Genomic DNA, 56,601 nt, shown 5'->3' with positions numbered 1-56,601 from the left:
GGCGGATTTGCAGCCACTGCGACTTCTGCTCCTGACCTGGGTGGTCGACGGGCAGCAGAGACAGCTCATAGCCGTGCTTTTCGGCCAGCGTTTCCAGAGTGCGGATCGGCTCTTTGCCGTAGGCAGAGTTGTGGTACACCAGCGCGATTTTCTTGCCGCTCAAGTCTCCGCCGTTTTCATCCAGCAGATAGTTGATCGCGCCCGAAGCTCCGTTCCAGTAGTTGGCCGGATAGTTGAAAACGTGGCTGAACACCTCGCCATTCGCAGCCGAGGTCCGGCCATATCCCATCGTGTGCAGAGGAATGCCATCTGCCGTCACTTTCGGGATCAGCTGATAGGTAATTCCGGTGGACAGCGGTTGATAGACCAGAGCACCTTCGCCCTTGGTCGATTCATAGCATTCCACACCTTTTTCAGTGTTATAGCCGGTTTCGCATTCGATAACCTTGGCTGGAACACCCCCGATGCCGCCATCGCGTTCATTCAGCAGGGTGAAATAGTCGGCGTAACCGTCAGCAAACGGAATACCGCCAGCCGCGTAGGGACCCGTCCGGTAGCTGAGCGACGGGAACACAAGGTCGGCCATGACCGGACCTGCGGCCATCACGGCGCCCAGCGCCAGGGTTGCCAGTTTCTTGTTCATCGGGTGTCTCCTCCCTTGATTGATCCGATGGTGGTTTCGGGCGTTTGCACCCGTCTTTTTTGATTGGGCCTGTCCCTAGTGCGGGAACGGCCAGAGTCTGAGTTTCTCCTTGGCGACACGCCACAGCTGCGCCAGCCCGTGCGGTTCGAGGATCAGGAACATGATGATCAGCCCGCCTACGATCACGAGGTTCAGGTGCGCCACGATGTCCGTTGGCCAACCCAGCAGGTCTACGCCGATCAACTTCAGCACGACCGGCAACAGCACAAGGAAAGCCGCCCCTGCAAAGGAACCAAAAATAGACCCTAATCCACCGATAATGACCATGAACAGCACCAGGAATGATTTCTGGATGCCAAAGACCTCACCGACTTCTACCGCGCCCAGATAGACCGCGAAGAACAGCGCCCCTGCGATGCCTACGAAGAATGAGCTGACGGCAAAGGCGGTCAATTTGGCCTTGAGGGGGTTCACGCCGATGATCTCGGCAGCGATATCCATGTCGCGGATCGCCATCCAAGTCCGGCCCGTGGTGCCCCGCGTCAGGTTGCGCGCGAGGATGGCGCAGACGGTCAGAAAGATCAGGCAGAACAGATATGTCGCCCATGCCGGAGCATTCGGGCCGGTGATGATGATACCAAACACATCCCGTTCCGGCGCGTTGATCTGCCCGGAGGCCGAGTAGTTGTAGAACCACGGCACTCGGTTGAACAGCCACACCAGAAAGAACTGCGCCGCCAGCGTCGCCACCGCCAGATAGAACCCCTTGATCCGAAGGCTCGGCAGGCCGAACAACACGCCCACAAAGGCCGTGATGCCCCCTGCTAGGATCACGTGGATGAACATGCTGACATCCGGGAAAGCGGTCATCAGCTTGTAGCAGGCATAGGCACCCACAGCCATGAACCCACCGGTGCCCAGCGAGACCTGCCCGCAATAACCCACAAGGATGTTCAGCCCGATCGCTGCGATGGCGTAGATCAGAAAGGGCAGCAGTAGCGCGTTGGCCCAATAATCGTTGATGATGAAAGGAATGATCCCGAACGCCACCGCCAGCACGACATAGTAGCGGTACCGGTCAAACTTGATCGGGAAAGTCTGGCTGTCAGCAATGTACGAGGTTTTGAAATCCCCGGCCTCACGATAGAACATGTCTTACTTTCCCCATTCTTCCTGCGCCCGGTTCCGGGCCGCGGCGTCCAATTGGTTTGAGCCCTTGGCATATCCGCTCGCCTCAGACGCGCGGACCAGTTTCAAATAGGCCAGAACGCCCGTGATCAGACCCGCAAAAGCCAGGATTGCCGCGATAGTGAGCTGGCCTTCGGAAAGATCGTCCGAGGTGAGGGCAATATACCCAAAAGCCCAGAACCCGGCCCATGCGATCACGTTGATGATGGCGATCAGCTTGGTCATCGCTAAACCCTCTCGATGATCTTCTCGCCGAACAGGCCCTGAGGTCGGAACACGAGGAAGATCAGCGCCAGCACGTAGGCAAACCAGTTCTCAGTCGCGCCGCCCAGCGCAGGTCCCAAGGCGAATTCGAACAGCTTCTCGCCCACGCCGATGATCAGCCCGCCAACGATGGCTCCGGGGATCGAGGTGAAGCCGCCCAGCATCAATACCGGCAAAGCCTTGAGCGCGATCAGCGAAAGCGAGAACTGAACGCCCGATTTGGTGCCCCACATGATCCCTGCGACCAGAGCGACGAACCCGGCGACCGACCAGACCATGACCCAGATGAAGTTCAGCGAAATCCCAACCGACAGTGCCGCCTGATGGTCATCTGCAACAGCGCGCATTGCCCTGCCCTGTTTGGTGTACTGGCTGAATGCGACCAGAGCTGCCACCAGAAGCGCCGCAATGATCGTAGCCACGATGTCCAGATTATCGATGAAGAAGCCGTAGTCGAAGATGTTATAGGTCGTCTCATCAATCCAAAGGTTGATGCCCTGGGGCAGACCCACGTCAAGCGTCTTGATCTCAGACCCCCACATCAGGTCGGCAACGCCTTCAAGGAAGTAAGCCAGACCAATGGTGGCCATGAAAAGAATGATCGGCTCCTGCCCGACCAGATGGCGCATGACGAAGCGCTGCACCGCCCAGGCCAGCAACACCATCACCGCCATGGTCAAAAGGATCGCCAAAAGCGCAGGCACGTTCCAGCCAAAGTAGTGGATATGCGTCCCAAAAATCGCATTGATCAGATGGGCAAACGGCACTTGCCCCTTCATGATCCCCACCAGCGTCATCGCCGCAAAAAGCGCCATAACCCCTTGGGCATAATTGAAAATCCCCGAGGCCTTGTAGATCAGCACAAAGCCCAGCGCGACCAGCGCATAAAGCACCCCGGCCATCAGACCGTTGAGGATGACCTCCATCGCAAATACGAGTTGTTCAGGCATAGGTGCCTCCCCAATTTACTACCCCGATGTCAGTCATGGCTGACCCCCAGATAGGCGTCGATGACCTCTTGGTTGTTGCGCACCTCGTCGGGCGTGCCGTCGCCAATTTTCTTGCCGTAATCCATCACGACGACCCGATCGCTCAGGTCCATCACCACGCCCATGTCGTGTTCGATCAGAGCAATGGTGGTGCCAAACTCGTCATTTACGTCGAGGATGAAGCGGCTCATGTCCTCCTTCTCTTCGACGTTCATGCCCGCCATGGGTTCATCCAGCAGCAGCAGCTTCGGCTCCGCCGCCAGAGCACGCGCAAGCTCCACTCGCTTCTTCAACCCGTACGGCAGGCGTGACACAGGCGTCTTGCGGATGTGCTGGATCTCGAGGAAGTCGATGATCCTCTCAACCGCCTCACGATTCTCGGTCTCTTCCGCTTCGGCCTTCCCCTTCCACCAAGCCTGTTGAAGGATATTGGTCTTCATAAAGCTCAGGCGTCCGGTCATGACGTTGTCCAGAACGCTCATGCCTTCGAACAAGGCGATGTTCTGGAAAGTCCGCGCAATCCCCTGCTGCGCTACCTCAAACGGACGCATCGGAGGGCGCTTGGAGCCGTGGAACCAAACCTCACCCTCCTGCGGGACATAAAACCCCGAGATCACATTCAACATCGAGGACTTACCCGCACCGTTCGGCCCGATAATGGCGCGGATTTCACCCTCTCGAATATCGAACGAGATATCCTTGATCGCCACCACGCCGCCAAAACGCAGGGTGATGTTCTTCATCTCCATCACCACACCGCCGATCTTGCGGCCGTCTTCGGTGACATATCCTTCGGAATTATCCAGCATCAAGTCCCCCGCTATTGCTACTCTTGAGTTTCCCGGGCGAAACAACCGAGCCGTTCTTTAGTTCTTTGACGCAACTCTTCAGAAAACCTCCCACAGCTCGACGGCGTTTGTCTTCCGCTGACAATTGAGAATACAGCCACTGCAAATGCACAATCTGCCGATCAACGTGCCCCGTCACTGGGAGAGATCCCATCTTGGAAACACTCTCCTTCAATTCAATTACCAACCGTTTAGCTCGAGCATTCCGCTTTTCGACACCTTCTTGTAGCCGAAGCTTTTGTTTTGGGGTCAACGGGGTCTCAGATTCCGATCGTTCTCGTCCGCGCGCATTCGCTAGGCTTTCCCTGTTGCTTTTTTCGTGATCAATGCGCTTGCTCATTCCGCAGCCACCTTGTGTTGCGCCACCGGTACAACCGGCGCATCCACAATCTCCAGCGTCGCCGAGATCGACCCCTTGCGGCCGTCCTCATAGGTCACTTCGGTTGTCGTCGAAACACTCGAAGATCCGTCATAAAGCGCGGCGATAATGTCGTGGAATTTATCCTCGACAAAGCCGCGACGCACTTTGCGGGTCCGGGTCATCTCGCCATCATCGGCATCCAGTTCCTTATGCAGAACCACAAAGCGATGCACCTGACAGCCCGACAGCATCTCATCCGCAGCGACCGATTTGTTAACCTCTTCCACGTGGGCCTTAATCGTCTCTAACACACGCGGATGACCCGCCAGTTCCTGGTAGGACGCGTAAGCCACGTTGTTGCGCTCGGCCCAGTTTCCGACCGCCGTCAGGTCGATATTGATGAAGGCCACACAGCGATCCTTGCCGTTGCCGAACAGCACGACCTCAAGAATGTCAGGATAGAATTTCAGCTTGTTCTCGACATATTTCGGCGCGAACATCGACCCGTCAGCCATTTTGCCCACATCCTTGGCGCGATCGATGATACGCAAATGGCCCGAGCTTTCCTCGATGAACCCGGCGTCCCCTGTCGCAACCCAACCTTCAGCATCCTTGGTAGAGGCCGTCGAGTCCGGGTTGTTGTAATATTCAACAAACACACCGGGCGAGCGGTAGTGGATCTCGCCACTCTCGTCGATTTTCAATTCGACCGCAGGGGCTGGAACGCCGACCGTATCTGCGCGCACCTCGCCATCCGGCTGCTGGGTGATAAAGACGGTTGCTTCTGTCTGACCATAGAGCTGTTTGAGGTTGATGCCCAAAGAGCGATAGAAATCAAAGATTTCCGGCCCGATGGCCTCACCCGCCGTATAGCCAACGCGGAACCGGCCATAGCCGAGCGTATCCTTCAACGGGCCGTAAACCAGCATATTGCCCAGCGCGTATTTCAGCTTGTCGCCAAAGCCCACCGGCTTGCCGTCCAGCAACAGACCACCGACCTTCTTGGCATGTGCCATGAAATGATGGAACATATTGCGCTTCAGCTTGCCCGCATCCTCCATCCGGATCATCACATTGGTCAGCTGCGTTTCAAAAACGCGCGGCGGGGCAAAGAAATAGGTCGGCCCGATCTCGCGCAGGTCCGTCATCATTGTGTCGGCGCTTTCTGGGCAGTTCACGCAGAAGCCGCACCAATAAGCTTGACCGATCGAGAAGATGAAATCGCCCACCCAGGCCATCGGCAGGTAGGAGAGAATGTCTTCGTTCCGGGTCAGATGATCGAACTCGGCCGAGTTCTTGGCGCTTTCAATGACATTCCGATTCGACAGCACCACGCCCTTGGGCTTGCCCGTTGTCCCCGAGGTATAAAGCATCACGCAGGTATCGTCATAGGTGATCGCCGCGATACGCTTGTCCAGCTCGGTATCGAACCGCGCGTGCCCAGCGCTGCCTTCGGCCATGATGTCCTCAAGCGCGTTCATCTGAGAGTGGTCATACTTCCGCATCCCGCGCTTGTCGGTATAGAGGATGTGTTTGACCTGATGCAGGTTTTCTTGAATCTCGATGACCTTATCGACTTGCTCCTGATCGCCGCAGACGACAAATTTCGCGCCGCAATGTTCCAGCACATAGGCCATCTCTTCGGCGACCGAGTCCTGATACAGAGGCACCGGAACCGCGCCCACCATCTGAGCAGCCACCATCGACCAGTAATGCGCCGGACGGTTGCGACCGATGACAGCGATGTGGTCGCCTTTCTCAACGCCCAACTCCAGGAATCCAAGCGCGATGGCGCGGATTTCCTTGGCGGCCTCCGCCCAGGTCCAGCATTGCCAGATCCCGAATTCCTTTTCTCGATAAGCCGGGGTATCCCCGAACTCTGTCGCATTGCGATGTAGCAGCGCCGGAAGGGACTGCATCCCTTCAGCGCCCGACTGCGTCTGAGCCAATCTCTTTCTCCTCCCCACCCGACCCCACCCCGGGTCGGAAATGGCGGGTCCGGGATGGTGCCCGAACGCCAATGCCCCGATTAGGGACAGGCGGAGGATCAGCGTCAAGTTTTGCCTGATGTTTTCTCAATTCTTACGAATTGTAACAGCGAAGCGATCAGCCCGTCGGAGGCGTACAACCCATGCTGCCAAAGCTATTTTTGGTCCCGACAATCAAGTCTCGATTGAACATCACCCGGTGCATGGTTTTCAAAACTGACACGTGTCTCATTTGTAACGGAACCAAGAATCGCGTCATATTTCCGCCGATTTTGCATGAGACTTAAGACTGATACAGGAAACCTCGTTTAGGCACGACATGATGGATCTATCAGAGTTGGCGCAGATAGCCGTCTCCAAAATCTCTGGTATTACTGGCAATGCAAATCTGCGTTTTTTTTGGGTTTATGTCCTGTGCGGAATGAGCATCGCGATCATTGCACATCGCGTTAGTGGAGATGACAGAAGGTTCGTTTCCGTCTTCTTTAAGAAAGAGGTTTGGGGGTCCCGATCAGCGCTTATTGACTACGTTCTTCTCGTGGCCAATCCCGTCATCTTTGCGCTCAGCCTCGATTGGATTTCTAAAGCTCTTTGGCAGCTGACTCCTATGACTACCGATTGGATCAGAGGTTTGGGTGCGGATCTGCAGGATGCGGGTGGCTCCATTTGGGTTGCTGTCGCGCTGACCGTAACGCTGTATCTGGTCAACGACTTCATGCGTTGGTGGCTGCATTACCTTCAGCACAAAATTCCAGTGCTATGGGAGTTCCACAAGATTCACCACTCGGCAGAGCACTTGAATTTTGCGACAGCTGAACGGCATCACCCGATTGATGGGCTATTCTTTGCAGTCGGGGTCATAGGCTCGGCAGCAATCGTAAATGGTGTTTTTTTGGGCTTGTTCGGAAGTCATCTGACAGCCTACCAAATCGGTGGCGCCAACATCATTTTCTTTGGATCGAACCTTATCGGAGGGGTTCTACGTCATAGCCCGATCTGGGTTAGCTATGGACCTAAAGTCGAGAAATGGTTGATTTCACCGGCTATGCATCAGATCCACCATTCGAGCGACCCTAAACACTGGGACAAAAACATGGGTGGCGGACTAGCAATCTGGGATCGGATGGGTGGTACGCTCTACGTTCCTCAGGGCCGAGAAGAGCTTCAGTTTGGCATCGGCCCTGAGACGGAAGACTATCGGACGCTTTACGGCGTTTTCATTGAGCCATTGATCAAAGCGACCCGCATCTTTCAACGCAGTTGAAGGGTTTATGAAGTAAGTTAGCTACTCGTAGCCGCCTTCAAGCTTTTGTCTGCGTCTAAACTACAACCAATCCCGCAGTATCGGAATCAACGGTACATCCGCCGCAGGCATCGGATAGTTGCGTAGATCGCTAGCCCGCACCCATTTCAGCGCCTGACCTTCTTTCGACTGCGGTATCCCCTCCCATTTGCGGCAGGCAAACAGCGGCATGAGCAGGTGGAAATCGTCATAGCTGTGGCTCGCGAAGGTCAGCGGCGCGAGGCAGGAGGCCCAGGTGTCGATACCAAGTTCCTCGTGCAATTCGCGGATCAGGGCGGCCTCGGGGGTTTCGCCGGGTTCGATCTTGCCACCGGGGAATTCCCACAGACCAGCCATGGATTTGCCCTCGGGTCGTTGAGCCAGCAAGACGCGGCCCTCGATATCTATTAGGGCGACGGCAGATACCAGAACAGTTTTCACGAGCGATAGTCCGCGTTGATCTCGATATAGCCGTGGGTCAGGTCGCAGGTCCAAACGGTGGATTGCCCCTCGCCCAGCCCAAGATCGACTCCGATCACAAGATCTTGGCCTTTCATGTAGGCGGCCGCGTCTTCTTCACGATAGTCGGGGCTGACCCAGCCTTTTTCAGCGACCAGAATATCGCCAAAGGAAATGCTCAGCAGGTCGCGGTCGGCGGCGGCACCGGATTTGCCAATGGCCATGACGACGCGGCCCCAGTTTGGGTCCTCACCCGCAATGGCGGTTTTCACCAGAGGGGAGTTCGCAATCGCCAGCCCATGCACCTTGGCATCTGCGTCCGAGGCGGCTCCGGTCACGCGGATTTCGACGAATTTCGTCGCCCCTTCGCCATCGCGCACAACCTGTTGCGCGAGGTCCAGCATCACGGTTTCCAGCGCTTCGGCGAAGGCCGCATTGCCCGTGGCATCAACACCTGAGGCTCCGGTTGCGCACAGCAAAAGGCTGTCCGATGTCGAGGTATCGCTATCGACGGTGATGCAATTAAAAGTCCGGTCTGTCTGCGCGCCCAGCATGGATTGCAGCGCCGATTGGTCAACCACAGCGTCGGTAAAGATGTAGACAAGCATCGTCGCCATGTCTGGCGCGATCATGCCCGATCCCTTGGCAATCCCCGCAATAGAGACTGTTTTGCCGCCAATCTCGACCTGAGCCGACGCCCCTTTCGGGAAGGTATCGGTGGTCATGATGGCCCGCGCTGCGTCCTCGATCGCGTGACGGCTGAGGCCGGATTTCAGCGCCTCAAGCTGCGAGACAATGCGATCATGCGGCAGAGGCTCTCCGATCACGCCGGTGGATGAGGTGAAGACCCTCCCAACCGCAACGCCGGTTGCCTTGGCAACCGCTTGCGTCACCTCGGCGACCGAGTTTTGGCCGTAGTGGCCGGTGAAGGCGTTTGCATTTCCCGAATTCACCAAAATCGCCGCTGGTCCATCGCTGGCGCCGCCGATCTTGCCCTGACAGTCCAGCACCGGAGCGGCGCGTGTGGCCGAGCGCGTAAACACCCCGGCCACGGACGTGCCGGGATCGAGAGCCGCCAACATGACGTCGGTCCGGCCTTTGTAGCGCACCCCCGCCTCGACGGTTGCAAAACGCACTCCGTCAATCGCGGGCAGGTCGGGGAAACCGGCAGGGGCCAGTGGCGAGGTTTTGGTGATCGTGGCCACGGGAGTTACTCCTGAATCAGGTCCAGCTGGCGGATGACTTCAGAACCAACCCCTTCAAGGGCGGTGCGTTCGATCTGAGCCTGTTGGGTCAACTCATCAATACGGGCCTGAATAGCCTCTTGCTGAATGGTCTGGGCCAGTTCATCGCGTACGGCCTCAAGCGCAGGGGCTTCAGATTTGCGCTTGTCGTTCAGGATCACCAGATGCCAGCCGAACTGCGTTTGCACCGGGTCTGAGATTTGACCTTTTTCAAGACCCAGCACGGCGTTTTCAAACTCGGGCACCATCTGGCCCTTGCCGAACCAGCCCAGCGCACCGCCATTGGGGCCGGACGGCCCGGTCGAATGCTCGCGCGCCATCTCGGCAAAATCCGCGCCGTCATCCAATTGCGCCTTGAGGGCTTTGGCCTCGTCCTCGGACTCAACCAGAATATGGCTGGCATCGAACTCGTCTTCGCCTTCAAACTCAGCGAATTGCGCGTCATAGGCCGCTTGCACAGCCTCATCCGTCACAACATCATCGGTCAGAGCGTTCACAGTCTGCACCGCCAGCAAAGAGCGTGTCTCATTGTCCAGCGTCAGCGCGTTTTGTTGGGTCAGCTCTTCCTGCTGTTGGCCCAGCAATTGCTGTTGGATCAGCTGTTCAAGCACGAAGTCATACAGCACATCGTCCTCGATCTGCTGATATTGCTGCGGCAACGCCGCGACGGTGGCGACAACGTGACCCAGTGTGATCTCGTCCCCGTTGACCGTGGCCAGAACGGTACCTGCATCGGGCTTGGTTTCGGCGGCCAGCGGCAGCGCCATCACGGCAGTCAAAGCCAGCGATGGCAGAAAAGTGAGGCCTTTGGGCATGGAATCATCCTATTTCTTTGCCGCGACAGGGCGCAGCGTTGACACTTCAGAACCTGCCGCTTACATCGCTTTGAAGCCTTGGACAGGGCCGCCTTTCACCCCCCGTATCTATGGGTTGCGCGCAAGGTGGGCAAGCCTGTCGCAACCAAGACAAGAACAGATCCGCTGGAGTGAACATGCTGGGACTCGGAACGCTCGCCAAAAAGGTGTTCGGAACACCGAACGACCGCAAGATCAAGGCGACCCGCCCCCTGATCGAAAAGATCAACGCGCTGGAGCCCGAGTTCGAAAAACTCTCTGACGAGGGTCTGATCGAAAAAACCGCCGAGCTGCGCAAACGTGCGCTGGATGGCGAGAGCCTGGATGACCTGCTGCCCGAAGCTTTTGCCAACGTGCGCGAAGGTGCCAAACGCGCACTGGGTCTGCGGGCCTTTGATGTGCAGCTGATGGGCGGCACCTTCCTGCATCAGGGCAATATTTCCGAGATGAAGACGGGTGAGGGCAAGACGCTGGTTGCCACTTTCCCCGCCTACCTGAACGCGCTGACCGGCAAGGGCGTGCATGTCGTCACAGTGAACGAGTATCTCGCCAAGCGTGACTCGGAATGGATGGGTAAGGTTTTTGCGTCCGTCGGAATGACCACCGGCGTGATCTGGTCAGGCCAGCCAGATGCCGAGAAAAAGGCGGCCTATGCCTGTGACGTGACCTACGCCACCAATAATGAGCTTGGCTTCGACTATTTGCGCGACAACATGAAGGCCGATATGGCCGACATCTATCAGAAATACCACAATTTCGCGATTGTGGATGAGGTCGACTCGATCCTGATTGATGAGGCGCGGACGCCGCTAATCATCTCGGGTCCGGCGCAGGACCGTTCTGATCTGTACACCGCGATTGACGCGCTGATCCCGAGCTTGAGTGACGATCACTATTCGCTGGACGAAAAATCCCGCAACGTGACTTTCACCGATGAAGGCAACGAGTTTCTGGAACAGCAACTGATTGCTGCGGGCCTGATCCCCGAGGATCATTCTCTATATGATCCCGAAAGCACCACCGTGGTGCATCACGTCAATCAGGGTCTGCGTGCGCATAAACTGTTCCAGCGCGACAAGGACTATATCGTGCGTGACGGCAATGTGGTTCTGATCGACGAATTCACTGGCCGTATGATGCCGGGTCGTCGCCTGTCGGAAGGTCTGCACCAAGCGATCGAGGCGAAAGAGAACGTCCAGATTCAGCCCGAGAACGTGACGCTGGCCAGCGTAACCTTCCAGAATTATTTCCGCCTCTATGACAAGCTGGGCGGCATGACCGGGACCGCGCTGACCGAAGCCGAAGAATTTCAGGAGATCTACGGTCTGGGCGTGGTCGAAGTCCCCACCAACCGTCCGATTGCACGTCTGGACGAAGACGATCAGGTCTATCGCACCGCGATGGAAAAGTACGGCGCGATTATCTCTGAGGCGAAGAAGGCACAGGAAAAGGGTCAGCCGGTTCTGATCGGCACCACCTCGATCGAGAAATCCGAAGTTCTCAGCCAGATGCTGACCAAGGAAAAGATCGAGCACAACGTTCTGAACGCACGCCAGCATGAACAAGAGGCCCAGATCGTGGCCGATGCGGGCCGCTACGGTGCGGTTACCATCGCCACCAACATGGCCGGTCGTGGTACTGACATTCAGCTGGGCGGCAATGTCGAGATGAAGGTTCTGCAGGCCCTGGCCGAAAACCCCGAGGCCGACCCGGCTGAACTGCGCGCCGCGGAAGAGGCCAAGCACGCCGAGGAAAAACAAAAGGTTCTGGATGCGGGTGGTTTGTATGTCATGGCCTCGGAACGCCATGAAAGCCGCCGCATCGACAACCAGCTGCGTGGTCGCTCGGGCCGTCAGGGCGATCCCGGTCGCACGGTATTCTACCTCAGCCTCGAAGACGATCTGATGCGCATCTTCGGCTCGGAACGTCTGGACAAGGTGCTGACCACGCTGGGCATGAAAGAGGGCGAAGCCATCGTGCACCCCTGGGTCAACAAATCGCTGGAACGCGCGCAATCCAAGGTCGAAGGCCGCAACTTTGACATGCGCAAGAACGTTCTGAAATTCGACGACGTGATGAACGATCAGCGTAAGGTGATCTTCAGCCAGCGGCGCGAGATTATGTCAGCCGACGACCTGTCCGAGATCGTCTCGGACATGCGCGAACAGGTGATCGACGATCTGATCGACGAATACATGCCACCGAAATCCTATGCAGATCAGTGGGATACCGATGGGCTGCATGAGGCGATCAAAGAAAAGCTGACCATCGATGCCCCGGTTCAGGACTGGGCCGCCGAAGAAGGCGTGGATGACGAACAGGTGCGCGAGCGTCTGGTTAAGGCCGCCGATGAGATGATGGCGCAAAAGGCCGTCGCCTTCGGCCCCGAGAACATGCGCAACATCGAAAAGCAGGTCCTTCTGCAGACCATCGATGGCAAATGGCGCGAGCATCTTCTGACGCTGGAACATCTGCGCTCGGTCGTCGGATTCCGGGGCTACGCCCAGCGCGATCCGCTGAACGAGTATAAGAACGAAAGCTTCCAGCTGTTCGAAGGCATGCTGGACAGTTTGCGCGAAACCGTGACCCAGCAATTGTCGCGCGTGCGCCCGCTGACCGAAGAAGAACAGCGCGAGATGCTGGCACAGATGGCGGCCCAGCAAGCGCAAGCTCAGCAGGCCGTTGATCAGGCTGCTGGCGCTGCCGAGGCCAAGGCCGAGGCCGTCGCGTCGGGCGATGCACTGCCCGGCTTTGACGAGAATGATCCGTCGACCTGGGGCAATCCTTCGCGCAACGATCCCTGCCCCTGTGGCTCAGGCAAGAAATTCAAACACTGCCACGGCAGATTGACCTAACGTCAACAAATACCAGTCACAATCGCTCCGCTTCGCGGCCACAAATTGGCCGCGATTTTTAACGAGAGTGCGACTCGCTCCTTCAACTGGGGAGGGTGTTTTGTTCGTAGTCAGAAATTACGTGACCATGTGCGGCACAGTCGCCTGTGCCTTAGGTATTGGTTACCTGATGCAATATAGTGCGCCTGCGCAGCCGAACGGCGCGCAGGAACCTGTCGCCGTGGCTTCTGTCGCGGATCAGGCCTCGGTCATTGCCGGGCTTGAACGCATCGTGCAGACCTCTTCCTCTGACGAGACCCCCTCTCAACCGATTGAGCGCCCTGCGCCGAAGGCCGCACAAAAGCACACCAATTGCAGCATCAGCGCGCGTGCCACCGCCCAAATGGGTGCCAATGCACGGCTGCGGATCAAGGCCCCCTGCCGCAGCAACGAACGTGTTGAAATTCACCACAGCGGTCTGACACTGACACAGCAAACCGACCAAAACGGTGCCTTGGATCTGACCATTCCGGCCCTGTCCGAATACGCCATTTTCCTGATCTCATTCGAGGATCAGACCGGCACGGTCGCCACCACTCACATCATGGACATTGACCAGTTCGACAGGGTCGCATTGCAATGGCAGGGTCAGACCGATCTGCAAATCCACGCCTTGGAGTTCGGTGCTAGCTATGGTGAGCACGGGCATATCTCGGCCAATAGCGCATCGCAGGGCGCGGGTTCCGTGGTCCATCTGGGAAGTGCGGGCTTCCATGATGGACAGAATATCCAGATTTACTCGTTCCCGGCAGCGCGTTCGGAACAATCGGGCTCGGTCGCTTTGACGGTGGAAACCGAAGTGACTGAGGCCAATTGTGGCCGCGATTTGAACGTCCAATCCTTGGAACTGCGCAGTGATCGTCGGCTGCGGTCGCGCGATCTGATCCTGACGATGCCGATGTGTACCGAAGTCGGTGAGTTTCTGGTGTTGAATAATCTGTTCCAAGACCTGACAATCGCGGCAAATTAAACCGCAGGCAGGCTCGAACTTCTCATGACACTTATTCGTGCGGCGCTGGCTGTACTGTTTTCTGTTTCGCTGGCTGTTTCAGCCGCAGCGCAGGATATTGTTCTGACATCGCATGATGGCAAGATCGAAGTCTCCGGCACCCTTCTGGGCTTTGACGGCGAATTCTACCGGGTCGACACCCAATTCGGTGAGCTGACAGTCGATGGCTCTGGCGTCACATGCGACGGCCCGGCCTGCCCCAGCCTGACCGATTTCGTGGCCGAGGTCCGGTTCTCGGGATCATCCGTCATGGCCGAGACGGTCCTGCCTGCCCTGATCATCGGCTTCGCCCGACAAGAAGGTCTGACAGCAACCCCATCGCGCGTGGATGAACGCAGCTTTGCCTATGAGCTGCGCCAGCCAGACCGCACGGCCCCTCTCGCCCGCCTGTTCTTTCGCGTTGGAACGACGGATCAGGGGTTTGCCGACCTCATGGACAACGACGCCGACATCGTAATGGCGCAACGCGAAATCCGGGATGAGGAACGCGACATGGCCGAGGCCGCAGGTCTGGGCGATCTGACCCATCCCCGCCGCGCGCGGATTGTAGCACTGGATGCGATCGTGCCGGTAGTTGCGCGAGAGAACACCGTTCAGCAGATTTCACCCGCGGATCTGGTCCGTGTTCTGTCGGGCGCGATCACCAACTGGACAGATCTGGAAGGGCCGGACGCTCCGATTGCCCTTCACATGCCGGACACCGGGTCAGGCTTGTCCCAGGATGTCGAGGATCAGCTACTCTTCCCCGCTCAGGCTGAGCTATCTGACACCGTTCTCCGCCACCAGCGCAATCGCGATCTTGTACAAGCAGTGGCCAATGACCCGTTTTCGATCGGCATCACGACGCAGGCGGCCTCAGGCCCGACCCGCGCACTGCCTTTGGCTGGAGGCTGCGGACATGCCCTTGAGGCGACCCGCCAGTCAATCAAAACCGAGGACTACCCGCTGACCTCTCCGATGTTTCTCTACCTGCCGCAACGCCGCCTGCCACGGATCGCACGAAAGTTTCTGGCCTATACCCGCTCAGCCGACGCGCAGATGGCCATACGGAAGGCCGGGTATGTGGATCAGGCGACCGAGAACCTGCCCATGTGGCTGCAGGGGGATCGGCTCGCCAATGCCATCGTTTCTGGTGGAGCCGAGGTCGGACTGGAAGAGCTTCAACACATGGTCGAAACTCTGCGGCCATTGTCTAGACTGTCAATCTCCTTCCGGTTCGAGCCGGGAAGCTCTCGCCCGGATGCGCAATCGCGGTCCAACATTCTGCAATTGGCGCAGGCGCTTGAATCCGGCAGTTTGACCCCTCGCAAGCTTGTATTCGCTGGGTTCAGTGACGGGGATGGAGGCGCCAACGCCAATGCCCGGATCGCTCTTCGCAGGGCACAAACGGTGCGCAATGCTGTTCTGGCCGCCGTTGAAACCGAAATCCCCGACAGTATTGAGATCACAACCGAAGGTTTCGGAGAAGCGATGCCGATGGCCTGCGATGACACTGAGTGGGGCCGAAAAACAAACCGCCGGGTTGAGGTTTGGGTAAACTAGAGAGTGACGATGTCGGACAGAAACTCCGACGAAACCGCCTCAGCAATCAATTTGGGTACATCGCAGCCGTATGGTGACTACTTCTGATCTCTAGATACGCGGCGGTTTTTCCGGCGAGACTCGAAAAAACGCAAAGACCCTGTGACGCATTTGGATAGAGGCAACATGGGCGAAAGCGAGAAACTGTCCTCATCGAAATAAATAGGCCAAAGTGGAACTCTCAACCCAGACAACAACTTCAGTCGTTAGGGCAATCAACTGAAAACACAACTCTTCCCGTCACAAATACCCCTCGGACCGAAAGCTCAGCTCGGTTGATTTTCCAATAATCAGATGGTCGTGCAGGGTCAGCCCCAAGGCCGTGCAGGCATCCTGAATGCGGTTGGTCATGTCGATATCCGATTGCGACGGCGTTGGGTCGCCGGAGGGATGGTTATGCACCAAAATCAGGGCCGAGGCATTCAGCTCCAGCGCACGTTTCGCCACCTCGCGCGGGTAGACCGGGACATGATCAACGGTGCCCTTCGCCTGCTCTTCATCCGCAATCATCACGTTCTTGCGGTCCAGATAGAACACGCGAAACTGCTCGATCTCTCGATGCGCCATTGTCGTATGGCAATAGTCCAGCAAAGCGTCCCAGCCGGAAATCACGTGGCGCTGCATCACCCGCGCGCGGGCCATGCGATGGGCGCAGGCCTCCAGGATTTTCAGATCGGTGATGACGGTTTCGCCAACGCCTTTGATTTGGCGCAACCGCTCCTCTGGCGCGGTCAATACGCGGTTGAAGTCCCCGAACGTATCCATCAGCAGCCGGGCCAGAGGTTTCACATCCTGACGCGGGATGGATCGGAACAGCACCAGCTCCAGCAACTCATAATCCGGCATAGCGCCTGAACCACCAGACATGAACCGTTCGCGCAGCCGCTTGCGATGGTCTTTGATGTAGGAGGGTAACCGACCCGTCGGCAGCGGCTGCGCTGGCGCTTCGTCCGTGTCGAAAAGCATTGGGGCTTCGGCAAAGGCGTCCTGTGTCATGGGCCTCACCTTGGCGCAGAATCGGTTTCTGAAAGGTTAACGCGCCTCACCGGCCATGCGCGCTGTGGCGCGGCGTACCAGCATGTGCAGCAGGATCGAGAACACGCCCAAAGTCAGCATGGCTGCAAACATCAGATCGGTCTTGGCCCGGCCATTGGCCAGCAGCATCAGGTAGCCCAACCCTTGCGAGGACCCGACCCATTCGCCAATAACCGCGCCAATCGGCGCATAGACCGCCGCCAATCGCATCCCCGAGGCTAGCGAAGGCAGCGCTGCCGGGATACGTATGTGCCACAGAACCGAACGCGGGCTTGCCTGCATCGTGCGCGCAAGATCGAGATATCCGGGCGGGGTCCTCATCAGACCGTCAAAGAAGGATGAGGTGATCGGAAAGTAGATGATCAGAACCGCCATCGCGACCTTGGACCAAAGGCCGTAGCCCAGCCACAGGGTCAGAAGCGGCGCCAGCGCAAAGACCGGCAAAGCCTGCGTGAAAACCAGCATCGGCTGCACCAGCACCCGTGCGGCCCGTGAATTGGCCAGTTGCAGCGCGGTGACGACGCCTAGAACGGTTCCCACCGCCAGGCCGATCACGACCTCAACCGCTGTGATCCAAGTATGTTCCGCAATCACCCAGCGGTTCTGCCACCAGGTTTCAGCCACAAGCGCCGGGCCGGGCAGGATGAATTTGGGCAGGCCGGTCAGGCTGACAATCGCTTGCCAGACGGCCAGAGCGAACAAGGTTGCGGCGAGGGCAGAGAGGAGTTTCATGCCGCCTCTCTCAATAGTTTCAGTAGCGCGCCTTGGGCTTCCAATGTCTCCAGATCATCCACATGGCGCGGTGCGGGCGCGGCAGGCGGAGCACAGGGCGTCAGCCCCTGCTGCGTCATCACGACGATGGATTGGCCCAAACGTGCGGCCTCGGCCGGGTCGTGGGTGACCAGAAGGACTGTTCGACCCTGCAGCGCCTCGGCGGCCAGATCCTGCATATCCGCGCGGGTGCGCGCATCGAGGGCCGAGAATGGTTCATCCAACAGCACGATGGGGCGATCTTCCATCAGGGTCCGCGCCAAGGCGACGCGCTGTCTTTGGCCGCCGGACAGCTCCGACGGTTTCTTGGCCATGTGGTCTTGCAGGCGCATCCGTTCAATCAGACGGTCCCGGCGATCCAGATCAGGTTTCTCACCCCGCAGTCGTGCGCCGAGTGAGACGTTTTGCGCCACCGTCGCCCAAGGCAGCAACAGGTCATCCTGCGCCATATAGGCCACGCGGGTTGGGACCGTTTGGCCATCGCTGGCTACGATCTGACCGGTAAAATCCGCGCCTGTCTCCAACCCGGCGATCAGGCGCAGAACGGTGGTTTTACCAACGCCCGATCCACCCAATAGGCAGGTCCACTGTCCCGCTCCAAGGGTCAGGGTCAGCGGTGCGAATAAGGGCGTATCGCCAATGCTCGCGTGTCCGCTGATGGTGAGATCGGGCGCAGGGGTCATGGGGTCAGACCCATTTGCCAGAAATTGACCTCTAGCTCGGTGGCGGTTCGGAAGGTTTGGCACAGACGACCCCAACGCGGAGAGGCCTCGAAATCTGCCCCAATCCGTCGTGTTAGAGCCGAATCCAGCAGTTCGCCGACCGCCTTGCACGCGCCTTGGTAGTCCTCACCAGCATAGGTGCTGATCCAGTCGCGATAGGCCTCGGATGTGGCCTCGGAGGTCAGCCGAGCGCCGATCTCTCCATAGCCCATCACACAGGGCGCAAGTGCGGCCAACAGGTCCAGCAGATCGCCGCTATACCCGGCTTCGAGGACAAAGCGGGTATAGGCCAGATTTTCTTGCCGTTCAGGCGTGGCGAACAATTCAGATTGCGAAATGCCTGCCGCTTCGCAAACGCCGATATGCAGTTTCATCTCTTCGCTGATCAGACCATTGACGGTGCGGGATGCTGCCAGCATCTCTTCATGCGTTTCCGATTTCACTACCGCCAACGCCCAAGCGCGGCTGAAATGGATCAGGAACACATAGTCCTGACGCAGGTAATGCAGGAATGCCTCTCGGGGCAGAGAGCCGTCCTTCATCCCTTCAACAAAGGCGTGGCGGGTGTAGTCCCGCCACGGCCCCTGCGCCGCATCACGCATCAGCGTGAAGGCTTTGCCATAGTCGCTCATTGCGCGGTCACGTCGATGGTGATGTCGCTGACCGGCAAAACGCTGTCAATCATGCCGCTTTCGTTCAGGAAGGTTTCGAACCGGGCGTAGCGGCCCGCATCAAAACCCGCCGGGCGCAGAGCAAAGCGCGGCAGAGTGTCGACCCACGCGCGAGCATTCAGCTCATCCTGCAACTCGGGCGAAGTCGCGGCGAAGATCTCCCAGCTTTCTTCGGGGTTGTTGACAATGTACTGGGTCGCTTTTTCGGTCGCCGCCAGGAAACGCGCGATCTTGTCCTTATCCATCGTCTCGGGGTTGGCGACGTAGATCAGTTCGTCATAAGACGGCACGCCCTCTTCCTCGATATAGAAGCAGGTGCCGGGACGGCCTTCGATATCCATCTGGTTCAGCTCGAAGTTGCGATAGGCACCGATCACCGCATCCACCTGACCGGTCATCAGCGACGGAGAGAGCGAGAAGTTCACGTTGATCAGTTCAACATCGTCCAGCGCCACGCCATATTTGCCCAGAACGGTGGTCAGAACAGCCTCTTCCACGCCAGCGACCGAGAAGCCGATTTTCTTGCCCTTCAGGTCCGCAGGCGACTTGATCGGGCCGTCTTCCAGAACCAGCAGACAGTTCAGAGGGGTCGCAACCAGCGTACCGACACGCTTCAGCGGCAGGCCTTCATGGATCTGCAGGTGCAGCTGCGGCTGATAAGATACGGCCAGTTCGGCCTGACCAGCAGCCACCAAACGCGGCGGAGCGGACGGGTCGGCGGGGGGAACGATCTCAACCTCGAGGCCCTGCTCGGCGAAATAGCCGTTTTCCTGCGCCACGATGATGGGCCCATGATCGGGGTTGATGAACCAATCCAGCAGAACGGTCATCTTGTCTTCGGCCCAGGCCGGCGCAGCGGCCAGAAGGGCGATGGCTGTCATCAGCTTTTTCATGTCTCGCGTTTCCTTTTCACTCACGAGGTTGAGGCCGCGACGAGGACAATCTCGCCCGGCCAATCCGGTTCAATCTGTTCAGCCGCACGCCAGGCGCGCAGGCCGCTTGCACAGCACAAAGCCAGTCTTTTTGCTTTGTTAGGCTCTGATTTCAGGTGCTCCACGCTTAGGCGACGTGCGAGAGGGTGGATGGGTTGAGGAGCTTCGTCTTCACTCCGCAGCTCAACAATCACATCATTTGAGGACAGTTGCGAGGCGGCAACGAAGGCGAAGGATTGCTCAGGCTCAGGCGCGGCATTAAAACGGAAGCTAGAGCTTCGGAAGGTCTGGGCATCCACCTGCACCATCAGGCCAAGGGGCGACGGGTCGAGGCCGAGGAGCAAAGCCAAAGCCATCTGCGCCTGCATCGCGCCGATCATCCCCACGACCGGCCCCAGCACACCTGCCGTGGCACAGCTCGCCCCGCTGGTTGGTGCGTCGGGGAACACGGCCCGCAGTGAAGGCGCACCGCCGCAGAACGCACCAACATAGCCAGACAGGCCCAACACCGAGGCACTGACCAAAGGTTTTCCCAAGGTCAGGCAGATATCCGAAAGCGTGTAGCTGGCGGCATAGCTGTCCGCACAGTCGAGAATCACATCGGCCTGTGAAACAAAACCGGCCGCATTCTCTTTTGTTAGAGCCTGTTTTTGCGCGGCGACGTCGATATCAGAATTCAAAGCACGGCAGCGATCGGCTGCAACTTCGGCCTTTGGGCGTCCGTAGTCTGCCTCAGTAAACAGCGTCTGCCGATGCAAGTTCGACAGGGCCACGTCATCCGCATCGAGGATCGTGAAATGGCCAACGCCTGCCCCGGCCAGCAAAGGCAGAACCGGAGCCGCCAATCCACCCGCCCCGACAACCAGAACCCGCGCCTTGGACAGGCGCGCCTGCCCTTCGGCCCCAACTTCCGGCAGGATCATCTGGCGAGCGTAGCGGCTCATCTGGTGGCCTCGATCCACTGACGCACCCGCGCCTCGGGGTCGGCGTTCAGGGTGATGTCCGTGACGACCGAGACGATATCGGCACCCGCCTCAAGCACGCCGGGCGCGCGTTCGACGCTCATACCGCCAATCCCGACCAGTGGAATATCGCCCACACGGGCTTTCCATTCGGTAACTCGCGGCAGGCCCTGCTGCTCCCACTTCATCTTCTTCAGGATCGTCGGATAGACCGGCCCCAGCGCGACGTAGTCGGGGTCCATGGCCAGAACGCGCTCTAGCTCATCATCGTCATGGGTGGAAACGCCTAGCTTTAGATCCGCTTTTCGGATTGCTTTGAGGTCGGCGTCATCCAGATCTTCCTGCCCCAGATGAATCCAGTCGCAACCCGCATCAATGGCGGCCTGCCAATAGTCGTTCACCACCAGAACGGCACCATGCTGATTGCACAGATCGCGAGAGGTCGCGATCTCGGCCCGGACAACATCGTCCGGCTGATCCTTTATGCGCAGCTGCACCAGCTTTACACCCATAGGCAGCATCCGCTGCAGCCAGTCGGAGTGGTCAAAGATCGGGTAGAAACGGTCCAAACTCATGACAGGAACGCCTTTCCGACGACGGGGGTTGAGGGTTCGGCCATGTCCCGAGCCTCAATAGGGTCGGCCTGATGGGCCAGCTGCCCGGCCTCAACCGCGCGCATCATGGCCTTTGCCATCAACGCCGGATCACCGGCGCGAGCGACGGCTGTGTTCAACAATACGGCGTCATATCCCAGCTCCATCGCGTGGGCCGCATGGCTGGGCAGGCCGATCCCGGCATCAATCACCAGCGGGACATCCGGGAACTCGGCCCGCATTGCGCGCAGGGCATATTCATTGTTCAGCCCCCGGCCCGAGCCGATGGGCGCACCCCAGGGCATCAGGACCTCGCATCCGGCCTCAAGCAGCCGTTCACCCACGATCAGGTCGTCGGTGGCGTAAGGGAAGACCTCGAACCCATCCTCGGTCAGGATGCGCGCGGCCTCGACCAACTGGAAGACGTCCGGCTGCAGACTGTCGGTATGGCCGATCAGCTCCAGCTTGATCCACTTGGTCTCAAACACTTCGCGGGCCATATGCGCGGTGGTCACCGCCTCTTTGACCGTATGACACCCGGCAGTGTTGGGCAGCACCAGCACGCCCAGATCACGGATCATCTGCCAAAAGGTCTGCCCGGCCCCCGATTCCCGCCGCAAAGAGACAGTCGCCACACCCGCGCCGCTGTCGCGGAACGCCTGTTCTAGAATAGCGGGGCTGGGATATTGCGCGGTGCCCAGCATCAGAGGGTTGGGCAGAGCGACGCCATAAAAGCTTTTCATCCTCACCCTCCTTGCATCGGCGACAGGATTTCGACCCGGTCACCTTCGGACAGGGCATGGGCAATGCGCAGGCTGGAGGGCACGAATTCCTCGTTCACCGCCGTTGCAACACGGCCCGAGAAACCGCATTCCTCTAGCAGCTCTGCCAAGGTCGAGGCCTTTACCTCTTTGGGGTCGCCATTAAGCACGATCTTCATCGACCATCTCCGAATGTTTGTTCTCAAGCGCCAGATCGGCCACGCCCTGTGCCAGGGCTGGGGCCAACAGGTAGCCATGGCGGTAGAGGCCATTGGCATAGATCGTCCGGCCCAAGCGCCGGATGCGCGGCAGGTTGTCAGGAAAGGCTGGGCGCAGATCGACGCCAATTTCCAGCACCTCAGCCTCACCAAAGGCCGGGTTCAAAGCGTAGGCCGCACTGAGCAGTTCCAGCATTGAGCGCGCGGTGATCCGGCTGCTGTCTTCGCTTTCGATCATGGTCGCGCCCAGCATGTAGATGCCCTCACCACGCGGCACGATGTAGAGCGGCATCCGCGGGTGCAGCAGGCGCACTGGACGGTTCAGCGTCACTTCGGGGCAACGCACCACCAGCATCTCGCCCTTTACGCCACGCAGATCATGCAGGTATTCCCGCGCGTGCAGCCCTCGACAATCGATTGCGTTTTCTAGCTGTGCAGGTGCGAGTTTGCGGTGGAATTCGACGCCCTTGTCTTTGAGACCTCGGTGCAGGTCTAGCAATGCCTGACGGGGGTTAAGATGTGCTTCTTGGTCGAAGTACAATCCTTTTCCGAATCCATGCAGATCAGGCTCTAAATTCGCGATTTTCGCCCGGTCTACTTCGGAATAAGAATTCGTCCGACGGGCAAATCTGCGTAAATCTGGGATGTCCCGCGCATTTGCCAAGACCAGAGTACCGCATCGTTGCACAGTTGTTCGGGAGGCCCACCACTCGATGGCAGATTGACCGAGCCTAAGGACAGGTTCCTCCGCGTTTTCATACTCGCACCACGGGGCCAGCATACCGCCCGCCCACCAGGAACATCCATGCGGGCCTGGGGGGCCGCCGGGATCGAAAACCTGTACCTTTGCCCCGCGCGAGACCAGCTCGGACGCAACGGCCAAACCAGCTACACCGGCGCCTATGACGGACCAGAGGGTCACGCAGGCCAAACCCGGTGGAAGTGATGAACAGGTCCGTGGCCCGCACCGATCTTCAGCTCATCAGCCCGCGCGATTGCGCCCTGCAGATACTCGTGCGCCTGCGCCACGGCATCGACAAGCGTCAGGCCTTGGGCCAAACCGGCAGCGATAGATGAGGACAGCGTGCAACCCGTTCCATGGGTGTTTCGGGTGGCCTTCCTTGGGGCCTGAAATTCGGCAATCACCCCGTTTTCGTCGATCAGCAGATCATGGCAGACATCCCCCTTGCCATGACCGCCCTTCATCAAAACCGCTTGTGCACCCAAAGCGCACAGCGCTTTGCCCTGTTCAACCATCGCCTCAGGCGTGTCGGCATCACCTCGATCCAGCAAACATGCCGCCTCGGGTAGGTTTGGCGTCAGAACGGTTGCACGGGGCAGCAGAACGTCGCGTAGCGTTTGAACTGCCTCATCGGCCAGAAGGGCATCACCGGATTTCGCAATCATCACGGGGTCCAGAACGACCCGTCCTTGAAACTCGGAAATCCCCTGCGCCACGGTCTCAATAATCTCCGGCGTCGCCAGCATTCCGATCTTGATAGCGCGCACATCCAGATCGCTGAGCACCGCTTGGATCTGGGCCGAGATGACCTCCGAGGGAATACCATGCACGGCCGTAACTGCCTGCGTGTTCTGAGCAGTAACGGCGGTGATCACGCTGGCCCCGAAAACACCCAAAGCCGACATCGCCTTGAGATCGGCCTGGATGCCCGCGCCGCCGCCGCTGTCGGATCCTGCTATGGTCAAGGCAATAGGTGCCACGTCGTTGCTCCATCTATTGTGAGCAACTCGGGCATGGAAAACGTCTGTTTGCTTTAGACCGTTCCCTACGCCGGAATTGCCCGGATCAGGTTCGATGGGTTAGCGCTTGCGCCTCTCAGCCCTTCGATAAGGGCACCCCAACGGTTGATGCGGACAATCTCAGGAGCGGTCTGGAAAATCAAGCCTCAATCCGCGTATCGTATGGCCAATATCTTCAATAAAATTAGGCCAGAGGAACGGTGGAGTTTGCGGGAACCTGCCCCACGCTCCGAAGCTATTTGCGACAGATGAATGAAGGATCACATCCTTTGGAAGGCCGAGCCACCCGGCGACAGAGACGTGTGGGGCGGCGGGATCAGAGCCTCGATCGAAAAAGGCCGCCCCAGTTAGAGCGGCCTGAACTTAGCTTTTCATCCCATCCCAGAAGGACTTCACGGATGAGAAAAAGCTTTTTGATTCTGGATGGTTATCCTCACCCAAATCATCAAACTCACGCAAAAGTTCTTTCTGGCGAGAGGTAAGGTTGACCGGAGTTTCCACAGCCAGTTCGATGAACATGTCACCGATGCCACCACCCCGCAAAGCAGGCATGCCCTTTCCACGCAGTCGCATTTGGCGACCCGACTGGCTGCCCGCCGGGATCTGCACCCGTCCGCGCCCGCCATCAATGGTCGGCACTTCTATGGACCCACCCAGCGCGGCTTTGGCCATGCTGACTGGCACGCGACAATAGAGGTTCACGCTGTCACGTTCGAACAGTTTGTGGTCCGAGACCTCAACAAAGATATAGAGGTCACCCGGAGGGCCGCCGCGCATACCGGCTTCACCCTCACCCGCCAGGCGGATGCGCGTACCGGTCTCAACACCGGCGGGGATATTGACCGACAGGGCGCGTTCTTTTTCGACGCGGCCCGCTCCGTTGCAGGATTTACAGGGGTTTTTGATGATCTGCCCAAGGCCCGAACAAGTCGGACAGGTGCGTTCAACTGTGAAAAAGCCCTGCTGAGCCCGGACCTTACCCATGCCAGAGCAAGTTGGACATGTCGTAGGTTCTACACCACCCTCAGCGCCCGATCCGTCACAGGCCGAACAAGCCACGGCTGCGGGGACGTTGATGGTTTTCTGCAGGCCCGAGAAAGCCTCTTCCAACGTTACGCGCAAGTTGTAGCGCAGGTCGGACCCGCGTGCGGCGCGACGTCCACCGCCGCCGCCACGTTGGCCGCCCATGAAATCGCCGAAGAGATCATCGAACACATCCGAGAACGCGCTGGAGAAGTCACCCTGCCCAAAGCCACCGCCCGGACGGCCACCGCCACCCATGCCGTTTTCAAAAGCGGCATGACCAAAACGGTCGTAGGCTGCTTTTTTGTCAGCATCGCGCAGCACGTCATAGGCTTCGTTCGCTTCTTTGAACTGCGCCTCGGCATCCGGGTTGTCTTTGTTGCGGTCGGGATGCAATTCTTTGGCTTTCTTGCGAAAACCTTTCTTGATCTCATCCGCAGATGCGCCCTTGGTGACACCAAGCACATCATAGTAGTCGCGTTTTGACATCAGTTTTCCCTTCTGCCTCAACGTAATCGGGCCGGCCCGGCAAGCGGACCGGCCCAGATTGGCCCGGTTACCGGTTACTTACGCTTGTCGTCGTCCAGATCTTCGAACTCGGCGTCGACAATGTCATCATCCGCAGGACCTGCGTCTGCTGCTGCAGGCTCTTCCTCGCCCTCTTCGGCTTGCGCCTTGTAGATGGCTTCGCCCAGCTTCATAGCAGCTTCGGTGACGTTCTGGATGCCAGACTTGATCTTGTCGGCGTTCTCGGTTTCCAACTCGTCTTTCAGCGCGGCAATTGCCAGCTCGATCGCTTCGATCGTGGTCGGATCGACCTTGTCGGAGTGCTCTTCCATCGACTTCTCGGTCGAATGGATGAGGCTTTCCGCCTGGTTCTTGGCGTCGACCAGCTCGCGGCGTTCCTTGTCGGCTTCCGCGTTCTCTTCGGCGTCCTTGACCATCTTTTCGATGTCCTCATCGGAAAGACCGCCCGAAGCCTGGATGGTGATCTTCTGCTCTTTGCCGGTGCCTTTGTCCTTGGCCGAAACCGAGACAATGCCGTTGGCGTCGATGTCAAAAGTCACCTCGATCTGAGGCATACCGCGCGGTGCCGGTGGGATATCTTCGAGGTTGAACTGACCCAGGATCTTGTTGTCCGCAGCCATTTCACGCTCACCCTGGAAGACGCGGATGGTCACGGCGTTCTGGTTGTCCTCGGCGGTCGAGAAGACCTGAGACTTCTTGGTCGGGATCGTTGTGTTGCGGTCGATCAGACGGGTGAACACGCCACCCAGCGTCTCGATGCCCAGCGACAGCGGGGTCACGTCCAGCAGAACCACGTCTTTGACGTCACCCTGCAGAACACCGGCCTGAATGGCGGCGCCCATGGCAACAACTTCGTCCGGGTTCACACCTTTGTGGGGCTCTTTACCGAAGAATTTGGTGACCTCTTCGATCACTTTCGGCATCCGGGTCATACCACCGACCAGAACAACTTCGTCCACGTCTGCAGCCGAAAGACCGGCGTCTTTCAGAGCGGCGGCGCAAGGCTTCATGGACTTTTTGATCAGGTCCGAAACCAGCGATTCCAGCTTGGCACGGGTCAGTTTCATGACCATGTGCAGCGGCTGACCGTTCGAACCCATTGAGATGAACGGCTGGTTGATTTCGGTCTGCGAGGTCGAGGACAGTTCGATCTTGGCTTTTTCAGCGGCTTCTTTCAGACGTTGCAGGGCCATCTTGTCCTGGCTCAGGTCGACACCGTGTTCCTTTTTGAACTCATCCGCCAGGTAGTTGACGATGCGCATGTCAAAGTCTTCACCACCCAGGAAGGTGTCACCATTGGTCGACTTGACCTCGAACAGGCCGTCATCGATCTCCAGGATGGTCACGTCAAAGGTGCCGCCACCAAGGTCATAAACCGCGATGGTTTGGGTTTCTTCCTTGTCCAGACCATAAGCCAGAGCAGCGGCTGTCGGTTCGTTGATGATCCGCAGCACTTCCAGACCGGCAATTTTACCGGCGTCTTTGGTGGCCTGACGCTGTGCGTCGTTGAAATAGGCCGGAACGGTGATAACCGCTTGCGTGACTTCCTCACCCAGATAGCTCTCGGCGGTTTCCTTCATCTTGCCCAGAGTGAAGGCCGAGATCTGGCTTGGGGAGTATTTTTCACCGCGGGCTTCAACCCACGCGTCGCCATTGCCGCCATTCACGATGGCATAGGGCACCATTTTCTTATCTTTTTCGACTTCGGCATCATCCACACGACGACCGATCAGACGCTTGACGCCAAAAATTGTGTTGTCGGGGTTGGTGACCGCCTGACGCTTTGCAGGCTGACCGACCAGTCGCTCATCTTCGGTGAAGGCGACGATCGAGGGCGTGGTCCGCGCCCCTTCGGCGTTTTCGATGACCTTCGGCTGCGAGCCATCCATGATCGCAACACACGAGTTGGTGGTGCCGAGGTCAATCCCGATTACTTTTCCCATATTTTCAATCCCTTTCTCTTTAAGGCGATGTCCCGAGGGCCGGACCCGTTATGGCATCCCGTCCCCGATCTGATGTGCGCGACAGCACTACACCATCGCGCGTCCCGGCGTATATAAGGGCCGGACCAGAGGCCTGCAAGCATTCTGAATTGCAGGTTTTCGGGAATCTGCGGCCTTTTTTGGCAAGGATTTGGTAAGGAATGGGGAATCCGGCATGGCTCGGCTGCTTTTACGGGGATTTGAGATCAGGAAAGGCTATCTGGACAATGCTGCACAGAACCGGCTGATCGATGCGTTACGCCCGATTCTGAAATCCGCGCCCCTATTCCGCCCCATGACACCATCGGGCAAAGAGATGTCGGTGCGCATGACCTCGGCCGGGGATTTGGGCTGGGTGACGGACAAGGCGGGCTACCGCTATCAGGACCAGCATCCCAAAGGCATGGACTGGCCCGAGATCCCCGAACCTGTCCTTGCGATCTGGCAGGATCTGGTAGGGCGTGATCGCGCACCGGATTGCTGCCTGATCAACTACTATGGCGAAGACGCGAAGATGGGCCTGCATCAGGACAAAGATGAGGCCGATTTCTCATGGCCTGTGCTGTCGGTCTCGCTCGGCGATGACGCGCTGTTCCGCATCGGCAACACAACACGCGGAGGCAGGACGGAATCCATCTGGTTGAACTCGGGCGATGTGGTGATCATGGGCGGCCCAGCGCGATTGACCTATCATGGCGTAGACCGCATCCGGTTCAAGTCATCCAAACTGCTGCCCAAAGGCGGGCGGATCAACCTAACCCTGCGCGTTGCGCGTTAGCGGCGCGCGCTCCAGCTTTGTGAAACGTGTTTCTTGGTGAAAAAGACGCCCAACAGACCGATCATTAGCAGCGCGACGCCAACCCAGACCGCATATTCCCAGCTTGTGTTGCGTGGGTAATAATTGCGGAAAACATAGCCGCGACACTGGTCGATCAAATGAAAAAGCGGGTTCCAAGCGAACAACATCAACATGTATCCGCCCAGCGCATTGGCCAGAAACATCTTGCCAGAGAAGATCATTTGCAACCGTCGGTACACCGTGGTCAGAATGCCTGCCGTCATTGGAAACCAAGGTCGCAGCGCCATCAGAACCAGCCCAACAGCGCATCCTGTGAACCACGACAAAAGCACCATCGCGAAAGCAGGCCCCGGTTGTTCGATCACCAACGGTTTTACTGCGGCATGGTAGAGGAATAGGATGATGAACATCGTCACCATCATTGTGTAGAGCGTCCCCAACGCCGTGGCCACGATCGTGATCACCATGTTCATAGGTGAGTGCAGCATCATCGGGTTGTTACCCGCTCCTACACCCGCGACCTGTTTCACGGCCCGGATATGCAACATGAAAAGGAAAACACCAGACAAGAGGTACAGAACAATGTCGCCACGCACTTTGGCCACTCGCGTGCCCATGAAGGATATGATCAGGTAGAACACCAGAACCATGACGAGAACCTGAACGATACTGCGTACAATCGCGACCACCGCGTTTGCGTGTTGGGTCCGGATGTCACGCACAACCGCATGAAAGATCAGTTCGGCCGTAGTGAAGGCACCACCCAGCAGGGTCTTGTTATTCCTGAAATAGAACACGTGTCGGGTCTTTCCTGCTCTGTTGACCTCAGTCTTTCACGAATACCTTGCCGTTCGGTAACCAGCACATCATAAGTCCGTCACCACATTCGATCAATAAACCACCAAATCGGAGCTTTTTTGTGACCTACGACGCCCTTATCCCCGTCATCCGACGTCTGGCACTGGAAGCCGGTGACAAGATCATGGAGATGTACAATTCGGATACGTTCGATGTGAAGGTCAAATCAGATGAAAGCCCCGTGACCGAGGCTGATGAGGCCGCCGATGCGTTGATCTCAGAAGGACTGCGCGCCGCATTCCCCGACATCCTGCTGGTGACCGAAGAACAGGCCGCCTCGCATTCCGAGAAGGGCGAGACATTCCTGATCGTTGATCCGCTGGATGGCACCAAGGAGTTCATCAATCGGCGCGGGGATTTCACGGTCAATATCGCTCTGGTCGAAAACGGCACCCCCACGCGCGGCGTCGTCTATGCCCCTGCGCGCGGTCGCATGTTCTACACCCAAGCCGATGGGCAATCGGTCGAGGAAACCGGCGCATTGGACAAGGCCCACGCCGGGGAGATCACGCCGATTTCAGTCTCTAACCCAGACAATTCCGCCCTTTTGATCGTCGCCTCCAAATCGCATCGGGATCAGGCGACCGAGGATTACATCAACAAATATCAGGTGCAGGACAGCAAGAGCGCGGGCTCGTCCCTCAAGTTCTGTCTGGTCGCAACGGGTGAGGCGGATCTCTACCCACGGGTCGGGCGCACGATGGAGTGGGACACCGCCGCCGGGCACGCTGTACTGGCAGGGGCTGGTGGTCAGGTGGTCCGGTTCGACAACCACACACCGCTGACCTATGGCAAGGACGGCTATGCAAACCCGTTCTTCATCGCCTACGCTCCAGGTGTTGAGTTGAAGGAAGCCTGATGTCCGTTCTGATCGCCATTCCCGCCCGCTACGCCTCATCCCGCTATCCGGGCAAGCCTTTGGTGCCGCTAACTGGCGCAACGGGCAAAGCCATGACCCTGATCGAGCGCTCATGGCGAGCGGCCAAGTCTGTGTCAGGCGTGGACAAGGTCGTTGTCGCCACAGATGACGACCGCATCCGGGACGCCGCCGAGGGGTTCGGGGCCGAGGTCGTGATGACCTCAGAAACCTGTCAGAATGGTACCGAACGTTGTGCAGAGGCACATAAGGTTTTGGGCGGTGGCTATGAAATCATCGTAAACCTGCAAGGCGACGCGCCGCTGACGCCGCATTGGTTTGTCGAGGACCTGATCTCGGGCCTTCGCGCGGCACCAGAGGCCGGTGTCGCGACGCCCGTTCTGCGTTGCGACGGTGATGCGCTGAACAGCCTGCTCAATGATCGCAAACACGGACGCGTTGGCGGCACGACGGCCGTTTTTGCCAGCGATAGCAGCGCAATGTATTTCTCGAAAGAGGTGGTGCCCTTCACGTCCGACAGTTATGCGGGCACAGATCCAACCCCTGTGTTTCACCATGTCGGCGTCTATGCCTACCGTCCGGATGCGTTGGCCGCCTATCCCAGCTGGCCCACCGGTCCGCTGGAACAGCTGGAAGGTTTGGAACAGCTGCGCTTCATGGAAAACGGCCGCAAAGTTCTATGCGTCGAGGTCGAAGCCAAAGGCCGCCAGTTCTGGGAGCTGAACAACCCTCAGGACGTGCCCAAGATCGAAGCGATGATGGCAGATATGGGGCTGGAGTGATCCCTTTTCCCCCTGACCGAGCCTGCCAAGTTGGCTTAGAAGCAGCCAACTATGACCACTGGACCTGATACAAAAACGATCCTTGTCACGGGTAGCGCTGGCTACATCGGCTCTCATGCTTGCAAAGCGTTGGCGCAGGCGGGTTTTGTGCCGGTTACCTACGACAGTCTTTTCACCGGCTGGCAGGATGCGGTCAAGGTTGGCCTGTCTGAACAGGGCGGCCAGAATGACCGCGCGAGCCTGGACAAGGTTTTTGCCAAGTATCAACCTCAGGCCGTGATGCATTTCGCCGCCCTCAGCCAAGTGGGTGAGGCCATGAAAGAGCCCGCGCGCTATTGGTCGAACAATGTGACTGGCTCGCTGACTCTGATCGAGGCCGCAGTGGCCGCAGGCTGTCTGGATTTCGTTTTTTCCTCAACCTGCGCAACCTATGTCGATCAAGATAATGTGGTGCTGGATGCGATTGATGGCAAACAGGATGGCTTGACCCTGCACGGCACAGACTACGACACGCTAGACGGAACCAGCGTCCGCGACTACGTTCATGTCTGCGAACTAGTCGATGCGCATTTTCTCGGCTTGAACTGGATGCAAACGGGCAACGGCAGCCGTAAGTTCTATTTGGGCACCGGGTCGGAGTTCTCGGTTCTTGGGGTCATCGAGCAGTCCAAAACCGTTACCAACCGCGCTTGTCGGGCCCCGCCGTGCAGGGGATTGCACCAAGCTGGTGTCAGGCTCGGTGAGCACCGACGGAGAGCAGGGTTGGAGGCCAAAATGCTCAACGTTAGAGACGATGATCATCGACGCGTGGCGCTGGCATCAAACCGTCACCTACGAGAAATGAGCCGCCTTTGACCCCCGTCAGCGCCCAGCTTCCCGGCATCAGCCCGGCCCAGAAATACCGGCTGCGTTGGAAACGACGCAGGCTGCTGTGGCAATCCTGGCGCAGCCGGCACCAGTTGGCCTGTTTGCAGAACAGAACCTTGGATATCCAGCGCGGAGATATTCTGGCCTTCATCACCCTTCGCAACGAGTTGGAACGTCTACCGTGGTTCTTCCGGCACTACCGTGCGCTTGGCGTCGACCATTTTCTAGTCGTGGATAATGGCAGCGACGACGGATCGACTGAGTATCTCGCGCAGCAATCCGACGTATCGCTGTGGCACACTCAGGCCAGCTACCGCGCCGCGCGCTTTGGGCTGGATTGGCTGACCTCGCTGCAAATCCGGTATGGCCACGGCCATTGGTGCCTGACTGTCGACGCGGACGAGTTGCTGATCTACGCACATCACGATACACGACCTTTGCAGGACCTGACCCGCTGGCTGGAAGAGCAAGGCCGCGCCGGGTTCGGCGCCTTGATGCTGGATCTCTACCCGAAGGGGCCGCTGGGATCGCAAGCCAATGTCCCAGAAAGCGATCCGACCGAAACCCTGAACTGGTTCGACGCCGGCCCCTATCGCGCGCAGCGGCAAACCCCGATGGGCAATCTGTGGGTCCAGGGCGGCGCGCGCGAGCGGGTGTTTTTCGCCAATACACGCCAGCGCTCACCGACTTTGAACAAGATCCCTCTGGTCAAGTGGTCTCGGCGCTATGCCTATGTAAACTCGACCCATTCCGCGCTGCCACGTCGCCTGAACGCGCTTTATGATGGGCCGAACGGAGCCGCGCCGTCGGGCGCGCTTTTGCACACGAAGTTCCTGCCCGAGATCACAACAAAGTCGCAAATCGAGAAACAGCGCCGCCAGCATTTTCATGATCCCGACCAATTCCAGACATACTATGATGGGATCATCGCGCAGCCGGATATGTGGACGGACCAGTCCGAGGTCTATACCGGTTGGTTAAAACTACAGCAACTGGGGCTGATGAATGCTGGGGATTGGCCGGATCAGCAAGGCTAGGGTCACTAACCTGTTGTAAATGCATTGCCCCTCAAGATGAAAAAATGGCATAGTCGGCGGAACCCGGGTGTAGGACACTCAGCAATCAATCCGGGGAAGCTCGCGTCAATAACAAGGGTTGGGCAGTCGCGTGGGCCTTTTGGAATCTTATCGCATGAGGTTGCGGCGCAAGCGCCGTCTCGTGCGCTGCGTCAAAAGACGGCGTGAGCTGAAGCCCATCAGCACGAATACCGCCGCCATCCGCCCGGACGATGTGTTACTGATGAGCGTTGTTCGCAATGAGAAGATCCGCCTGCCCTTCTTTCTGGACTACTACCGCACGCTGGGCGTGAACCATTTTCTGGTTGTCGACAATGACAGCGACGACGGCAGTCTCGAGTTTCTGCGCGCGCAGCCCGATGTCTCGGTCTGGCAGACGAAAACCAGCTACAAAAAGGCGGGTTTTGGGTTGGATTGGTCCAACTATCTGCTGCGCAAATACGCGCATGGGCATTGGGTTCTGACCGTCGATCCTGATGAGTTCTTCATCTATCCGTTCTGCGACACTCGCCCGATCAGCGCGCTGACGGATTGGCTGGACAGCTGTGCGGTGCGAAGTTTCGGCACCATGCTGATCGACATGTATCCCGAGGGTCCAGTAGACGACGAACCCTATGACGAGGGTCAGGATCCGTTTGAAATCGCGCGTTGGTTCGATGCCGGGAATTACATGATTTCCAAGAACCCCGAATATAAGAACCTTTGGATTCAGGGTGGCCCAAGGGCCCGTGTTTTCTTTCAGGACAACCCCTCGAAGGCCCCGGCGCTGAACAAGATACCCTTGGTGAAGTGGGATCGGCGCTATGTCTACATCAGCTCGACCCATTCACTGCTGCCGAGGGGTTTGAACCAGGTTTATGACGAATGGGGCGGGGAAAAGACCAGTGGCGCGTTGTTGCATGCCAAACTGATCAACACCCTAGGCGAAAAGGCACGCGAAGAGATGCAGCGCAATCAGCACTATCGTGGGTCCGGTGAGTACAAGGCCTACGCCAAACAGCTAGAGGAGCAGCCCGTTTTCCGCTGTGATTGGTCCGAGCAATACATCAACTGGCGACAGCTTGAGATTCTGGGCCTCATGTCGAAAGGCAACTGGGCATGAGTTCGCTGGGCATCGTCATGCTTGTCCACACAGCGCTGGACCGGGCCGAGCAGGTCGCCCGCCACTGGACGGCCGCGGGCTGCCCGGTTGTAATCCATGTGGACGGCAAGGTCGCCGAAAAGACGTATTCAAACTTTGTCGCCTCCTGCGCGGACAACCCCCTGATCGGATTCTCGGATCGTCATACTTGCGATTGGGGCCGTTGGGGTATCGTGGCCGCCTCACAATCCGCATCCGAGCAGATGCTGGAGAACTTCCCAGACGTGCGGCACGTGTTCCTGTCGTCCGGCGCGTGTCTGCCTCTGCGCCCGGTGCAAGAGCTGATCGACTACCTGTCCGACCGTCCCCGCGTCGATTTCATCGAAAGCGCTACAACCGCTGATGTCAGCTGGACGATCGGTGGGCTGGACCATGAACGCTTTACACTGCGGTTCCCGTTTTCCTGGCGCAATCAGCGCAAACTGTTTGACGCCTATGTAAAACTGCAACGTGCGACGGGCATGCGCCGCCGCATCCCGGACGGATTGACGCCGCATATGGGCAGCCAATGGTGGTGCCTGACCCGGCAGACCCTCTCGGCCATTTTGCAGGACCCCAGGCGTAAGGTCTATGATCGCTATTTCCGCCATGTCTGGATACCGGATGAAAGCTATTTTCAGACCCTCGCGCGACTTTATTCCACCCATATCGAAAGCCGGTCCCTGACCCTGTCGAAATTCGACTACCAGGGGCGGCCCCACATCTTTTACGATGATCACCTGCAACTGCTGCGCCGGTCAGACTGCTTTGTTGCCCGTAAAATCTGGCCCCGGGCCGAGAGGCTGTATCACTCTTTCCTGACCGATCAGACCAACGCGATGCGACCGGCCGAACCTAACCCGGGCAAGATCGACCGCGTCTTCTCGAAGGCGGTCGAGCGCCGCACCCATGGGCGGGATGGTCTTTACATGCAAAGCCGCTTTCCTCGTCACGGCAGCGAGAACAGCCTGACCGCGGCGGGTTATTCGGTGTTTCAGGGGTTCTCGGACCTGTTTGAGGAATTCGAAACCTGGCTGGAAACTGCGACAAACACACGGGTTCACGGGCACCTCTTTGCCCCGAACCGCGCCGAATTTGCCCAGGGTGAGACGATCACCAATGGCGCGCTCAGCGACAGTGCCACCTTGCGCGACTATAACCCCAAGGCGTTCCTGTCGAACCTGATCTGGAACACGCGTGGCCAACGCCAATGTTTCCAGTTCGGCCCGCGGGACACGCAGGACATCAACTGGTTTCTGGCGCGGGACAAGAACGCGCAGATCTCGGTCATTACCGGGGCGTGGGCGATCCCACTGTTCCGTTCGAACATGAACTTCGCCGATATCCGGTGCGAAGCTGCCCGCTTGCAACAGATCGAGAGCAAACAGCTTGAGGTGCTGAGCTCGGTTTGGACAAAAGCGCGTGTGCGGAGCTGGACGTTGGCGGAGTTCATTGAGGCCCCGATGGAGCCTCTGCAAACCATTCTGGACGAGATCGCGCCACAGACCGCCCGCCACCTGACCGAGGCACCGCTGATGGTCGATCTGGCGGGCTTTGGGCAGTTTCTCCAGAACCTCAAGAACCAAGGCATGCATCCGCAACTGATGGGCGATTTCCCCGTCGATGATGTGTTTGGCACCCGCACCAAACCTTTCCGCAAACCTTATCTGGTGCAGTGATCCTCAATGGCCGGTCCCTTTGAATCGTTCGTGATCCTGGGTGCGATGCGCACTGGATCAAACCTGTTAGAGGCCAATCTGAGCCGGATCGACGGCCTCACCTGCCATGGCGAGGCCTTCAACCCGCATTTCATCGGGCGGGTGAAATCAGACCAGATTCTGGGTCTAACACTAGACGAAAGGGACGACGACCCGGACAGACTTCTGGCAGCCATTCGCACGGCCCCGGACGGGTTGCACGGGTTTCGGTATTTTCAGGACCACGACCCGCGCGTCCTGCCTGAGGTCCTGAACGACCCGCTCTGCGCCAAAATCATCCTCAGCCGCAATCCGCTGGACAGCTATCTGTCGCTGAAGATCGTTCGGAAAACCAAGCAATGGCAGCTGAAGAACATCAAGCGCCGGTTGGAGGAAACGGTCGCATTCGACGCGGCTGAGTTCTCGGACTATGTCGATACCCTCGCCTCTTACCAGACGACTTTGCTGAACCACCTGCAAAGATCGGGTCAGACCGCCTTTTACATCAACTATGATGACCTCGGCGATCTTGAGGTTTTGAACGGTCTCGCCAGGTGGCTGGGAGTCGATGGGCGGTTGGATGCGCTGGACGATACGCTCAAACCGCAAAACCCTTCAGCCGCTGTTACCAAAGTGACCAACCCGGACGAGATGGCGCGCGCAGTGTCAGGGATGGACCGTTTCGCCTTGTACCGCACGCCGGATCTTGAACCACGACGCGCGCCAAAGGTGCAAAGACAAATAGCGGCTCCAACAACACCACTGCTATTTTTACCTGTTCCTAGTGGGTTAGAGCCTGTTGTTACCCAGTGGCTGGCGCGGATGGATGGATGCGACGAGGATGCTTTGCACGACACCCCGGACGCAGTCGAAAGCTGGATGCGAACCCATCCCGGACACCGCAAATTCACTATTCTGCAACATCCGATCGCCCGCGCGCATACTGCGTTTTGCGACTATGTTCTGGCTAAAGACCATGACGACTATGCCGATATCCGCCACATGCTACGCAATCGGTTCAAACTGCCGATCCCCGGACAGCTGCGAGAAAGGAACTACTCGAAAGATCAACACCATGCGGCATTTGCGGCTTTCCTGACCTTCCTGCACCACAATCTGAACGGCCAGACTCCGATCCGGGTCGATGCGATGTGGTGCAGCCAGTCAAAGGTGATTGAGGCCATGACGCCTATCGCCCTGCCCGACCTGATCCTGCGAGAAGATGACCTGCAGACCGCTCTGCCCGATCTCGCCACAAGCTTGGGGAACGCAAACCCACCCACGCCTGAAGTCCGCACTGCGGATACGCCCTACGGATTGGAAGAGATCTACGACGCACAACTCGAGGCGCTGGCAGCAAAAGCCTACCAGCGCGACTATGCGAAATTCGGGTTTGGGCCCTGGCGCTAGGGGCGCAGGGTGATCAGCGTACCTTTATTGACCATCGCGTAGATCTCTTCGATCTCGTCATTCTTGACGGCAATGCACCCGGCGGTCCAATCCGGGGTCTTCTTGGCGCGCTTTAGCTCGGACCGCAGACTGGGCTGACCGTGGATAAAGATATCACCACCCGGATCAACGCCCGCCGCCTTGGCCTGAGCTACATCCTGTGAGTTGGGATAGGAAATACCCAAAGACAGATGATAGCGGCTTCTCGGGTTGCGCCGGTCGATCAGATAGCTCCCCTCGGGCGTGCGACCATCACCACGCTTGGTTTTGGTGCCATTGGGCGCAAAGCCCAGATCAACATCATATTCCCGCAAAACATGCTCATGATGCAAAAGGTACATCTTGCGCGCGCTCTTGTTGACGACCAGAGAGGTCACCTCGGGTCCATCATATGTCAGAAATCTGGGGCCAGCTGAGGCACAAGCCGAAAGGCTCAGCGTTGCCATTGCACCCAATCCAAATGCTCGACGATCCATGATTCACTGCCTGCTGCTTTTTTTTGGGTATTATGCCAAAAACTGAAAAAACTGAAATCACTTTTTGATGTTTGATTGCTCAATTAGTCGGCGCTCTATGGCTTCCAGCCGCTCCAGCACCTCATCTCGGTAGGCATCGGTCTTCACTTCGTCCTCGGCGTGGTGCGCATCCTGCATCGAATTCACGATCAGACCGACCAGCAAGTTCACAACTGCGAAGGTGGTGACCATGATGAAGGGCACAAAGAACAGCCAGGCGTAGGGGTAGACCTCCATCACAGGACGCACGATGCCCATGGACCAGCTTTCCAGCGTCATGATCTGAAACAGCGTATAGGCTGACAGACCCAGATCCCCAAACCAAGCCGGGAAGGAATAAGAGAACAGCTTGGTCGAGATCACCGCGCCAATATAAAACAGGATCGCCATCAGCAGGAACACACTGGCCATGCCCGGAAGGGCCGAGATAAAGCCTTCGACCACGCGGCGCAGACGCGGCGCAACCGAGATCACGCGCAAGACCCGCAGGATTCGCAGAGCCCGCAGCACCGACAAACCGCCCGCGCTTGGGACCAGAGCGATGCCAACGATCGTGAAATCGAACAGATTCCAACCACTCTTGAAGAAGTTGCGACCTGAGACGATCAGCTTCATCGCGATCTCGACCACGAAAACCGCAAGGCATAGCTTATCGAGAATGACGATCAGTGGCCCCGCCGCATCCATCAGCGTCTGTGAGGTCTCCATCCCCAGCAGAATTGCGTTGAAAATGATCACAGCCGTGATGAACTGCCCGAAGAGGGGAGCTTCGATGATGCTCTGCAAGCGCTGTTTGAACGCCATGGGTTGCTGTCTCCTTAACGTGCGGGGTTCAGCACAAACCGCGCGGCCAGTTCCGTATGGGACGACCACCGAAATTGGTCAACGACCTGCACCCATTCAAGGGTGTAGCCTGCATCGACCAGCGTTTTTGCATCCCGCGCAAAGGTTATCGGATTGCACGAGACATAGGCGATCACCGGCGGCTGCGCCTGCGCCAGTTCCGCCACCTGCGCTTCGGCCCCCGCGCGCGGAGGATCAAGAACAACGGCATCAAAGCCCTTAAACTCATATGGCATCAGCGGGCGCCGAAACAGATCACGGGCCTCACAGGTGACGCGTTTCGGCCCCGTAGCCTTGCGCCATCCCTGATCCAGCGCCTGCGTCATCGCGGATTCGCCTTCCACTGCGTGAACTTCGGCCTCCTGCGCGAGCGGGAGAGAGAAGGTTCCACTCCCGGCAAACAGGTCCACAACCCGCTTTGCACCCTGCGTAGCTTCCAAAACAGCCCGTGTTAGAGCCTTTTCTCCGTCCTTTGTCGCCTGCAGAAAGGCCCCCGGTGGCGGGATGACCCCGGCGGTTCCAAAGCGTTGGACTGCAGGTTGCCGCATCGCGATCACCTCACCGTCCCAGCTGAGGCGCGCCAGCCCGTGTTTCTCGGTCGCTTGCGCTAAGGCCAGCTCCAGCGGGCCGTCCAGGGGCTTGCCGCCTGACACCGCGATATCCAGACCACCCTCGGACAGGGTCAGCGTAACCGCCAGTACACCTTTGCGGCTGCCACCCAGCAGCGCCAGCGCCTCGGCGACCGGGATCGCGGCGATCAGGGCCGGGTCCAGAAGATGGCAATCCGGGATTTCAGTGATCGTGTCGGACCCGCGACCGTGAAATCCGGCCAGCGTGCCTTTCTTCGTCCGCCGCACGGCAATCGTCGCCCGCCGACGAGACCGCTCGAGCGAGGTGTGGATCGGCCGCATCGGGGCCTCGAGGCCCTGCGCGGACAGCGCTGTGCGCACGATTTCCACCTTCCAATCCGCCACAAAGGCGTCTGATGCGTGCTGCAACTGGCAGCCTCCACACGCTTTGTAGTGGCGGCATGGGGCTTTAACCCGTTGATCCGACGGGGTTTCCACCCGCATGTCTTCTAGTAGCTGGCCGACCAGAGTTCCGCTGACCACTTCGCCCGGCAAAGTCCGGGGAATATAGACAGGGCCGTCTGCGATACCGTCGCCTTGATGACCAAGGCGATTGATGGTGAATTGCTGCGTCATGGGGGCCTGATAGCCGGGCTTCGCCTGCAACAAAACCCTTATTCTGCAGCCTCGGCCTGAATGAAACCACCCGACTGGCGATGCCAGAACCGCGCATACAGCCCGCCCTGGTCCAAAAGCGCCTCATGCGTGCCGGCTTCAACGATCCGCCCCTGATCCAGCACGACGATCCGGTCCATCTCGCTGAGGGTCGACAGGCGATGCGCGATTGCAAGCACGGTTTTACCCTCCATCACCCGATGCAGCGCAGTCTGGATTGAGGCCTCGACCTCGGAATCGAGCGCCGAGGTCGCCTCGTCCAGCACAAGGATAGGCGCGTCCTTCAGAATGGCACGGGCCAGGGCGATCCGCTGCCGCTGTCCACCGCTGAGCTTCACTCCTCGCTCACCTAGATGCGCGTCGTAGCCTTTTCGGCCCTGCGCGTCTTCGAGGCTCAGGATGAACTCATGGGCTTCAGCCTTCTCGGCGGCCTCGATCATCTCGGCCTCAGACGCATCGGGACGACCGTACAGAATGTTCTCACGCGCCGAACGGTTGAACATGGCGGTTTCCTGCGTGACCATCCCGATCTGACGGCGCAGGCTGTCTTGTGTCACTTGCGACACATCCTGCCCGTCAATCAAAATCGCGCCGTTTTCGCCGTCATAGAGCCGCAACAACAGCGAAACGAGAGTGGACTTGCCTGCACCAGAGGCTCCGACGATGCCTAGCTTTTCGCCCGGTGCGATCGTCAGATTCAGATCAGAAACGCCGCCAATATCCCGACCATAGGCAAAGCTGACCGCCTGAAAGGCGATGCTGCCCTGAGACACGGCAAGGTCTTTGGCTGCCTCGGCGTCCTCAACCCGATCGCGCTTTGCCAGCGTTTTCATGCCGTTTTCGATCTCGCCAACATTGGCGTAGAGACCCATGAGCGTAAAGCTGACCCAGCCCGTCATCTGGGAAATGCGGATCGCAACTGCACCCGCAGCCACAATGTCTCCGGCCGTCGCCATGCCCAGCTGCCAAAGCCATAGCGTTGCACCAAGTAACATCACTGGCAGGACCCCTGCCAGAACCATGAGGATGAACCGGAACGCGGCGGAGAGTTTGCCGAAATCCAGAGATCTTTCGCGCAGGTCGACCATCGCGTTTCGCGCTGTCTGATCTTCAAACGCGGAGTGGGCAAACAGCTTGACGGTCTTGATATTGGTGATCGTATCCACCACCTGACCCGACACCATCGCCCGTGCGCCTGCCCGCGCGGCCGAGCGTTTGCGGATGCGAGGAAGATACCAGCGGACTAGCATGAAGTAGACCACCAGCCAACCGGCAAAGGGCAGCATCACCAATGGATGAATCGACCCTAACAAAAGCAAAGATCCCACAAGGGAAGCTAACGCAAAGACAATCGCACTGATCGTTTCTGATACGACCGAGGCCATCGCGTTCGAGGTTTGCATCTGTTTCTGCGCAATCCGACCGGCAAAATCGTCGTCGAAATACGTGACCGACTGGCCCAAGGTCCAACGGTTAAGCTTGGCTAGAACCAAGGGTGGGATGTTCGGCATGACGATGTAGTTGTTGGACACCGAAGACAGGCCAAACAGGATCGGGCGGATCACCATGAAGAACGCCGCCGCGCCGACAATCATCCAGATATTCTCAGCGGTCAGAAAACGCTCGGGCCCGCCCGAGGTGGCGACGTCGATCACCCGACCCAGAATCCAGGCGGTGGCGGCTTCCATCGCGCCAGCGATCGCCGAGAACGCCGCCGCGACAAACAGCATGGGCCAAGCGCCTGACAGATTCCAGCGAATGAACGCCCCCAGCGTATGCGGTGGGGGCGTCTCGATGTTCTTGAACGGGTTGATGAGGTCGGCAACCCTCATTCAGCGGCCTCCGGATTCATGAAGCCGCCAGATTGCCGCGCCCAGAACTGCGCGTAAAGGCCACCCTGAGCCAAAAGATCGGCATGCGCGCCCTCTTCCACGATCCGGCCCGCATCCATCACCAGAATACGGTCCATCTGCGCGATGGTGCTGAGCCTGTGGGCAATGGCAATCACGGTTTTTCCTTGCATCATGCCGTAAAGGGTTTCCTGAATGGACGCTTCAACCTCGGAATCTAGGGCGGAAGTCGCCTCGTCCAACAGCAAAATCGGCGCGTCCTTCAGAATGACCCGCGCCAGCGTCACACGCTGCCGCTGACCCCCTGATAGCTTCACGCCACGCTCACCCACATGCGCATCATACCCGGTTCGGCCCTGAGGGTCCTGCAGGTCGAGGATGAACTCATGCGCTTCGGCCTGTTTGGCAGCGGCGATCATCTGGTCCTCGGTCGCGTCCGGGCGGCCATATAGGATATTGTCGCGCACCGACCGATGCAGCAAGGCGCTGTCTTGCTGGACCATGCCGATACGGCTGCGCAAACTGTCCTGCGTGACCTGCGCTATGTTCTGATCGTCGATCAGAATGGCTCCTCGCTCAACGTCATAAAACCGCAAAAGAAGCTTTACTAGGGTCGATTTTCCGGCACCAGAGCGCCCGATCAGGCCAATCTTCTCACCCGGTTGAATGGTCAGATTGATATGGTCCAAACCTCCGGCCTCGCGGCCATAATGGTGCGACAGATCGTTGATTTCGATCTTGCCCTTGCTCAGCTGCAATGGCTTCGCCGTCGGCGCATCCAGCAAGTCGATGGGCTGGGCAATTGTTTCCATCCCCTCAGCTACGATCCCAAGCTGGCGGAAGAAGCTGGTCAGCGCCCACATGATCCACCCGGTCATCGCGTTCAGGCGCAGGGTCAAGGCCGTCGCCGCAGCAACAACACCAACCGAAGCCGTGCCTTGCATCCACAGGGAAATCGCCCATCCCACGACGCCCACGATCAGCAGGCCGTTCAGAGTGACGAGAACCGCGTCCATGATGGTGAAAATCCGCATTTCGATCTGGAAGGTGCGGCGCGTTTCTTCAATGGCTTCGCGGGCATAGTCCATCTCTTGCCGACCATGGGCGAACATCTTGACCGAGTGGATATTGGTGTAGCTGTCCACCACACGCCCCGTCACGGTCGAGCGCGCATCGGATGCCGCCTTGGACGCCGGGCCAACACGTTGAATCGTCCAGCGAACCAAGAGTGCATACAACGCGAACCAGATCAGCAGCGGGATCAGCAATCGTGGGTCTGCAGCATACAGCAGAATCGCCGCGCCGATCAGATAAGCCAGCGAGAACGAAATCGCGTCAAAGACCTGAAACACCACCTCGCCCGCGGCAGGAGGGGTCTGCATGATCCTGTTGGCAATTCGTCCCGCAAAATCATTCTCGAACCAGCCAACCGACTGACGCAGAACATGTTTATGCGCACGCCAGCGGATCAGTGTGCCAAAGTTCGGCAGGATCGTATTGTTGAGCAGTAGAACGTCGATCAAGTGCAGCAACGGACGCAGCAGCAGGACAAACGCAGCCATCAGCAACAGTTCAGTCCCGTGGTTCTGCCAGACCTCGGCCGGAGTGCCGCCCAGCAGGTCAACCACGCGGCCCATATAGGCGATCAACCCGATCTCAACTCCGGCAACGATGATCGAGATCAGCGCCGCCCAGGCAAACACCCGAAAGAACGGGCGCGAATAGTCCAGCATGAACGGCCACAGCTTGGTTGGTGGCGCGTCGGCTTCTTTATAGGGGCCAAAAGGGTCAACGAGGTTTTCGAAATAGCGAAACATAGAGGAATGCTCCAATTGAGCAGAAAATTAGACATGCGAAGAAGAATGGCGCCTCAACACCACCCTATACGGGGTAAGCGTCCCGGCTTTAGCCGAACCAGATCCCGTAGTACATTCGCAGTCCTCCATCTATGTGACAGGCGCACGTAAGCACAAACGTTCTGATTTGTCATCCCCTTTTGAGACTTCACGCTACCCGGCCAGCAAATCCTCGCGCGTCAGGGTGAAGCCGGACGCGATCCAGCTTGCTTCCAGATCGGCCAGTTTCTTGCCCAGCGCAGGGCCAGAAAAGCTGGGGATGAGGTCCGTCGCCTTGATCGGGAATTGCGCGGCGGCCCCGGAATGCAGTGCCGTGCGCAGATCTTCGGACCAGGGGCGCTCCAGGAATGCGCAACGTAACAGTGTTTCGTGCAAGCCGCCCTCGCCGCCGTAACGGTAGCCCAGTTCGGCTACGCTGGTCGAGGCCTGCGCCTCCTCGCGCATCCGGGTCAGACGTTGCAATTGATTGCGGCTCAGGCGTAGTGTCTCCGCGTCCTCGGGCGTGGCAATCGCCGCCAGTCTGCGCACCGCGTCCGGTTCGGCACCTGCGGCCTGCTCGATCCCGACCAAAGGCGCAAGGGCGCGATCATCCGCGCCCGGCAGAAGCTGCGCCAACACCCCTGTGCTTCGCATTGCGGCAACGGAAGGGGCCGGGTCGGACGCACCCAACAGCTTCAACAACTCGGCCCCGACACGTTCCCGCGACAAGGTGGACAAACCGTTCAGATTCGCAGCAATCGCGGCCAGAGCATCCGGATCGAACCCGGCCTCGACATCTCCGTACCAGGCATGAAACCGAAAATAGCGCAGGGATCGTAGGTAGTCTTCGCGGATGCGGTTTTCTGCAGTCCCGATGAACCGCACGCGACGCGCCTGAAGGTCCGGCAGGCCCAAAAGCGGGTCTAACAAAACCCCATTTGGTTTTGCATAGATCGCGTTCATGGTGAAATCGCGCCGGGCTGCATCCTCTTCCACCTTGTCCGAGAAGGCCACGACCGCGCGGCGGCCATCGGTTTCCACGTCGCGGCGAAAGGTGGTGATCTCATGCGGGATATGATTGCAGACCACAGTGATCGTGCCGTGATCAATTCCCGTAGGGATCGCCTTGAGCCCAGCGCTCTGCGCCAGCTCCAGCACCCTTTTGGGATGCGCATCCGTTGCGATATCAATGTCCGACACCGGCGCGCCCAAAAGCGCGTTGCGCACGCATCCACCAACAAACAGCGCTTGCGCACCGCCATCCGTGAGGGCCGCGCATACCTTTTGTGTCGCAGGGTCCGAAACCCAAGCCGCGCTGATTTGCTTCATTCACTCACCCGTGCTGCAAGCCCGCGCAATATGCGGGCGGTCGCGCCCCATATGTAATAAGGGCCATAGGGCACGGCAAAATACTTCCGTCTTGTCCCCTGCCAACGGCGCGACTCGATCACATAATTCGCAGGGTTCAGCACATGTGCAAGAGGGACCGAGAAGATTTCGTCGACTTCGCCGGGTTCGGGCACCGGGTCGAAGCCCTGCCGGATGATCGCCACCACCGGGGTGACCGAGAAAGACGTGACGGTTTCATGCATGGGGAGAAAACCCACAACCTCGGGCAGGTCAGTGGGCAGACCGACCTCTTCCCGCGCCTCACGCAGGGCAGCGGCGGTGACATCCGCGTCACCTTCATCCTGCTTGCCGCCGGGAAAGGCGATCTGGCCGGGATGGTGCTTCAACGCCGAGGATCGTTTGGTCAGGATCAGCCGTGGCATCCCGTCCGAGACCGTGATCGGCACCAGCACCCCCGCCGGGCGCAGTTTGCGCCCCGGCGGCAGCACGGTGTCTGGGTTCAGGTCAAAGTCACTGGACCCATGGCCCGGACGACCCAAAGCCGTTCGGAGTTGTGTCTCTAACTCAGACACTTTTGCTGTCTTCGGCGTCAAACCCTACGGTGGCAGGATCCAAAACGTAGTGCGCACCGCAGAACTGACAATCGGCCGTAACCTGACCTTCGGGGGTGGTCATCTTTTCGATGTCCTTGGCCGAATAGATCGACAGGCTTTGGCGCACACGCTCTTCTGAGCAGGTACAGCCGAACTGCACCTGCTGCGCGTCATAGACCCGTGGGTTTTCCTCGTGGAATAGACGCACCAGCAGATCGGTTGGCGCAATCGAAGGGCCGATCAGCTCAAGATCCTCGACCGTATCCAGCAGAATATTGACGCGGCCCCAGTTCTCACCCTCTTCGCCATCGACGAGATCAGTGGCGGTCAGGATCTCTCCGGTGCCTTCGCTGGACGCCGAAAAAGGCGAAGCTTTGGGCATATGTTGCAACATGATGCCGCCTGCGCGCCAATGCTCACCCACACCCGGCTCGGTCGATTTGCCGAAGCTCAGCGAGAACCGGGTCGGCAACTGCTCGGACTGCGCAAAATAGGCTTCGGCGCAGGCACTGATCGAGCCTCCGGCCAGCGGAGTGATGCCCTGATAAGGCTGTGTGCCTTCGCCCTGGTCGATCATGATCGCGAAATAGCCCTCGCCCACCTGATCGAACGGCGCGCCCTCGGTCAGACGATCGCGGTCGAAACTGGCGTAAGCGCGGATGCGGGCCGGCTCACCCTCTTTCTGTGGCGCGTAGTAGTCGGTGGCAATCATGCGCACCGGACCCTTGGACTGCACCTGCAATGACAGCTTCCAGCGAAGCGAGACCGTCTGGCCGATCAACGCGGTCAGCAGTGCCATCTCGGCCACGAGGGCCTCAACCTTTTCAGGATAGTCATGCTGTTTCAGGATGCCGTCCAGCACGCCATCCAGACGGGCCACACGCCCGCGCATGTCCGATACATCGAGTTGAAAGGGCAGGACGGTATCGTCCCACGCGATTTTTGTTCCAAGAGACATGGGGTTTCCTTACACGCCAAGGGTTGGCATACCGGCACCATATAGGTCGCAGAGATTGGGTTGTAAGGGGCCATACATGATCAGACGGTTCGGCGAAAGCCCTGAACCCGGGCGCAAGTACACCCGGCGGGTCGGAGTCTACGCGTTGCTGCCCCGCTCAGGGCACCTTCTTCTGACCTGCCAGACCGAACCGGGGCCGGATCTGCAATTGCCCGGCGGCGGAATAGATCCGGGCGAATCACCCGCAACCGCTCTGCACCGCGAAGTGTTTGAGGAAACGGGCTGGCTGATCGCGGCACCCCGTCGTGTCGGCGCGTTCCGGCGATTTACCTATATGCCGGAATATGACCTCTGGGCCGAGAAGGTCTGCCTGATCTATCACGCGCGCCCGGTACGGCGACTGGGGCCACCGGGCGAACCGTTCCACGAAGCGCTCTGGATGCATACCGCCGACGCGGTTGAAACGCTGGGCAACGATGGCGATCGCCATTTCGCGTTGCTGCATCTTCGCGGGCTTTAGATCGTTTCGGGTTTAGCCTGCAACGCGAATACCCTGCCACGCTTTCAGCGTTTTCGGGACATTTGTTTCACTTGATGATTCAGATAAAATCCAAAACGCTTTAGGCCCCATTATATTCGAAGAACACGGCCGAGACATCGTCGCCCATACCGCTTTTAGGTGACATCACCTGTGTCAGGCGCCAGAACAAATCGTCCAAAAACTCAGGCCCACCGCGACCCACCGCACAGTCGAGCGCCATATCCCGCAAGCCATCCTCATCCAGCAATCCGCCTTCGGCCAAAGCACATTCTGTGAACCCGTCTGAATGCAGCAACAACCGGTCCCCGGGCTCCATCTTCGCCTCAATCTGCTGAAACTTCACCTCCGGGATCAACCCGATGGGTAGCCCGCCTTCGCCTAGAAACTCGGTCGTGCCATCGCGTCGCAGCATCAACGGATGTGGGTGCCCCGCCTGAACCATCCTGATATGCCCGTTGCGCAGATCGACAATGGCATAGACCATCGTGAAATATTCTTCGATCCCCGCGTCCGCCAGCAATCGGGAATTCAGCATCCCTGCGACCTCTTCCGGGGGAAGCAGGGCGTAGAATTTGTCAAACCGCTTTTCCATGGCGACGTTCTGTTCGAAATGTTTGCTGGACAGATAACCACCCAACCTTGCTGTCATCATGGCCGAGGTGATACCGTGACCGGACACATCAATGCTGTAGAACCCAAGGCGGTTCGGACCGGGTGAGAACATCCCCACCAGATCGCCTCCGATATGTCCGCAAGGCTTCAACAACAGACTGACGCGCGATTTACCGAACTCTTGCGTGAGGTCAGGCACCAGCGATTCCTGTATCTTGCGGGCTTGGATCAGGTCCTTGTCGATGGCCTCATGCGCCAGTTTCAGCTCTTGCAGGGCGGATTCGATCAGTCGGTTCTTCTCTGACAATTCACGCTGCATATCCAAAATCCGCGCCCCGGCCGAGATACGTGCGCGCAACTCATCTGCCTCAAGCGGTTTGATCAGGAAATCATCCGCGCCTGCATCCAGACCGCGCGCAACCTCCTGCTTTTCGCTTTTGGAGGTAAGCAGGATGAAATAGCTGTAATGTTCCGCCTCAAGCGCACGGAAGGCGCGGCAGAACTCAAGCCCGCTCATCTCCGGCATGACCCAATCGCTGAGAACAAGGTCTGGCGCGGCTTCGGTACAGATTTCTATCGCCGCCTCGCCGTTGTCGGCCTCAAGCACCTCAAATCCCCATTTCTTGAGCGAGGCCACCAGAATGCGCCGTTGCAGGCGGCTGTCATCTACCACCAGCACCCTCTGGATTGCACCGAAGTTCAGATCGGATCTGGTTTCTTCAAGACTTGCCGCTGGCACTCTGCAACCCCACACGCTTCCTTTTATCGGGATAGTGCGACCCTAAGTGTCAGGGGCTTAACATCGGGTGAAAGCCAATAGAGGCCGACGCTTAACCCGGTATTTACTCAAGCCGGGCTACCAAGGATCAATTCAATTCCGATGCAGGACGCGACCCATGATCCACTGGCCCCGAGTTCGACAACTACGTGACGAGGTTGGCGCTGATGAATTCGATGAGGTTGTCGAGATATTTCTGGACGAGGTGCAAGAGGTCATCGCCCGCCTGCACGCAGACACCGCGCGGCAGGATCTGGAACAGAACCTGCATTTCCTGAAAGGCAGCGCCTTAAGCCTTGGGTTCGAGGTGTTCTCGAAGCTCTGTCAGGATGGCGAAAGGCTGGCCGCCTCAGGTGAGGCGGCAAAAGTCGATCTATCCGAAATCCTCGCCGTGTTTGCTGCGTCGAAATCAGTGTTTCAAGCCGAACTTAAAGACAATCTGCACTAGATCACAAACTGTGCCAGCGTCTCATCCTCGGTGATGTCGGTATAGGTGAACCCGGCCTCATCTAGGTGCGCAAAGAGGCGGGCGAAGTTCTCAGGCTTGCGAGTCTCGATCCCGATCAATACCGAGCCGAAATTGCGCGCCGATTTCTTCATGTATTCGAACCGGGCGATATCGTCTTCGGGTCCGAGGATGTTCAAGAACTCTTTCAACGCGCCGGGGCGCTGCGGCAGGCGCAAGATGAAGTATTTCTTGACCCCGGAATAGCGCTGCGCGCGCTCCTTGACCTCGGGCAGACGCTCAAAATCGAAATTGCCGCCAGAGGTGACACAAACAACCGTTTTGCCACGGATAAAGCTTTGCACATCAGCAACCGCCTCGATCGCCAAGGCACCGGCGGGTTCCAGAACGATGCCTTCCACGTTTAACATTTCGATCATAGTGGTGCAGATGCGATCCTCGGACAGGACCAGCACATCCGATAAGTGACGGTCTTTCAACAGCTCAAACGGCTTGGCACCGATCTTGCCGACCGCCGCGCCATCGACGAAGTTATCTACGTGATCCAAGGCAACCGGATGCCCTGCAGCCATTGCCGCGTGCAGACAGGCCCCACCTTTGGGTTCGACAAACAAACAGTGGGTCCGATCGCCAAACCAGGCTGCCACGCCGGACGACATGCCACCTCCGCCGACCGGCAGGATGACATGGTCGGGCATGCGGCCAAGCTGTTCCTCAATTTCGACCGCAAGTGAGGCCTGGCCTTCGATCACATCCTCATCATCGAACGGCGACAGGAAATGCCCGCCCTCCTTTGCGCACCAAGCTTGTGCCGCCGCAAGCGTGTCGTCGAAGTAGTCACCGCTGAGGTGAACCTCGATATTGTCGCCGCCGAAAATACGGGTCTTCTGGATCTTCTGCTGAGGCGTGGTGACCGGCATGAAGATCACCCCCTTCACATCCAGATGCTTGCACATGAAGGCCACACCCTGCGCATGGTTTCCCGCGCTGGCACAGACGAACAAATCCTGCCCTTGCTGTTTGCGCATGGCGTTGAACGCGCCCCGGATCTTGTAGGAGCGGACCGGGCTGAGGTCCTCTCGCTTGAGCCAGATATCAGCACCGTAGCGGTCAGACAGATGGGCATTCCGCTGCAAAGGCGTTGCCGGAAACACAGAGCGCATCGCCTGTTCGGCAGCGCGGGCACGGGTCATGAAATCGCTCATGCCGGTTTCAGTGGCTTATCCTAAGCAAAAGGGCAAGGAATACATGTGTGTACGAATTACGACAGCGCGCGTTTTTCGATAAAGACGCCGTAGAACGTTGTCAGGATGCTGACATTGATTAAGGGCACGATCAGCATACTGGCGAAAACCACCACCAAAGCGCCAATAAATGGGACAATCAGAAGCGCTGCGAACAGAAGCTGAAGCCCCATCTGGAACAACACCAGCAACACAACCAGTGCCACTATGGTTCCGTTCGCTCCGTCAGTTGCCCGCCACGCGTCAGTCAGTTTCAGCGGTTCACCTATTGCTGCGGCAGGCATGATCGGAGACACCCGGTAAAAGGCCACGGAAAGACCCACAACAACCAGAAGCCACGCCAATATGCCCATCGCGGCCGAGGCCTGCGTCAAGAATCCGATGACGAGCATCGTCGGGATCAGGACGATCACGCCCAGCAAGGCCAGCATCACCATCCGCCCAATGTAAGCGAGCATTCGATCCGATCTGAACGCGGGCAGAAAACCGGCAGGGTATTCTTCGAGCAGGACAAAGCGATGCCAGGACACGATAATCCAAACCATGATCGCAAATAGGGAGGCCAGCACGCAGAACAGGAAAGCTGTGACCGCGCCCGGCGAGGCGGCATCCGGCAGACCGTTTGGTTCGGTCGAGATATCTTCGAACGATATACCAAACAGAAGGCTGAATGCGATGATAACCAGACCGCCGATCAACGCCGGGATCAGCGTGATCTGAATCGCCTGTTTCAGGTTCCGCAAAACCATCTTGATCGAATGCATGAAAATCTCGAACGCCAACATCTGGAAATACCCCTGCTCAACCATCTCTTGTTCTTTGTCCGGCCGTTTCACCCCAATTCCCGGCCTGCGTCAATCCACACTGCTTGCCCCCGACCACAAAACCCGTTAGGGGCCAATCGTCTTGCGAATAAGGGGAAGTCAGATGTCCGCGCCTAAGAAAGTTGTTCTGGCCTATTCCGGTGGCCTTGATACCTCGATCATTCTGAAATGGTTGCAGACTGAGTATGGTTGTGAGGTCGTCACCTTCACCGCTGATCTGGGTCAGGGTGAGGAACTGGAGCCCGCCCGCCAAAAGGCTGAGATGCTGGGGATTAAACCCGAAAACATCTATATCGAGGACATCCGCGAAGAGTTCGTGCGCGACTTCGTTTTCCCGATGTTCCGTGCAAATGCGCAGTATGAAGGTCTGTACCTGCTGGGCACCTCGATCGCGCGGCCTCTGATCTCGAAACGTCTGGTAGAGATCGCGCAGGAAACCGGTGCTGATGCCGTAGCACATGGCGCGACTGGCAAGGGCAACGATCAGGTCCGCTTTGAATTGGCCGCGTATGCACTGAACCCTGAAATCAAGGTCATTGCCCCGTGGCGCGAGTGGGATTTGACCAGCCGTACTCGACTGATCGAATGGGCCGAAGCGCATCAGATCCCGATCGCCAAAGACAAACGTGGTGAGGCCCCCTTCTCGGTCGATGCCAACCTGCTGCACACCTCCTCCGAAGGCAAGGTTCTGGAAGACCCTGCCGATATGGCACCCGACTACGTCTATCAGCGCACCGTCCACCCTGAGGACGCGCCGAACGAGCCCGAATTCATCGAGATCGGTTTTGAGAAAGGCGACGCAGTCAGCATCAATGGCGAGGCGATGAGCCCGGCCACCATCCTGACCAAGCTGAACGAATATGGCGGCAAGCACGGCATCGGTCGCCTTGACCTGGTCGAAGGCCGGTTCGTTGGAATGAAGTCGCGCGGCATCTACGAAACTCCGGGCGGCACCATCCTGCTGGAAGCACACCGTGGTATCGAGTCGATCACCATGGACCGTGGCGCGATGCACCTGAAAGACCAGCTGATGCCGCAATATGCCGAGCTGATTTACAACGGTTTCTGGTACTCGCCCGAACGCGAGATGCTGCAGGCCGCCATCGACAAAAGCCAAGAGCATGTCACCGGCACCGTGCGCGTGAAACTGTATAAAGGTCTGGCCTCGACCGTGGGCCGCTGGTCCGATCACTCGCTGTATTCCGAGGCGCATGTGACCTTCGAGGAAGACGCTGGTGCCTATGATCAAACCGACGCCGCAGGCTTTATCCAGCTGAACGCACTGCGTTTGAAACTGCTAGCGGCACGCGACAAGCGTCTGTCCAAGTAACCTGGCCAAAAGCTTAGAATTTAGAACCCCGGCAATCACATGGTTGCCGGGGTTTTCTTTTGTCCAGCGGACCCAGCGTCATGCTTGCCGGATGTGGGGCCATGTCTTTACGCATACGTCAAGTTTGAAAGGACAGACCATGCTGCAAGAGATCGCCGACGGAATTCAAAAAGGGTTGAACGGCAAAAGCTTTGATGGCTCGCTCAAGTTCGATTGCGGCGACGCGGGTGTGATCGTGCTGGCCGACAATCAGGCCACCACGCAGGATCAGGATACCGATTGCACCATCCGCATCTCGCAGGACAACCTGACCAAACTGCTGACCGGCAAGCTGAACCCAATGACAGGCGTTGCGTTGGGCAAGCTCAAGATCTCGGGCAACATGGGTGTGGCGATGAAGCTGGGGCAGCTGCTGGGTTAATCGCCTTCTGAGAACACATCAAACGCCTTCAGCGCCTTTGCGCTGTAGGCAAAAGACGGGCCTCCGCCCATATAGGTCGCCATCGAGAGCGCCTCGCACAGTTCCTCGCGAGTGGCGCCGAGACGCACCAGTGATTTCACGTGAAACCCGATGCAGCTGTCGCAACGTGTGGCGATGGCAATGCCCAGCGCGATCAACTCCTTGGTTTTTTCGCTTAGGGCGCCATCGGTTTTGGCCGCCTTGCCCATCATCCCGAAGCCGCGCACCGTTTCGGGGACCTCTTTCGAGAGGGTGCCGATATTGGCCTCGGTCTCAGCCATGAAGTCTTTCCAGTCCATACTGTGCCTCCTTATCCGCGTTCGTCCGCGCCCATGCGACGTTCCAGCCAGCGTACCCCTGCGCTGATGATCAGAACCAGGATCAGGTATTCAAATATCAGCAAGGTGTAGATTTCCAGCGGGCGGTATTCCGTCACCACCAGCTCATTCGCGCGGCGGGTCAGTTCCTGCATGCCGATGACACTGGCAAAGGCGCTCATCTTGACGATGTAGATGAACTGGTTTGCCAAGGGCGGCAGGATACGTCGGATCGCTTGCGGCAAGATCACGTAGCGCATGGTTTGCACGTAGTTCAGCCCGATGGTCTGGGCCGCCTCGCGCTGGCCGCGTGCGATGGATTGGATACCGGCGCGGTAGATTTCGGCAGTGAAGGCGCTGTCGGAAATCGCCAGCGTGATAATCGCGCCCCAGAAGGGATCAATCGGGATGTTCAGACCCATCGACTGGAACACGATCGGCAGTCCGTAGAACACCCAGAACAGCATAGGCAACAGCGGAATGGCGCGAATGAACTCGACATAGACCCTGTTCAGCAGCCGCCAGACGCGTTTCTCGGACAATCCGGGCAAGGCGACCAACAGGCCGATCACAATCGAAAGCGCCGCCGCGATCAGAGAGATCAGGATCGTCGCGCCCATGCCTGAGATCAGGAATTTCACGTTGGTCCAGCCGGAGTCAGTCCGCGGGTCGATGACATACCAGCCCCATGTCTGGGATGAAGAGCAGCCTGCCAGCAGCAGAAGCGGTATGAAAAGAAGTGCTTTTTTCATCATACCCACTCAGTGCTGCAATATCTGGCTGAGGAACTTGCGGCACCGCTCCGAAGTCGGATTGGTGAAGAAATGCTCTGGCTTGCCCTGCTCCACGATCTCGCCCTCATCCATGAAGATCATCTTGTCAGCGACCTTGCGGGCAAACCCCATTTCATGAGTGACCACGACCATGGTCATGCCTTCATGCGCCAGCTCAACCATCACGTCCAGCACCTCGGCGATCATTTCGGGATCGAGGGCCGAAGTCGGCTCATCAAATAACAGAACTTTCGGCTCCATGCACAAGGATCGGGCGATGGCCACGCGCTGTTGTTGCCCGCCAGACAATTGGGTTGGGCGCTTATCGGCCTGATCCGGGATGTGGACACGCTCAAGATAGTGGCGCGCACGCTCTTCGGCCTGCGCACGGCTTAGCCCTCGCGCCTTAACCGGGCCAAGGGTCAGGTTGTCCAGAACGCTCAGATGCGGGAACAGGTTAAACTGCTGAAACACCATGCCGACCTCGGATCGGATGGTCGCGGCGGATCTGGCGTCATCCTTCAGTTCTACCCCATCAATTCGGATGGTCCCTTTCTGATGTTTCTCTAACTGGTTGATACAGCGCACGACTGTGGACTTGCCCGAGCCGGACGGCCCGCAGATCACAACCTTTTCACCACTATTGACCGTAAGGTTGATATTCTTGAGGACATGGAACGTATCGAACCACTTGTTCACATCGACAAGCTCGATGGCGGGGTCTGGCATTGGTCGATCTGTCCCTAGTTTGCGCGGGTGGATTGATTTATTGGGCCTGCGCCCCCTATCCCGCTTAAAACAACGAACTATATATGGCAGCAAGTCCCAGCTGCCACCAACAGGAGAATTAAATGAACACAATCTGGAGAGCAGCCGCAGTCGCTGCGCTTGGTCTGGTCCTGTCAGGCGCAGCCCACGCGCAATCGGCACTGAACGAAATTCTGGATTCCGGTGTGTTGAAGGTCGGCACGACCGGTGACTGGAACCCGATGTCCCTGCGGGATCCGGCCACCAACAGCTACAAAGGCTACGACATCGACATCATGAACGAACTCGCCGCCGATTTGGGAGTTGAGGTCGAATACGTCCCGACCGATTGGAAAACACTGGTGAACGGCGTTGTGGCGAAGAAATACCACCTGACCGGCTCGGCCTCGATCTCGCCGCCACGCATGAAGGTTGCCGGGTTCTCGGACAGCTATATCTCAGTTGAGCTGTTCCCCTACACGACCAAGGACAAGGCCGACAAATTCGACGGATACGAGTCGATCAACCAGCCGGGTGTGACGGTCGCGACAACGCTGGGCACCACCTTTGAAAAGCGTGTCCGCAAGTGGTTCCCGAATGCAGAAATCAAAGTAGTCGAAGCCCCCGCGCGTGGTTTTCAAGAGGTGATCGCCGGACGGGCTGATGTGTTTATCACATCGAATATCGAAGGCTCGACTCTGGAAGAGAAGTTCCCGATCGAGCGTGTGAAGAACGCCGGTCCACGCTCGCCCTCGCCGATTGCGATGATCCTGCCGCAGGATGATCAGGTCTGGATCAACTATGTGAACAACTGGATTGAGGTGAAGAAAGCCCAGGGCTTCTTTGAGGAAAACCAGAAGAAATGGGGTCTGTGATCCTGCCAACGCCCGGCCTAGCAGCCGGGCGTTTTCTTGCCCTCTCCATGGGTAAACAGGTCGGTCAATAAACTCAGGTCACCAGCGCGTGACATTCCATGTCAGGCAATTGCAACTTGTCGGAACACCGGTCACCTTGAGTCTCGGAAGGAGACATACCATGACCCGGACTGCATATCTCGACTATCTCAAACCTGCCCTGTTGTTTACGTTGATTGCACTGGCCGCCACCTTGCGCGCCGTCCCGGCCCCGGCTGCAGGGACTGAGACTCTGACGGTTGCCGGCGGATGTTTCTGGTGTGTTGAATCCGATTTCGAATCCGTACCTGGCGTAGTTGGCGCTGTGTCCGGGTTCACGGGTGGCTCTGTCTCCAACCCGACCTATGATCAGGTGACCAAAGGCGGCACGGGTCATTACGAGGCGGTTCAGATCACGTTTGACCCCGCACGCGTCTCACGTGAAACACTGCTGAACATGTTCTTCCGCTCGGTCGATCCTACAGATGCAGGCGGTCAGTTCTGCGATCGGGGAGAGAGCTACCGCACGGCGATTTTCGTCTCTAACGCAGGGGAAAAAGCGCTTGCGCAACAGGCAAAGACCAACGCGCAACGAGCCCTCGGCCAAACGGTCGTCACCCCGATCCTGCAGGAGGGCGCGTTTTATCCGGCCGAGGCATACCATCAGGACTACTACAAAGGCGACAAGCTGGTGTTCACCCGCTTTGGCCCCAAACGCCAGAAGAACGCCTATAAAGCCTACCGCAATGCCTGCGGTCGGGATGCTCGGGTGAAGCAGCTTTGGGGAAACGACGCGCCCTTTGCCGGATCTTAATCCAACTGCGCGTCCCGGACTTCCCTCAGATCCGGAATGACATCTGCAGTGCCGTGCCGCGTGACCATCAAGGCTGCGGCGCGGTTTGCTTGTAGAATGGCCTGTTCCATCGGCATGCCACGGTCCATCCCGGCCAAAACATAGCCGGTGAACGTGTCCCCTGCGCCTGTCGTATCCACCGCCTGCACCTTGTGAGCCGCGAAATCCACGGGGTCACAACCTTGCTGCAAATATCGCACGCCTTTCGACCCAAGCGTAACGATCACATGGCGCACCGGCAGTTCCGCTGCATCCAGCCCGGTTTCCTGCCGCAATTGCTCGGCCTCGACCTCGTTGAGAATCAAGAAATCCAGAAAGGGCAGAACCTCTTGCACCGATTGCGCTTGAAACGGAGCGGCGGCGTAGCAGACGGTCAGGCCAAGCTCATGCCCTAGACGGGCCGCTTCGACCTGAGCGTTGGTTTCGTTCTGCAAAACCAGAATATCCCCGGTATTGGCCGAGGCCAGCGCCTGCCCGATCTGCGCGC

The 56,601-nt window shown here is 58.3% G+C and carries 56 protein-coding genes, 1 pseudogene and 1 riboswitch (2 of these 58 cut by a window edge); of the genes and pseudogenes, 18 read left to right on the top strand and 39 right to left on the bottom strand.

The genetic code is table 11. The features are described from left to right. From ACR0C3_RS18820 to ACR0C3_RS18790, 7 genes are all read right to left on the bottom strand, one after another. A protein-coding gene (locus ACR0C3_RS18820) for an ABC transporter substrate-binding protein (protein ID WP_170380266.1) crosses the window boundary here: on the bottom strand, nt 1-643 show its 5' portion. The gene continues 641 nt to the left of window position 1, outside the view; only the first 643 of its 1,284 coding nucleotides appear in the window; it begins with the start codon at nt 641-643; the stop codon falls past the left edge of the window. A gap of 75 nt (nt 644-718) precedes the next feature. Continuing rightward, on the bottom strand, nt 719-1,795 hold the full coding sequence (locus ACR0C3_RS18815; RefSeq protein ID WP_170380265.1) for a branched-chain amino acid ABC transporter permease: 1,077 nt from the start codon (nt 1,793-1,795) through the stop codon (nt 719-721). 3 nt (nt 1,796-1,798) lie between these two features. Continuing rightward, the gene (locus ACR0C3_RS18810; protein ID WP_480759916.1) at nt 1,799-2,056 is read right to left on the bottom strand and encodes a hypothetical protein; all 258 of its coding nucleotides are present in this window, start codon (nt 2,054-2,056) and stop codon (nt 1,799-1,801) included. Between the two features lie 2 nt (nt 2,057-2,058). Further along, nucleotides 2,059-3,045 carry a branched-chain amino acid ABC transporter permease gene (locus tag ACR0C3_RS18805; RefSeq protein WP_170462900.1) on the bottom strand — a complete coding sequence of 329 codons (987 nt, stop codon included), beginning with the start codon at nt 3,043-3,045 and terminating at the stop codon, nt 2,059-2,061. 29 nt (nt 3,046-3,074) lie between these two features. Further along, a complete protein-coding gene (locus ACR0C3_RS18800; RefSeq protein WP_170380262.1) occupies nt 3,075-3,893 on the bottom strand; it encodes an ABC transporter ATP-binding protein in 819 nt (272 codons plus the stop codon). Further along, nucleotides 3,883-4,272: a hypothetical protein gene (locus tag ACR0C3_RS18795; RefSeq protein ID WP_480759914.1), complete on the bottom strand. Its 390-nt coding sequence runs from the start codon at nt 4,270-4,272 to the stop codon at nt 3,883-3,885. The genes ACR0C3_RS18800 and ACR0C3_RS18795 overlap by 11 nt, the downstream gene beginning before the upstream one ends. After that, nucleotides 4,269-6,212 carry an AMP-binding protein gene (locus ACR0C3_RS18790; RefSeq protein WP_480760009.1) on the bottom strand — a complete coding sequence of 648 codons (1,944 nt, stop codon included), beginning with the start codon at nt 6,210-6,212 and terminating at the stop codon, nt 4,269-4,271. The genes ACR0C3_RS18795 and ACR0C3_RS18790 overlap by 4 nt, the downstream gene beginning before the upstream one ends. Before the next feature lie 406 nt (nt 6,213-6,618). On the opposite strand from ACR0C3_RS18790, the gene ACR0C3_RS18785 reads away from it, so the two are divergent. After that, nucleotides 6,619-7,545, top strand: a complete 927-nt coding sequence (locus tag ACR0C3_RS18785) for a sterol desaturase family protein (RefSeq protein WP_480759912.1) — start codon at nt 6,619-6,621, stop codon at nt 7,543-7,545. Between the two features lie 60 nt (nt 7,546-7,605). Here ACR0C3_RS18785 and mutT read toward each other — a convergent pair whose 3' ends face one another. From mutT to ACR0C3_RS18770, 3 genes are read right to left on the bottom strand one after another with little or no spacing between them, the layout of a single operon-like run. After that, nucleotides 7,606-8,004, bottom strand: coding sequence for an 8-oxo-dGTP diphosphatase MutT (gene mutT, locus ACR0C3_RS18780; protein WP_170479944.1), 399 nt, complete (start codon nt 8,002-8,004; stop codon nt 7,606-7,608). After that, nucleotides 8,001-9,227, bottom strand: coding sequence for a bifunctional glutamate N-acetyltransferase/amino-acid acetyltransferase ArgJ (argJ, locus tag ACR0C3_RS18775; protein WP_170550677.1), 1,227 nt, complete (start codon nt 9,225-9,227; stop codon nt 8,001-8,003). Before argJ ends, mutT begins: the two co-directional genes overlap by 4 nt. Nucleotides 9,228-9,232: 5 nt before the next feature. Continuing rightward, a complete protein-coding gene (locus tag ACR0C3_RS18770; protein ID WP_480759911.1) occupies nt 9,233-10,081 on the bottom strand; it encodes a peptidylprolyl isomerase in 849 nt (282 codons plus the stop codon). Nucleotides 10,082-10,257: 176 nt separating this feature from the next. On the opposite strand from ACR0C3_RS18770, the gene secA reads away from it, so the two are divergent. The 3 genes from secA to ACR0C3_RS18755 all read left to right on the top strand — a co-directional run bounded on the left by secA (nt 10,258) and on the right by ACR0C3_RS18755 (nt 15,565). After that, on the top strand, nt 10,258-12,975 hold the full coding sequence (secA, locus tag ACR0C3_RS18765; RefSeq protein WP_480759909.1) for a preprotein translocase subunit SecA: 2,718 nt from the start codon (nt 10,258-10,260) through the stop codon (nt 12,973-12,975). Between the two features lie 100 nt (nt 12,976-13,075). Beyond that, the gene (locus tag ACR0C3_RS18760) at nt 13,076-13,984 is read left to right on the top strand and encodes a hypothetical protein (protein ID WP_480759908.1); all 909 of its coding nucleotides are present in this window, start codon (nt 13,076-13,078) and stop codon (nt 13,982-13,984) included. Nucleotides 13,985-14,008: 24 nt separating this feature from the next. Beyond that, nucleotides 14,009-15,565 carry a phosphate ABC transporter substrate-binding/OmpA family protein gene (locus ACR0C3_RS18755; RefSeq protein WP_480759907.1) on the top strand — a complete coding sequence of 519 codons (1,557 nt, stop codon included), beginning with the start codon at nt 14,009-14,011 and terminating at the stop codon, nt 15,563-15,565. Nucleotides 15,566-15,844: 279 nt separating this feature from the next. On the opposite strand, the gene radC is transcribed toward ACR0C3_RS18755, so the two are convergent. From radC to dnaK, 13 genes are all read right to left on the bottom strand, one after another. Next, complete coding sequence (gene radC, locus ACR0C3_RS18750; RefSeq protein ID WP_170462892.1) at nt 15,845-16,600, bottom strand: RadC family protein; 756 nt, start codon at nt 16,598-16,600, stop codon at nt 15,845-15,847. Nucleotides 16,601-16,636: 36 nt separating this feature from the next. Further along, nucleotides 16,637-17,371: an ABC transporter permease gene (locus ACR0C3_RS18745; RefSeq protein WP_170643454.1), complete on the bottom strand. Its 735-nt coding sequence runs from the start codon at nt 17,369-17,371 to the stop codon at nt 16,637-16,639. Next, the gene (locus tag ACR0C3_RS18740) at nt 17,368-18,093 is read right to left on the bottom strand and encodes an ABC transporter ATP-binding protein (protein WP_480759906.1); all 726 of its coding nucleotides are present in this window, start codon (nt 18,091-18,093) and stop codon (nt 17,368-17,370) included. The genes ACR0C3_RS18745 and ACR0C3_RS18740 overlap by 4 nt, the downstream gene beginning before the upstream one ends. Continuing rightward, on the bottom strand, nt 18,090-18,764 hold the full coding sequence (tenA, locus tag ACR0C3_RS18735; protein WP_480759904.1) for a thiaminase II: 675 nt from the start codon (nt 18,762-18,764) through the stop codon (nt 18,090-18,092). The genes ACR0C3_RS18740 and tenA overlap by 4 nt, the downstream gene beginning before the upstream one ends. After that, nucleotides 18,761-19,696, bottom strand: coding sequence for an ABC transporter substrate-binding protein (locus ACR0C3_RS18730; RefSeq protein ID WP_480724929.1), 936 nt, complete (start codon nt 19,694-19,696; stop codon nt 18,761-18,763). Before ACR0C3_RS18730 ends, tenA begins: the two co-directional genes overlap by 4 nt. A 20-nt stretch (nt 19,697-19,716) precedes the next feature. After that, nucleotides 19,717-20,679 (bottom strand): HesA/MoeB/ThiF family protein, encoded by a 963-nt coding sequence (locus tag ACR0C3_RS18725; RefSeq protein WP_480759902.1) that lies wholly within the window; start codon nt 20,677-20,679, stop codon nt 19,717-19,719. After that, nucleotides 20,676-21,272, bottom strand: coding sequence for a thiamine phosphate synthase (locus ACR0C3_RS18720; protein ID WP_480759901.1), 597 nt, complete (start codon nt 21,270-21,272; stop codon nt 20,676-20,678). The genes ACR0C3_RS18725 and ACR0C3_RS18720 overlap by 4 nt, the downstream gene beginning before the upstream one ends. Next, complete coding sequence (locus tag ACR0C3_RS18715; protein WP_480759900.1) at nt 21,269-22,033, bottom strand: thiazole synthase; 765 nt, start codon at nt 22,031-22,033, stop codon at nt 21,269-21,271. Before ACR0C3_RS18715 ends, ACR0C3_RS18720 begins: the two co-directional genes overlap by 4 nt. A gap of 2 nt (nt 22,034-22,035) precedes the next feature. Then, a complete protein-coding gene (thiS, locus tag ACR0C3_RS18710) occupies nt 22,036-22,230 on the bottom strand; it encodes a sulfur carrier protein ThiS (RefSeq protein WP_170479983.1) in 195 nt (64 codons plus the stop codon). After that, on the bottom strand, nt 22,214-23,191 hold the full coding sequence (locus ACR0C3_RS18705) for an FAD-dependent oxidoreductase (RefSeq protein WP_480759898.1): 978 nt from the start codon (nt 23,189-23,191) through the stop codon (nt 22,214-22,216). The genes thiS and ACR0C3_RS18705 overlap by 17 nt, the downstream gene beginning before the upstream one ends. Continuing rightward, nucleotides 23,188-23,991: a bifunctional hydroxymethylpyrimidine kinase/phosphomethylpyrimidine kinase gene (gene thiD, locus ACR0C3_RS18700; RefSeq protein WP_480759897.1), complete on the bottom strand. Its 804-nt coding sequence runs from the start codon at nt 23,989-23,991 to the stop codon at nt 23,188-23,190. The genes ACR0C3_RS18705 and thiD overlap by 4 nt, the downstream gene beginning before the upstream one ends. A 45-nt stretch (nt 23,992-24,036) precedes the next feature. Then, a riboswitch (TPP riboswitch) is annotated at nt 24,037-24,141 on the bottom strand. Nucleotides 24,142-24,393: 252 nt separating this feature from the next. Further along, entirely contained in the window at nt 24,394-25,542 is a 1,149-nt protein-coding gene (dnaJ, locus tag ACR0C3_RS18695) for a molecular chaperone DnaJ (RefSeq protein ID WP_170380244.1), read from the bottom strand. Between the two features lie 74 nt (nt 25,543-25,616). Further along, nucleotides 25,617-27,524, bottom strand: a complete 1,908-nt coding sequence (dnaK, locus tag ACR0C3_RS18690) for a molecular chaperone DnaK (protein WP_170380243.1) — start codon at nt 27,522-27,524, stop codon at nt 25,617-25,619. A gap of 214 nt (nt 27,525-27,738) precedes the next feature. Here dnaK and ACR0C3_RS18685 point away from each other — a divergent pair, with 214 nt between their 5' ends. Continuing rightward, nucleotides 27,739-28,341, top strand: a complete 603-nt coding sequence (locus ACR0C3_RS18685; RefSeq protein ID WP_480759896.1) for an alpha-ketoglutarate-dependent dioxygenase AlkB family protein — start codon at nt 27,739-27,741, stop codon at nt 28,339-28,341. On the opposite strand, the gene ACR0C3_RS18680 is transcribed toward ACR0C3_RS18685, so the two are convergent. Continuing rightward, on the bottom strand, nt 28,338-29,159 hold the full coding sequence (locus tag ACR0C3_RS18680) for an ABC transporter permease (RefSeq protein WP_480759894.1): 822 nt from the start codon (nt 29,157-29,159) through the stop codon (nt 28,338-28,340). The genes ACR0C3_RS18685 and ACR0C3_RS18680 overlap by 4 nt on opposite strands. A gap of 122 nt (nt 29,160-29,281) precedes the next feature. On the opposite strand from ACR0C3_RS18680, the gene cysQ reads away from it, so the two are divergent. From cysQ to ACR0C3_RS18645, 7 genes and pseudogenes are all read left to right on the top strand, one after another. Next, a complete protein-coding gene (gene cysQ, locus ACR0C3_RS18675; RefSeq protein ID WP_480759892.1) occupies nt 29,282-30,079 on the top strand; it encodes a 3'(2'),5'-bisphosphate nucleotidase CysQ in 798 nt (265 codons plus the stop codon). Next, entirely contained in the window at nt 30,079-30,879 is an 801-nt protein-coding gene (locus ACR0C3_RS18670) for a 3-deoxy-manno-octulosonate cytidylyltransferase family protein (RefSeq protein ID WP_480759891.1), read from the top strand. Before cysQ ends, ACR0C3_RS18670 begins: the two co-directional genes overlap by 1 nt. A 51-nt stretch (nt 30,880-30,930) precedes the next feature. Then, nucleotides 30,931-31,723 (top strand): annotated as a pseudogene (locus tag ACR0C3_RS18665) (NAD-dependent epimerase/dehydratase family protein). A gap of 7 nt (nt 31,724-31,730) precedes the next feature. Beyond that, nucleotides 31,731-32,783, top strand: a complete 1,053-nt coding sequence (locus ACR0C3_RS18660) for a glycosyltransferase family 2 protein (protein WP_480759890.1) — start codon at nt 31,731-31,733, stop codon at nt 32,781-32,783. A gap of 154 nt (nt 32,784-32,937) precedes the next feature. Further along, nucleotides 32,938-33,924, top strand: a complete 987-nt coding sequence (locus tag ACR0C3_RS18655; protein ID WP_480759889.1) for a glycosyltransferase family 2 protein — start codon at nt 32,938-32,940, stop codon at nt 33,922-33,924. Next, nucleotides 33,921-35,621: a DUF5927 domain-containing protein gene (locus ACR0C3_RS18650; protein WP_480759888.1), complete on the top strand. Its 1,701-nt coding sequence runs from the start codon at nt 33,921-33,923 to the stop codon at nt 35,619-35,621. The genes ACR0C3_RS18655 and ACR0C3_RS18650 overlap by 4 nt, the downstream gene beginning before the upstream one ends. Nucleotides 35,622-35,627: 6 nt before the next feature. Continuing rightward, entirely contained in the window at nt 35,628-37,049 is a 1,422-nt protein-coding gene (locus tag ACR0C3_RS18645) for a nodulation protein NodH (RefSeq protein ID WP_480759886.1), read from the top strand. On the opposite strand, the gene ACR0C3_RS18640 is transcribed toward ACR0C3_RS18645, so the two are convergent. The 8 genes from ACR0C3_RS18640 to hslO all read right to left on the bottom strand — a co-directional run bounded on the left by ACR0C3_RS18640 (nt 37,046) and on the right by hslO (nt 46,276). Beyond that, nucleotides 37,046-37,564 carry a L,D-transpeptidase family protein gene (locus ACR0C3_RS18640; RefSeq protein ID WP_170470749.1) on the bottom strand — a complete coding sequence of 173 codons (519 nt, stop codon included), beginning with the start codon at nt 37,562-37,564 and terminating at the stop codon, nt 37,046-37,048. The two genes, ACR0C3_RS18645 and ACR0C3_RS18640, sit on opposite strands and share 4 nt — an antisense overlap. A 57-nt stretch (nt 37,565-37,621) precedes the next feature. After that, a complete protein-coding gene (locus ACR0C3_RS18635; RefSeq protein WP_480759885.1) occupies nt 37,622-38,407 on the bottom strand; it encodes an ion transporter in 786 nt (261 codons plus the stop codon). A 14-nt stretch (nt 38,408-38,421) separates the two neighbouring features. Further along, entirely contained in the window at nt 38,422-39,651 is a 1,230-nt protein-coding gene (locus ACR0C3_RS18630; protein WP_480759884.1) for a class I SAM-dependent RNA methyltransferase, read from the bottom strand. Between the two features lie 38 nt (nt 39,652-39,689). Then, on the bottom strand, nt 39,690-41,522 hold the full coding sequence (locus ACR0C3_RS18625; RefSeq protein WP_480759882.1) for an ABC transporter ATP-binding protein: 1,833 nt from the start codon (nt 41,520-41,522) through the stop codon (nt 39,690-39,692). After that, nucleotides 41,519-43,357, bottom strand: a complete 1,839-nt coding sequence (locus ACR0C3_RS18620; RefSeq protein ID WP_480759880.1) for an ABC transporter ATP-binding protein — start codon at nt 43,355-43,357, stop codon at nt 41,519-41,521. The genes ACR0C3_RS18625 and ACR0C3_RS18620 overlap by 4 nt, the downstream gene beginning before the upstream one ends. 192 nt (nt 43,358-43,549) lie before the next feature. Beyond that, nucleotides 43,550-44,704: a CCA tRNA nucleotidyltransferase gene (locus ACR0C3_RS18615; RefSeq protein ID WP_480759879.1), complete on the bottom strand. Its 1,155-nt coding sequence runs from the start codon at nt 44,702-44,704 to the stop codon at nt 43,550-43,552. Then, nucleotides 44,701-45,297, bottom strand: coding sequence for a CoA pyrophosphatase (locus ACR0C3_RS18610; protein WP_480759877.1), 597 nt, complete (start codon nt 45,295-45,297; stop codon nt 44,701-44,703). Before ACR0C3_RS18610 ends, ACR0C3_RS18615 begins: the two co-directional genes overlap by 4 nt. After that, complete coding sequence (gene hslO / locus ACR0C3_RS18605; RefSeq protein WP_480759876.1) at nt 45,290-46,276, bottom strand: Hsp33 family molecular chaperone HslO; 987 nt, start codon at nt 46,274-46,276, stop codon at nt 45,290-45,292. The genes ACR0C3_RS18610 and hslO overlap by 8 nt, the downstream gene beginning before the upstream one ends. Nucleotides 46,277-46,352: 76 nt before the next feature. Between hslO and ACR0C3_RS18600 the strand changes: the two genes are divergently transcribed. Then, complete coding sequence (locus tag ACR0C3_RS18600) at nt 46,353-46,796, top strand: NUDIX hydrolase (protein ID WP_480759875.1); 444 nt, start codon at nt 46,353-46,355, stop codon at nt 46,794-46,796. A gap of 100 nt (nt 46,797-46,896) precedes the next feature. Here the strand turns inward: ACR0C3_RS18600 and ACR0C3_RS18595 are convergent, their stop codons facing one another. Then, nucleotides 46,897-48,168, bottom strand: coding sequence for a PP2C family protein-serine/threonine phosphatase (locus ACR0C3_RS18595; RefSeq protein ID WP_480759873.1), 1,272 nt, complete (start codon nt 48,166-48,168; stop codon nt 46,897-46,899). A gap of 157 nt (nt 48,169-48,325) precedes the next feature. Between ACR0C3_RS18595 and ACR0C3_RS18590 the strand changes: the two genes are divergently transcribed. Then, on the top strand, nt 48,326-48,655 hold the full coding sequence (locus ACR0C3_RS18590) for an Hpt domain-containing protein (RefSeq protein ID WP_480759872.1): 330 nt from the start codon (nt 48,326-48,328) through the stop codon (nt 48,653-48,655). Here ACR0C3_RS18590 and ilvA read toward each other — a convergent pair. Then, nucleotides 48,652-49,878, bottom strand: coding sequence for a threonine ammonia-lyase IlvA (ilvA, locus tag ACR0C3_RS18585; protein WP_480759870.1), 1,227 nt, complete (start codon nt 49,876-49,878; stop codon nt 48,652-48,654). The two genes, ACR0C3_RS18590 and ilvA, sit on opposite strands and share 4 nt — an antisense overlap. Nucleotides 49,879-49,934: 56 nt before the next feature. After that, entirely contained in the window at nt 49,935-50,753 is an 819-nt protein-coding gene (locus tag ACR0C3_RS18580) for a hypothetical protein (protein ID WP_480759869.1), read from the bottom strand. Between the two features lie 91 nt (nt 50,754-50,844). Here ACR0C3_RS18580 and ACR0C3_RS18575 point away from each other — a divergent pair, with 91 nt between their 5' ends. Both ACR0C3_RS18575 and ACR0C3_RS18570 read left to right on the top strand, forming a co-directional pair. After that, nucleotides 50,845-52,071, top strand: coding sequence for an argininosuccinate synthase (locus ACR0C3_RS18575; RefSeq protein WP_170470725.1), 1,227 nt, complete (start codon nt 50,845-50,847; stop codon nt 52,069-52,071). Nucleotides 52,072-52,210: 139 nt separating this feature from the next. Then, entirely contained in the window at nt 52,211-52,492 is a 282-nt protein-coding gene (locus ACR0C3_RS18570; protein WP_170380220.1) for an SCP2 sterol-binding domain-containing protein, read from the top strand. On the opposite strand, the gene ACR0C3_RS18565 is transcribed toward ACR0C3_RS18570, so the two are convergent. The 3 genes from ACR0C3_RS18565 to ACR0C3_RS18555 are packed head-to-tail and all read right to left on the bottom strand — an operon-like array spanning nt 52,489 to nt 54,350. Beyond that, on the bottom strand, nt 52,489-52,830 hold the full coding sequence (locus tag ACR0C3_RS18565; RefSeq protein WP_480759867.1) for a carboxymuconolactone decarboxylase family protein: 342 nt from the start codon (nt 52,828-52,830) through the stop codon (nt 52,489-52,491). The genes ACR0C3_RS18570 and ACR0C3_RS18565 overlap by 4 nt on opposite strands. A gap of 11 nt (nt 52,831-52,841) precedes the next feature. After that, nucleotides 52,842-53,600 carry an amino acid ABC transporter permease gene (locus ACR0C3_RS18560; protein WP_480759866.1) on the bottom strand — a complete coding sequence of 253 codons (759 nt, stop codon included), beginning with the start codon at nt 53,598-53,600 and terminating at the stop codon, nt 52,842-52,844. Nucleotides 53,601-53,609: 9 nt separating this feature from the next. Continuing rightward, nucleotides 53,610-54,350, bottom strand: coding sequence for an amino acid ABC transporter ATP-binding protein (locus tag ACR0C3_RS18555; protein WP_480759864.1), 741 nt, complete (start codon nt 54,348-54,350; stop codon nt 53,610-53,612). A 122-nt stretch (nt 54,351-54,472) separates the two neighbouring features. Here ACR0C3_RS18555 and ACR0C3_RS18550 point away from each other — a divergent pair, with 122 nt between their 5' ends. Both ACR0C3_RS18550 and msrA read left to right on the top strand, forming a co-directional pair. Then, nucleotides 54,473-55,243: a transporter substrate-binding domain-containing protein gene (locus ACR0C3_RS18550; RefSeq protein ID WP_480759863.1), complete on the top strand. Its 771-nt coding sequence runs from the start codon at nt 54,473-54,475 to the stop codon at nt 55,241-55,243. Nucleotides 55,244-55,403: 160 nt separating this feature from the next. Beyond that, nucleotides 55,404-56,075 carry a peptide-methionine (S)-S-oxide reductase MsrA gene (gene msrA, locus ACR0C3_RS18545; RefSeq protein WP_480759862.1) on the top strand — a complete coding sequence of 224 codons (672 nt, stop codon included), beginning with the start codon at nt 55,404-55,406 and terminating at the stop codon, nt 56,073-56,075. On the opposite strand, the gene ACR0C3_RS18540 is transcribed toward msrA, so the two are convergent. Beyond that, a protein-coding gene (locus tag ACR0C3_RS18540) for a ribokinase (RefSeq protein WP_480759860.1) crosses the window boundary here: on the bottom strand, nt 56,072-56,601 show its 3' portion. It continues 343 nt past the right edge of the window; only the last 530 of its 873 coding nucleotides appear in the window; its start codon lies beyond the right edge, outside the window — the gene reads right to left on this strand; its stop codon occupies nt 56,072-56,074. The two genes, msrA and ACR0C3_RS18540, sit on opposite strands and share 4 nt — an antisense overlap.

The organism is Ruegeria sp. CK3, assembly GCF_056536565.1.
The sequence above is the reverse complement of the archived record's forward strand: the minus strand, read 5'-3'. Positions and strand labels throughout refer to the sequence as shown.

Bases quoted from the DNA above. Each gene is read 5' to 3' on its own strand.
- ACR0C3_RS18815 (WP_170380265.1), bottom strand. From the start codon at position 1,795: ATGTTCTATCGTGAGGCCGGGGATTTCAAAACCTCGTACATTGCTGAC.
- ACR0C3_RS18810 (WP_480759916.1), bottom strand. From the start codon at position 2,056: ATGACCAAGCTGATCGCCATCATCAACGTGATCGCATGGGCCGGGTTC.
- ACR0C3_RS18805 (WP_170462900.1), bottom strand. From the start codon at position 3,045: ATGCCTGAACAACTCGTATTTGCGATGGAGGTCATCCTCAACGGTCTG.
- ACR0C3_RS18800 (WP_170380262.1), bottom strand. From the start codon at position 3,893: ATGCTGGATAATTCCGAAGGATATGTCACCGAAGACGGCCGCAAGATC.
- ACR0C3_RS18795 (WP_480759914.1), bottom strand. From the start codon at position 4,272: ATGAGCAAGCGCATTGATCACGAAAAAAGCAACAGGGAAAGCCTAGCG.
- ACR0C3_RS18790 (WP_480760009.1), bottom strand. From the start codon at position 6,212: ATGCAGTCCCTTCCGGCGCTGCTACATCGCAATGCGACAGAGTTCGGG.
- ACR0C3_RS18770 (WP_480759911.1), bottom strand. From the start codon at position 10,081: ATGCCCAAAGGCCTCACTTTTCTGCCATCGCTGGCTTTGACTGCCGTG.
- secA (WP_480759909.1), top strand. From the start codon at position 10,258: ATGCTGGGACTCGGAACGCTCGCCAAAAAGGTGTTCGGAACACCGAAC.
- ACR0C3_RS18755 (WP_480759907.1), top strand. From the start codon at position 14,009: ATGACACTTATTCGTGCGGCGCTGGCTGTACTGTTTTCTGTTTCGCTG.
- radC (WP_170462892.1), bottom strand. From the start codon at position 16,600: ATGACACAGGACGCCTTTGCCGAAGCCCCAATGCTTTTCGACACGGAC.
- ACR0C3_RS18745 (WP_170643454.1), bottom strand. From the start codon at position 17,371: ATGAAACTCCTCTCTGCCCTCGCCGCAACCTTGTTCGCTCTGGCCGTC.
- ACR0C3_RS18740 (WP_480759906.1), bottom strand. From the start codon at position 18,093: ATGACCCCTGCGCCCGATCTCACCATCAGCGGACACGCGAGCATTGGC.
- tenA (WP_480759904.1), bottom strand. From the start codon at position 18,764: ATGAGCGACTATGGCAAAGCCTTCACGCTGATGCGTGATGCGGCGCAG.
- ACR0C3_RS18730 (WP_480724929.1), bottom strand. From the start codon at position 19,696: ATGAAAAAGCTGATGACAGCCATCGCCCTTCTGGCCGCTGCGCCGGCC.
- ACR0C3_RS18725 (WP_480759902.1), bottom strand. From the start codon at position 20,679: ATGAGCCGCTACGCTCGCCAGATGATCCTGCCGGAAGTTGGGGCCGAA.
- ACR0C3_RS18720 (WP_480759901.1), bottom strand. From the start codon at position 21,272: ATGAGTTTGGACCGTTTCTACCCGATCTTTGACCACTCCGACTGGCTG.
- ACR0C3_RS18715 (WP_480759900.1), bottom strand. From the start codon at position 22,033: ATGAAAAGCTTTTATGGCGTCGCTCTGCCCAACCCTCTGATGCTGGGC.
- thiS (WP_170479983.1), bottom strand. From the start codon at position 22,230: ATGAAGATCGTGCTTAATGGCGACCCCAAAGAGGTAAAGGCCTCGACC.
- dnaJ (WP_170380244.1), bottom strand. From the start codon at position 25,542: ATGTCAAAACGCGACTACTATGATGTGCTTGGTGTCACCAAGGGCGCA.
- dnaK (WP_170380243.1), bottom strand. From the start codon at position 27,524: ATGGGAAAAGTAATCGGGATTGACCTCGGCACCACCAACTCGTGTGTT.
- ACR0C3_RS18685 (WP_480759896.1), top strand. From the start codon at position 27,739: ATGGCTCGGCTGCTTTTACGGGGATTTGAGATCAGGAAAGGCTATCTG.
- ACR0C3_RS18670 (WP_480759891.1), top strand. From the start codon at position 30,079: ATGTCCGTTCTGATCGCCATTCCCGCCCGCTACGCCTCATCCCGCTAT.
- ACR0C3_RS18655 (WP_480759889.1), top strand. From the start codon at position 32,938: ATGAGGTTGCGGCGCAAGCGCCGTCTCGTGCGCTGCGTCAAAAGACGG.
- ACR0C3_RS18650 (WP_480759888.1), top strand. From the start codon at position 33,921: ATGAGTTCGCTGGGCATCGTCATGCTTGTCCACACAGCGCTGGACCGG.
- ACR0C3_RS18645 (WP_480759886.1), top strand. From the start codon at position 35,628: ATGGCCGGTCCCTTTGAATCGTTCGTGATCCTGGGTGCGATGCGCACT.
- ACR0C3_RS18640 (WP_170470749.1), bottom strand. From the start codon at position 37,564: ATGGATCGTCGAGCATTTGGATTGGGTGCAATGGCAACGCTGAGCCTT.
- ACR0C3_RS18635 (WP_480759885.1), bottom strand. From the start codon at position 38,407: ATGGCGTTCAAACAGCGCTTGCAGAGCATCATCGAAGCTCCCCTCTTC.
- ACR0C3_RS18630 (WP_480759884.1), bottom strand. From the start codon at position 39,651: ATGACGCAGCAATTCACCATCAATCGCCTTGGTCATCAAGGCGACGGT.
- ACR0C3_RS18625 (WP_480759882.1), bottom strand. From the start codon at position 41,522: ATGAGGGTTGCCGACCTCATCAACCCGTTCAAGAACATCGAGACGCCC.
- ACR0C3_RS18620 (WP_480759880.1), bottom strand. From the start codon at position 43,357: ATGTTTCGCTATTTCGAAAACCTCGTTGACCCTTTTGGCCCCTATAAA.
- ACR0C3_RS18615 (WP_480759879.1), bottom strand. From the start codon at position 44,704: ATGAAGCAAATCAGCGCGGCTTGGGTTTCGGACCCTGCGACACAAAAG.
- hslO (WP_480759876.1), bottom strand. From the start codon at position 46,276: ATGTCTCTTGGAACAAAAATCGCGTGGGACGATACCGTCCTGCCCTTT.
- ACR0C3_RS18600 (WP_480759875.1), top strand. From the start codon at position 46,353: ATGATCAGACGGTTCGGCGAAAGCCCTGAACCCGGGCGCAAGTACACC.
- ACR0C3_RS18590 (WP_480759872.1), top strand. From the start codon at position 48,326: ATGATCCACTGGCCCCGAGTTCGACAACTACGTGACGAGGTTGGCGCT.
- ilvA (WP_480759870.1), bottom strand. From the start codon at position 49,878: ATGAGCGATTTCATGACCCGTGCCCGCGCTGCCGAACAGGCGATGCGC.
- ACR0C3_RS18575 (WP_170470725.1), top strand. From the start codon at position 50,845: ATGTCCGCGCCTAAGAAAGTTGTTCTGGCCTATTCCGGTGGCCTTGAT.
- ACR0C3_RS18570 (WP_170380220.1), top strand. From the start codon at position 52,211: ATGCTGCAAGAGATCGCCGACGGAATTCAAAAAGGGTTGAACGGCAAA.
- ACR0C3_RS18565 (WP_480759867.1), bottom strand. From the start codon at position 52,830: ATGGACTGGAAAGACTTCATGGCTGAGACCGAGGCCAATATCGGCACC.
- ACR0C3_RS18560 (WP_480759866.1), bottom strand. From the start codon at position 53,600: ATGAAAAAAGCACTTCTTTTCATACCGCTTCTGCTGCTGGCAGGCTGC.
- ACR0C3_RS18555 (WP_480759864.1), bottom strand. From the start codon at position 54,350: ATGCCAGACCCCGCCATCGAGCTTGTCGATGTGAACAAGTGGTTCGAT.
- ACR0C3_RS18550 (WP_480759863.1), top strand. From the start codon at position 54,473: ATGAACACAATCTGGAGAGCAGCCGCAGTCGCTGCGCTTGGTCTGGTC.
- msrA (WP_480759862.1), top strand. From the start codon at position 55,404: ATGACCCGGACTGCATATCTCGACTATCTCAAACCTGCCCTGTTGTTT.